The sequence below is a fragment of the Bradyrhizobium sp. BR 10289 genome (assembly GCF_019455385.1).
Taxonomy (GTDB): Bacteria; Pseudomonadota; Alphaproteobacteria; order Rhizobiales; family Xanthobacteraceae; genus Bradyrhizobium.
This window is the reverse complement of record NZ_JACOFR010000003.1, coordinates 56952-113319: the sequence shown is the minus strand read 5'-3', so window position 1 is coordinate 113319 and position 56368 is coordinate 56952. Positions and strand designations below refer to the sequence as shown.

Sequence of the window (56368 nt, the reverse complement as noted above, 5' to 3'; positions counted from 1 at the left end):
CCTTGCCAAGACGCAGAAATTCTACGGCGTCGAGTTCGAGGGCGAGCGCCACGATTGCGGCTCCAAGCCCGGCTTCCTCCGCGCCAACATCGCCTACGGCCTGAAGCGGCCCGAGCTGCGCGACGGGCTGATCGCGGAGATGAAGAAATATCTGGGGCAGTCGTAGCCACGAACTCCGCTGTCGTCCCTGCGAACGCAGGAACCCATACCGCGTGATCTATCGATTGCGTTCGGTCGCAGTACCGAACGCCGAGTCTTCGCCGAACTTCTCCCTGTGGCTATGGGTTCCGGATCTGCGCTCCGCTTCGCTGCGCTTGTCCCGGGACGACAGCTGTTGTGTGGTGCGCGTATCGCCTGATGACCACAGGGTGCCTCACGCCACCAGCGACAGCTTCGGCAGGCTCGCCACTACAGACTGGTTGCGTCCGCCGGCTTTCGCCGCGTAGAGCGCCTTGTCGGCGGCGGCGACCAGCACGGTCCAGTCCATTCCGACGGTGGGAACGAGGCTGGCGATGCCGCAGGAGACGGTCGATGAGGTCTGGTCGTCGGACCAGCCCTGCACTTTGACGCGGATCGCCTCGGCGACCTTGAAGGCGTCGGTGGCGGACGTGTTCGGCAGCAACACGGCGAATTCCTCGCCGCCATAGCGCGCGGCGCAATCGCCGGCTCGGCTCACCGAGTCGGAAATGCAGATCGCGATGCCGACCAGCACCTGGTCGCCGGCCTGGTGGCCGAAGGTGTCGTTATAGGCCTTGAAGTGATCGGCATCGATCATCAACAGCGCGACCGGCGTCTTCGCGCGCATCGCGCGCCGCCATTCAACGTCGATGACGGCATCGAACTTGCGGCGGTTCTTCAGGCCGGTGAGCGCATCCGTCGTTGCCATCTCCTCGAGCTTGCTCTCGGCCTCGGCGCGCCTTCCAATCTCGCGCGCGAGCACGAGCGTCGATGCCAGCATGAACACGATCAGCGCCAGCACCACGGCGCCGATTCGAATGGCCTCCTTGCGCCAGAGGTCGAACACGGCGCTCAGGGGCTTTCCGGCCACGACGAACAGCGGGCTGTCGCCGCTGCTGCGAACATAGAGCCTTGGCGTGGTGTCGACGGGGCCCTGCCCCGCATAGGAGCCGCCGGCCTTGAGATTTTCCTGCTTCCAGGTTTGTTGCGTTCCGAGGTTCTTGCCGATCACGTCGAGGTCGAACGGCCGCCGCATCATGATGGTGCGGTCGCGTTTGAGCACGGTGATGGTGTCGTCGGGGCCGAGGCTCAGCCGCTCGAACAATTCGTGGAAATAGCTGAAGCGGATCGAGCCGGCGACGACGCCGAGGAAGCCGCCGTCGGTGTCGCTGATGCGCCGGCTCAGCACGATCGAATAGGCGCCGCGGAACAGCATCGGGCGGCTGATGAAGAGGCCGGCGCCGGGATTGTCGCGGTGAACCCTGAAATAGTCCTCGTCGCCGCGATTTTCCGCCGGCGGGTCGAGCGTGGAGGCGTCGATGGTCAGCTTGCCATCGGCGTCGTAGACCTGGATGGCGCCGAAATGCCGCGCCGTGGTTGCGTGATCGAACAGGATCAGGTGCCGCACCGGCTTCGAGACGGTGGCAAGCTCGGGCAGCAGCATGCTGCTGGCGACCGCCTTCAACGACAGATCATAGATCTCGATGTTGCGGCTGATGTCGGATTCGATGGTGGTGGCGAGGTTTTCCAGCGTCTGGCGGGCCAGCGCCTCCTCGCCCCGGCGCATGTCCAGCATGACGCTGACGCAAATGGCGGAGAAGCCGATCACCGTCACCACGGACGAGATGATCAGCAGCTTCGCCGAAATCCGCCACGGCCGGTGGGCCGTCGCTTCACGCCATCCAGACAGCATCGTTTGCTCCCGACCCCGATGGATGCGCCCGAAAGCTTGCGTAGTGTTTAAGGTGGAACAACGCTGCCGCAATGAGTTAAGAAACGGTTGATGCGGCTGACGATTTCCGGCAGGCCCGGGCGGCCGAGCCGGCCCTTCGAGCGAGAGAACCATCGTGAACGACTACGACGCCCTGCGCGACTATCTGATGCGGCACAAGCAGACGGAATTCGTCCTGACCTTCGAAGAGATCGAGGAGATCATCGGCGCAGCCCTGCCGCGCGCGGCGAACCGTGCCTCATGGTGGGACAGCCTGCGCAGCCCCGACATCCAGATGCCGCAGCGCGAAGCCTGCCTTGCCGCGGGGTTCAAGGCGATGCGGATGCCTGATGGCCAGAGCGTGCGGTTTACGAAGATGAAGCAGCGCAGGTGAGCTGACGCCGCATGATCCTGCGCTGGCTGAAGGGAATTTCCGGCGCGGTCCTGATCGGCCTGGGCTTGCTGTTCGCACTCGCCTTCGAGGCCCGCTACTGGCGCTGGCGCGACTGCTTCAACGAGCTCGGCCGCTGCTTCGATCCGGTAACGCAGGATGTGTATCTCGAGCAGGCGGGAATGGTGTGGGGCGGGCTTGCGGCGATCTCGCTGCTGGCGGGTTTTTGGCTGGTCGTGGGGCTGCGGCGGAAGCAGAGCTAGCTCCCCTGGCATCGGAGGGTGGCAAAGCGAAGCGTGCCCACGACTTCCGGATGGTGGGCACGGCGCAAACGCTCCTTTGCCCACTGCGATATCGAAGGCGCGGCGAGATCAGCTTGCTGCTTCCAGCCGCACTTCCGTGAGCAGCCGCATCGCAGCGTCGGCGTCCATCGGCTCACCGAAGGCAAAACCCTGCGCGAATTCGCAGCCCATCTGGTAGAGCTCGACCGCGTCGGAATCGGTCTCGGCGCCTTCGGCGACCACGTCCATCCCGAGGTCGTGCGCGAGCGCGATGATCGACTTCAGGATCACCGGGCGCGTGCCGCGGTTGGTGGTGCGGACGAAGGACTGGTCGATCTTGATGGTGTCGAACGGGAAGCGCTGCAGATAGGCCAGCGAGGAATGGCCGGTGCCGAAATCATCGAGCGACAGTCCCGTGCCGAGCTCGCGGATCCGCGTCAGCATTTGCGCGGCGTGCTCCGGATTCTCCATCACCAGCGATTCCGTCAATTCGAGCTTGAGCGTGCCGCGCGCCACTGACGACCGCGACAGCACGGTGCGGATGTCGTGGATCAAATCGTGGCGCAGCAATTGCCGCGAGGAGACGTTGACGCTCGCGAAGATCGGCTCGCGCGAGCGCATCGCGCGCTGCCAGATCGACAGCTGTTTTGCGGTCTGGTCGAGCACGAACATGCCGAGGTCGACGATCAGGCCGGTCTCTTCCGCGATCGAGATGAACTCCGAGGGCGCCATGCGCCCGAGCTTCGGGTGATCCCAGCGCACCAGCGCCTCGAAGCCGGCGACCGAGCGATCCTCCAGCCGTACGATCGGCTGGTACAGGATGGTGAGCTCCTGCCGCTCGATGGCGCGGCGCAGCTCGCTTTCCAGCGTCAGCCGGTCGGTCTTTCGCGCGCGCATCGCCGGCTTGTAGACGTCGATGCGGTCGCCGCCGATGCGCTTGGAATGATACATCGCAAGCTCGGCGTCCTTGATGATCTCGTCGGTCAGCTGAACCTGCGGATCGGACAGAGCGAGACCGATCGAGGCCGTCAGGAAGATCTCGCGGTCATTGAAGGCGATCGGCGCGCGGATGGTCTTGCGGATGGTCTCGGCGAAGGCGGTGATGCGGGCCGGGTCCTGCTCCGACAGCAGGATCAGGCCGAACTGGTCGCCGGCAAGCCGCGCCAGCGTGTCCTGCGGCTTCAGGATGCGGGTGAGGCGGCGGGCCAGCGTCAGCAGGATGGAATCGCCGACCGCGATGCCGACGGAATCGTTGACCTGCTTGAAGCGGTCGAGGTCGATCACCATCAGCGTCGGCCGCAGCGTCGGCATGGTCTTGGCGAAGTTCGCGACCCCGCCGAGCCGGTCCATGAACAGCTTGCGGTTGGGCAGGCCGGTGAGGTTGTCATGCACGGAATCGTGCAGCAGGCGCTCCTCGGCGTTGCGCAACTCGGTGACGTCGGTGAGCGTGCCGACCACGCGCGAGACCTCGCCGTCCGAGCCGACCACCGGACGCGCCTTCAGCGCGAACCACATGAAGTGACCGTCGGGCGTGCGCAGGCGGAAATCCTGGACGAGGCGGCCGCGGCGCTGGTCGAGCACGCTGTCGAGCGCGGCGCGGAAACGGTCCTGATCGAGCGGATGCAGCACCTCGAGCCAGGAGGCCGCGGGCCCTTCGAGCGTGCCGCGCTTGAGGCCGAGCAGGGCTTCGGTCTCCGGGCTGGTGAACACCTTGTCGGCGGAGACGTCCCAGTCCCAGATCAGGTCGCCGGAGCCGGCCAGCGCCAGCGCGCGCCGCTCGATGTCGGAGACGACGCCGGTGGTGGCGCCGCCGCCGGCGAAGGCGTGCTGCATGACGGTGAAGCCGATCAGCATCACGATCAGCACGAGGCCGCCGAGCAGGGCGGGGCCGACGATGTCGTTGGTGACGGAACCGGCGACCGTCATGCCGGCCGCGACCACCCAGACCACGAGCAGGAACCAGGTCGGGATCAGCAGCACCGCGCGGTCGAAACCGTGGGTGGAGAGATAGACGATCAGCGCAAAGCCGGCGAAGGCGATCAGCACCAGCGAGATGCGGGCGATGCCGGAGGCAACGGCCGGGTCGAACAGAGCAAGCGCAACGAGCGAGCCGAGGAACGCCAGCCAGCCGACCGTGATGTGCGAATAGCGCACATGCCATCGACTGAGGTTGAGATAGGCGAACAAAAACACCAGCAGCGTCGCCGCCAGGATCGCCTCGCCCGCCGCGCGCCAGATGCGCTCGGCGTTGTTCGACATGTCGAGCACCTTGCCCCAGAACCCGAAATCGACGCCGATATAGACCAGCACCGCCCAGGCCAGCGCCGCGGCGGCCGGGAACATGATGCTGCCCTTCACCACGAACAGAATCGTGAGCACGAGGGCAAGGAGCCCCGAGATGCCGATCACGATGCCCTGGTACAGCGTGAACGAATTGACCTTGTCCTTGTAGGCTTCCGGCTCCCACAGATAGAGCTGCGGCAGCTTGTCGGTGCGCAGCTCGGCGACGAAGGTCACGACGGCGCCAGGATCGAGCGTGATGCGGAACACGTCCGCGGTCGCGCTTTCCTGACGTTCCGGGCGATCGCCGATCGAAGGGGTGATGGTTGCGATGCGCGACAGCCCGAGATCGGGCCAGAGCAGGCCGGACGAGACGATCCGGTAATGCGGCGCGACGATCAGGCGGTCGAGCTGGTCGTCGGTGTTGTTGGCGAGCGCGAACACGATCCAGTTCTGGCCGCCTTCGCGGGCGCGCACCTCGATGCGGCGGACGATGCCGTCGGTGCCGGGCGCGGTCGAGACCTGGATTCGATCGGCGTCGCTGCGCTGATGCTCGAGCACGCCGGTGAGGTCGATCGCGGGCGCGTCACCGCGGACGCTGACGGCATCGAGCGCGCGCGCGGGATACGCGGCGACAAGAATCATGAGGCCCAGCGCGATGGGCGCGAGGCACCTGATCAGACGCAAGGCCAGTTCTCCGCGTTCGACGCAACTCTTCAGGTGAAGACGATTTCAGGCCGGACAGACGTGGTTCGGCGCGTCGCGATAGATGCCACGAAAGCGAGGAAAATCAAAGGGTTTCCGCCTTGCCGGGTGGGTCAGCGGCCTAGACCTCCAACACAATTTTGCCAATATGTGCTGAGGTCTCCATGCGCCGGTGCGCGTCGGCCGCCTTTTCCAGCGGGAAAGCGCTGTCCATCAGCGGTTTCACCCGGCCCTCGCGCAAAAGCGGCATCACTTTCGCTTCGATCGCGGCCACCATCGCCGCCTTGTCCGCATTACTACGGGGGCGCAAGGTCGAGCCGGTATGGGTCAACCGCTTCACCATCACCTTGGCGATGTTGGCGGTGATCTTGGGGCCGTTCAGGGTGGCAATCTGCACGATCCGGCCGTCGACCGCGGCAGCGTCATAGTTGCGATCGACGTATTCGCCGGCGACCATGTCGAGGATCAGGTTGACGCCGGCCTTGTTCGTCTCGGCCTTGATCACCTCGACGAAGTCTTCGGTCTTGTAGTTGATGGCGCGGTCGGCCCCGAGCTTGAGGCAGGCATCGACCTTGTCCTGCGATCCCACCGTGACGAACACTTTTGCGCCGAACGCCTTGGCGAGCTGGATCGCCATGGTGCCGATGCCGGAGGAGCCGCCATGGATCAGCAGCGTCTCGCCGGCCTTCAGGCCGCCGCGCTCGAACACATTGTGCCAGACGGTCATCAGGGTTTCCGGCAGCGCGCCGGCTTCCTTGATCGACAGCGCCGGCGGCACGCTCATGGCCTGGGCATCCTGGGCGATGCAGTACTGGGCATAGCCGCCGCCGGCAACGAGCGACATCACCTTGTCGCCGATCTTGTGCCGCTTGGCGTTGCTGCCGACGGCGACGACCTCGCCGGCGATCTCCAGACCCGGCAGGTCGCTGGCGCCGGGCGGCGGCGGATAGGCGCCGGAGCGCTGCGCGACGTCCGGCCGGTTGACGCCGGCGGCCTCGACCTTGACCAAAATCTCGTCCGGACCGGGCTGCGGCAGGGGCCGTTGTTCCGGCACCAGCACCTCCGGTCCGCCGGGCTTGGAGATGGCGACCACGGTCATTTGCGCGGGCAGCTTGTCCATGATGTGTCCTTGAGCAAAGGTGCAGGAGGAAACCAGGCCATTGCTTAGCCAGCGCGGTCCAAGCTGGCAACCGCCTCAACCGTGTGGTCCGGTCCACGGACGCAGGAGGAACGACGATGCCGACAGAAGACGACGACCGCCCGCGCAAGAAGATCAGCCATGAAATCGGACAGGACCTCTCCCTCTTGTCAGTGGAGGAACTGACCGAGCGCGTGACCCTGCTCAAGACCGAGATCGTGCGATTGGAAGAAGCCGCCACCAAGAAGCGCGCCTCGCGCGATGCGGCGGATAGTTTTTTCAAGAAGTAGGAGTCACGCTCTCGTGTCCCGGGCGCGCTGCAGCGCGTAAGCGCTGCTGCACAGAACCGGGACCCATGTTTCTCCAGGCACCTCGGCCAAAGAACTAGGCCCCGGCTCTGCAGCGCATCGTTACGTGCCGCACTGCGTCCGGGGCACGGGAGCGACTCGTCCTCTGGCCGACATGGCTAACGAACCCTCAAAAAATTCGTTCGTTTACGCGACATTAAGCTTTTCGTTTTATGACTGGAACTGTCCTCGTTTGGACACCGAGTGGCTCCTGTCCACTCTGTTTGACGCCTCCCTGTTATCAACTTTCAAAGCCGCCGGTCTCCGGCGGCTCTTTTTTTGCCTCCCCTTCCGGTTGAATTCCGAGGAATGACCCGCGGAAACCATATCCGTGCTTGTCGCTGGACTCCGCGCTTTCCCCGCGCAATGATTTGTTCATCATAAAGCCGGCGCCAAGGCCGGGTGGGTAAACAGTTGCGTAAGGGGCGTTAACCATGGAACGTTTGCAAGCCGAAGGTGCTCTCGTTCAACTCAGCGAGCGGTTCACCAATTCTGCGGCGTTCGGTGCGCTGTTCCGCGAGGGCATGGACCTCGTCGAAGAGACCGCCGCCTATCTCGACGGTGCCGGCCGTGCCGAGGCCAAGGCGCTCGATCGCGCTGTCAGCCTGACCTATGCGACCGAGAGCATGCGCCTCACCACCCGCCTGATGCAGCTCGCTTCCTGGCTGCTGCTGCACCGCGCGGTGAAGGAAGGCGAGATGACGCTGGTCCAGGCCAACCGCGAGAAGACCAAGGTCAAGCTCTCGGCCGCCGATCCCGGTCCCGCCGACACCATCGAGAAGCTGCCCTCGCAGCTCCAGGATCTGATCCACCGCTCGATGAGCCTGCAGACCCGCGTCCGCCGCCTCGATACCTCGATCCACACCCCGCCCGCCGAGCACATCGCCATCGGCAACCCGCTGGTGCCGCAGCTCAACGCGCTGAAGGCCGCGTTCGAGCGGTAATTTCCTATCCGCGTACTTGATGTTGAACCGTCACCCTGAGGTGCTCGCCTCTTCGGCGAGCCTCGAAGGGCGACGGCCCCGCTGCATCTCGGCCGTACATCCTTCGAGGCCTCCGCTTCGCTCCGGCACCTCAGGATGACGGGTCAAAATCCCAACGGGACACTCCCCAAAAACAAAAACGCCCCCGGCGCTCCGGGGGCGTTTTTCGTCACCAGCCTTTTCGGCCGGATCAATCCTTTTTGAGAAAGCCCGAAAACTTCTTCTGGAAGCGCGAGACGCGGCCGCCGCGGTCGAGCATCTGGGCGCTGCCGCCGGTCCAGGCCGGGTGCGACTTCGGGTCGATGTCGAGGTTCAGCGTGTCGCCTTCCTTGCCCCAGGTGGAGCGGGTCAGATACTCGGTTCCGTCGGTCATCACGACCTTAATCGTATGATAGTTCGGGTGAATTTCGGCTTTCATGGCAATTCCTAGGGCGCCCGGCGCCTTGCTTGAGTGGCTATCGAATGACGGATTTGGCGGGGTCTATACCCCACAGGCCCCTTTTAAACAAGCCATTGTGGGCGCTTCAGAACCGGGCCGCCTAAGGGACATCCCGGATTTGCCACTCCCGCCCGCCGGGCCTATGTGGAGCGGATACCTCTATTTTGGTCGGATTCCAATGAGCGCAGTAGAACGGCTTGAAACCGGGCCCGCAGAAGCCCCGTCGATCGAAGCCGAGCTGATCGAGCAGCCCGCCAAGGGCCGCGCAAAACTGCGGCCGTTGCTGGCGCTGGCGCCCTATGTGGCCCGCTATCGCGGGCGGGCGGCGCTGGCCTTCGTCGCGCTGACGATCGCCGCCCTGACGACGCTGCTGGTGCCGGTCGCGGTACGCCGCATGATCGATTTCGGCCTGACGGCTGAGGGCATCGAGCTGATCAACAGCTACTTCTCGGTGATGATCGCGGTGGTTGCCGTGCTCGCACTCGCCAGCGCCGCGCGCTACTACCTCGTGATGACGATCGGCGAGCGCATCGTCGCCGATCTCCGCCGCGACGTGTTCGCCCATCTGCTGTCGCTGTCGCCGTCCTTCTTCGATTCCGCGCGCAGCGGCGAGCTGGTGTCACGCCTCACCGCCGACACGACGCAAATCAAATCCGCCGTCGGCGCCTCCGTGTCGATCGCGCTGCGCAATTTGATGATGTTTTTTGGCGCGGTAGCCATGATGGTCATCACCAGCCCGCGCCTCTCCGGCTTCGTGCTGCTCGCCATTCCCCTGATCGTATTGCCGCTGGTCGCCTTCGGACGCTGGGTGCGACGGCTGTCGCGCAATGCGCAGGATACGCTCGCGGATGCCTCCGCCTATGCCGGCGAACTGGTCGGCGCCATCCGCACCGTGCAGGCCTATACCAGCGAAGGGCTGGCGGCGAAGCGCTTCGGCGGCGAGGTCGAGCAGGCCTATGAAGCCGCGCGCACCTCGACGCAGGCCCGCGCCGTGCTCACCGCCATCATCATCTTCATCGTCTTCGCCAGCGTGGTCGCGATCCTCTGGATCGGCTCGCATGACGTCCTCACCGGGGCGATCACGCCGGGCCGTCTCGGTCAGTTCGTGCTCTATGCGGCGTTCGCCGCGGCCGGGCTCGGCCAGCTCAGCGAAGTCTGGGGCGAAGTTTCGGCGGCCTCCGGCGCGGCCGAGCGGCTGTTCGAGATCCTGCACGTGAAGCCCGAGATCGCCGCGCCCGTATCACCGCGCGCGCTGCCGGTGCCTGCGCGCGGCGAGGTCGGGTTCGACCGCGTCAGTTTTGCTTATCCCGCGCGGCCCGACGTCAAGGTGCTCGACGCCGTGTCGTTTGCCGTGCGTCCCGGCGAGAAGGTCGCGATCGTCGGCCCGTCCGGCGCCGGCAAGAGCACGATCTTCCATCTGCTGCTGCGCTTCTACGATCCCAAGGCTGGCGCGATCTCGCTCGATGGCGTGCCGGTGAAATCCGCCGATCCCCGCGACTTCCGTTCGCGCATCGCGCTGGTGCCGCAGGAATCCAACGTGTTCGCCGCAAGCGCGCGCGAAAACATCCGCTTCGGCCGGCCCGATGCGACCGACGCCGAGGTCGAGCACGCCGCCGAGCTCGCGCATGCCGCCGAGTTCATCCGCCGCCTGCCGGAAGGTTTCGAGACCCCGCTCGGCGAGCGCGGCGTCACCCTGTCAGGCGGCCAGCGCCAGCGCATCGCCATCGCCCGCGCCATTTTGCGCGATGCGCCGCTGTTGCTGCTGGACGAGGCCACCTCCGCGCTCGACGCCGAAAGCGAGACGCTGGTCCAGACCGCGCTCGAAGAGCTGATGCGCCACCGCACCACGCTGGTGATCGCGCATCGTCTGGCCACCGTCCTCTCCTGCGACCGCATCCTGGTGATGGATCAGGGCAGGATCGTCGAGCAGGGCACGCATGCCGAGCTCGTGGCCGCGAACGGGCTTTATGCCCGGCTGGCGAGGTTGCAGTTCGAGGGGGCGTGAGGCTTACGCCTCTCCCACGGTGTCATCACCCGCGAAGGCGGTTGATCCAGGACTCCGGGACAGGCGTGATCAACGGAGAAGCCGCGGCGTAGTGGATTCCCCGCCTACGCGGGGAATGACAGGGGAGTTCGTGGCGAAGCTTCGAACTGAGCGGGCCCCGCTCATACTCGCGGCCATCATTTGCACTTCGGCGACAGCGCCGGGACGTTCGGCCACGACCAGTGCTTCCAGCTGCCGTCCTCATCGACGCAGGCTGCTGGGGCAGGGCCGGTGGTCTGTGCAGGAGCGCTCGCCGTCTTTGATGTGGCAAAACGCTGGTCGACATAGCTCGTCGACACATAGCCGGCGACGATGACGCCCAGCATCACCGAAGATCCTTTGGCCAGCTCGCTCAATCGCATCGATCGTCTCCCATCATTGCTGCGTCCGGTGATCACCACTAGCAGACGCCGACGGGACCTTCCGTGACGGGCATCACGCCCGCCAGAATCATGCCTTCCAAGTCATCTTCAGCACCGGCCGGCCCGAGGTCGGGTTCACGTCGGAACCCTCATGCACAAAGCCGTTGCGCTCGTAGAAGCGAATGGCGCGGGCATTGTCCTTGTTGACGAGCAGCGTGATGCCCGACGGTGACAGCCGCTTGGCCGCGTCCACCAGCAGCTTTGCTGCGTCCGAACCCCAGTGATCGGGATCGACCACGAGCTGGTCGAGATAGCCGTCGCCGTCGATGGTGACGAAGCCGGTGAGCGCGCCGTCCTGCTCGGCGACGACGATTTGCGCCTTCGGCACCAGATCCTTCCGCCAGCGTTCGCGCCACCAGTCCAGCCGTGCGGCAAAGTCGATCTGCGGATAGGCCTGCTGCCAGGTGCGATGCCAGAGGTCGATCGAGGCGGCTTCGTCCTCGGGCCGGTAGGGGCGGAGGTGGAGCGCGCTCATTTTATGGAGGCCGTCATGCCCGGGCTTGTCCCGGGCATCCACGAGAAGCCGCGAAGACGGAAGCAAAGACGTGGATGGCCGGGACAAGCCCGGCCATGACGGTGGGATGAGCATCGCGCGATCCTCACCACTACCGCTCCGTCAGCTTCAGCTCGATGCGGCGGTTGCGCTTGTAGGCCTCTTCGGTGTTGCCGGTGTCGAGCGGCTGGAATTCGCCAAAACCGGCGGCGACGAGGCGCTGGGCGGGGACGCCGAGCGAGATCAAATACTGCACCACCGAGATCGAGCGCGCCGCGGACAGGTCCCAGTTCGATTTGAAGTTCGCGCCGCTCACCGGCCGCACGTCGGTGTGGCCGTCGACGCGCAGCACCCACGGGATGTCGCTCGGGATCTTCTTGTCGAGTTCGATCAGCGCGGTCGCCAGCGTATCGAGCTCGGCGCGGCCCTCGGGCAGAAGCACGGCCTGTCCGGTGTCGAAGAACACTTCGGACTGGAACACGAAGCGGTCGCCGACGATGCGGATGTCGGGGCGGTTGCCGAGGATGGCGCGCAGGCGGCCGAAGAACTCGGAACGGTAACGCGACAATTCCTGCACGCGCTGCGCCAGCGCGACGTTCAGGCGGGAGCCGAGGTCGGCGATGCGGTTCTGCGATTCCTTGTCGCGCTTTTCGCTGGCATCGAGCGCTTCTTCGAGCGCGGCGAGCTGCCGGCGCAGCGCGCTGATCTGCTGGTTCAGCACCTCGATCTGCGCCAGCGCCCGCGCCGAGACCGCCTTCTCGGAGTCCAGCGCCTTGCCGAGCTCGCTAGTTTTGCCTTGCGCGTCGTTGCCGGCGGCGGCGAGGCCGTCATAGAGGCCCTTGATGCGATCGCGTTCGGACTCCGCCGAGGCGAGGCCCGCCTTCAATTGCGAGACCTGGTCATCGAGCGTGAGCTTGCCGAGCTTCTCCAGCGACAGCAGCTCGTTGAGCTGCGCGATCTTGGCGTTGAGCTGCTCCAGCGCCTTGTCCTTGCCGGTCACCTCCTGCGACAGGAAGAACTGCACGACCAGGAACACCGACAGCAGGAACACGATCGAGAGCACCAGCGTCGACAGCGCGTCGACGAAGCCGGGCCAGTAGTTGAAGGCGCCTTCGCTGCGGCGGGTCCGGGCAAGAGCCATTCACGTCTCCGTTCTCTCCGTGTCCCGGACGCGCTGCAGCGTGCAACGCTGCTGCGCAGAGCCGGGACCCATCTGTCATTCGGAAGGTGCTGGGCCCCGGCTCAGCGACGCACCGCTTCGCGCTGCATCGCGTCCGGGGCACGAGACCTTCGTTCTGTCCTCAACCCTTCTCGGGCTGGCGCGCGATGCGCTCCAGCAGGCGGCGGATCTCGCGGTTCTGCTCGCCCTGGCCGTCGGCCCATTCGCGGATCATCTGCTGCTCGGTGCGCATGTGCGAGACCAGCGCCTGGATGGCCTCGGCAAGGCTCGCCATCGCCGCGGTGGTGCCGCGGCTGGCGCTGCCTTCCTCCAGCACGGAGCGCAAGCGCTCGACGGCGGCCTGCAGCTCGCCGCTGGCCACACCGCCGCCACCGGCTGCGACCGCGACCTCGCTATGGCCATATTCGCGCACGGTGGTGGCGAGCCAGTCTTCGAGGTCGGTGTAGAAGCGGTTCTGCGCCTGGCTCGATTGCAGGTCGAGGAAGCCGAGGATCAACGAGCCGGCGAGGCCGAACAGCGAGCTCGAGAACGAGATGCCCATGCCGCCGAGCGGGGCGGCAAGGCCCTCCTTCAGCGTGTCGAACAGTGCCCCGGAATCGCCGCCGACCTTGAGCCCGTCGATCACCTTGCCGACCGAGCCGACCGTCTCGATCAGGCCCCAGAAGGTGCCGAGCAGGCCGAGGAAGACGAGGAGGCCGGTCATGTAGCGGGAGATATCGCGGGCTTCATCGAGGCGCGTCGCGATCGAATCGAGCAGGTGCCGCATCGTGGTCTGGGTGATCGACATCCGCCCGGTGCGCTCCCCGCCCAGGATCATCGCCATCGGTGCCAGCAGCTTGGGGTGCCGGGCCGGCGCCAGGCCGGGATCGGCGATGCGGAAATTGTTGACCCAGGAGACTTCGGGATAGAGCCGGATCACCTGCCGGAAGGCCAGGATGATGCCGATGAACAGCACGGCGCCGATCAGGGCATTGAGGCCGGGATTGGCGAAAAAGGCCTGGATGATCTGCTTGTAGAGCACCACGCCGACCAGGGCGCACAGCACCAGGAAGACCAGCATCCGCACCAGGAAAACGCTGGGCGAGGACAGTTTCGTGTACTCGATATCCATGGGGGAGCGGAGCGAGGCGCCAGACGGCATGGCCGGTATCATCCGTTACGACGTGATTGCGGGGCGCACTATGGCACAGCGCCGGCCCAAAAAAAGCGCCGGATGCGCCGATTTCGTGGAGAGATTGGGGAACCCGGACTGGAAGCCGCGCTTTGATACGCAGATGTCTGCAAAAGCTCGACATTCGGGGGACGCATGAGCGTCGTCACGGCGATCATCGGGACTGCCGAACGTGTGCCGTTACCGGATGTGGTGATGCGCGCCGCGATCCAGCGCCTGTGTTCTCGAACGGCGACGCGCCTCTCCATGCTGGGCGCCGCCGACGATGCCGCCTTCGCCGGACGGATGATGCTGCGGCCGGTCGCTGGCGAAGCGGACGCCGCGTATCGCGAGGCGCCGGCAACGTTCTTTGCGCAGGTGCTCGGCCCCAACCTCAAATACTCCTGCTGCTTCTACAAGACCGCTGCGACCACCCTCCAGGAGGCGGAGGAGGAGGCGCTGCGCCAGTCGGTCGAGCACGCCGGCATCGCCGACGGCCAGACCATCCTCGAACTCGGCTGCGGCTGGGGCTCGCTGTCGCTGTGGATGGCGCGGCAGTTTCCGCATGCGAAGATCACGGCAGTGTCGAACTCGCAGGCCCAGCGCGCCTATGTCGAGGACATGGCCCGGCAGCGCGGGCTCTCGAACCTGCGCGTCATCGCGGCCGACATGAACATGTTCGCGCCCGATGGCCGGTTCGACCGCATCGTCTCGATCGAGATGTTCGAGCAGATGCTGAACTGGCGCAAGCTGCTGACGCGCGTGCGCGCATGGCTCGCGCCGGAGGGGCGTTTCTTCATGCACGTGGTCACCCATCGCTGCGGCTCGCATCTATGCGACCGGAGCGATCGCGAGGACTGGATCGCGCAGCACATTTTCGCGGAAGGGCTGATGCCGAGCCATCACCTCATCAGGCAGTTCGACGACATCTTCGCGATCGAGAAGGAATGGTGCTGGAGCGGCACCCATTATCAGCGCACCGCGAGCGACTGGCTTGCCAATTTCGACGCGCATCGCAACACCATCGAGGCGGCCTTGCGCAACGTCCATGGCGAGGAGACCGCGCAGTGGATGCGGCGCTGGCGCTGGTTCCTGCTCGCGACCTCAGGCCTGTTCGGCTACGCCGACGGAACCGAATGGGGCGTCAGCCGCTACCGGATGAAGGCCGCCGAGTAATTGCGATCTTCTGTCGCAGCACGTCGCGATGGAACCTGGATAACAATCCGGTGAGTCCCGAAAAGCCCTAAAAACTCAGCACGATAAGCCGTGTGACATTGAGCCGCCCGCGCCATGCGTTGCGTCGCAATAAGTCCATTCTATTTTGACGGCATCAGCCGCGCGGAATCGCCCAGAACGGGCCCTGCGCGTCATGTGATCAGTTTCAACAACATCGGGGCACTTAACTTCATGTCAGGACTTCGCGCGCGAACGGCATGCGTTGCAATGATGCTCGCGGCCTTTACGCCGCTGCTCGGCGCCTGCGACGAATCCGTCTCTGCCGTCTCCGCTGCCCAGCCAGCCGATCCTGACGTCAGCATCGTCGTCGTAAAGCCGCAAGCTCGCGCGGTCGTGCGGGAGCTGCCGGGCCGCATTTCGCCGACGCGCATGTCCGATGTGCGGCCGCGCGTCTCCGGCATCGTGGTCGAACGCCTGTTCCGACAGGGCAGCGAGGTGAAGGCCGGCGATCCGCTCTATCGGATCGATCCGCGTCCGTTCGAGGTCGAGGTGATGGCGAACGAGGCCGCGCTCGCCAAGGCGGAGGCGGCCTTGATGCAGGCCAAGCAGCAGGCGCATCGCATCGCCACGCTGACCAGCCAGCGCGCGGCGCCCGAAGCCGAGAATGAGAAGGCCGTCGCCGCCGAGCGCCAGGCCCAGGCCGAGGTCGAGGGCCGCAAGGCCGAGCTCGCGCGCGCCAAGCTCAATCTCGATTATGCCACCGTGCGCGCGCCGATCGACGGCGTCGTTGGTGCCGCGCTCGTCAGTGAAGGTGCGCTCGCGGTGCAGAACGAGACCAATCTCGCCACCATTCAGCAGCTCGATCCGATCTATGCCGACTTCACCCAGTCGGTGACCGAGCTCAACCAGCTCCGCCGCGCCTTCGAGAGCGGCGACCTCGACCGCATCGCAGCCGATGCCGCCAAGGTGCGCCTCGTGCTCGACGACAACACGCTTTATTCGCTCGACGGCAAGCTGCTGTTCTCCGACGCCAAGGTCGACGCCCATACCGGCCAGGTGACCTTGCGCGGCGAGTTCCGCAATCCCAAGCGCGAGCTCTTGCCCGGCATGTATGTCCGCGTCCGCATCGACCAGGGGCTCGACAGCGATGCCATCGCAGTCCCGCAGCAGGCGATCCAGCGCAATGGCGGCGGCGGCAGCGAGGTGTTCGTCGTCAAGGACGATAACCGCGTCGCGGTGCAGCCGGTGCGCACCGGCTCGGTGCAGGACGGCGTCTGGTTCGTCACCGAGGGCTTGAAAGCCGGCGACAAGGTCGTGGTCGAAGGTTTTCAGAAGTTCGCCGCCGGCGACAAGGTCAAGCCGCAATCCTGGTCCGAGGCCGAGGCGAGCGCCGACAACAGGCACGCCCTCAAGGTCACGCGGTAACGCGCCATGCCGCCCGGAACACCTCTCCCGAAGGGAGAGGTCGGATCGCATCGGAGATGCGATCCGGGTGAGGGGTTACAGTTTCACTGGGCGCTGCGGCCCCTCACCCGGCTTGCACTGGACGATGCTTCGCATCGCCAGTTGCAATCCGACCTCTCCCCGCTGGGGAGAGGTGGACCTCATCGAGACCGAACGGAACAACGAGGGTAAAACGGCACATGCCGAGCTTCTTCATCGACAGGCCGATCTTCGCCTGGGTGGTCGCGCTGTTCATCTGTCTGATCGGCGCGATCGCGGTGCCGCTGCTGCCGATCGCGCAATATCCGATCATCGCGCCGCCCTCGATCTCGATCTCGACCAGCTATCCCGGCGCCTCGCCGGAAAACCTCTACAACAGCGTCACGCGGCTGATCGAGGAAGAGCTCAACGGCGCCTCCGGCATCCTCAATTTCGAATCGACCAGCGACTCGCTCGGCCAGGTCGAGATTATCGCCAACTTCCAGCCGGGCACCGACACCAGCGCGGCTTCCGTCGAGGTGCAGAACCGTATCAAGCGCGTCGAAGCGCGCCTGCCGCGCGCGGTGATCCAGCAGGGCATTTTGATCGAGGAAGCCTCGAGCGCGGTGCTCCAGATCATCACGCTGAACTCGACCGACGGCAGCCTCGACGAGGTCGGCCTCGGCGACTTCATGATCCGCAACGTGCTCGGCGAGATTCGCCGCATCCCCGGCGTCGGCCGCGCCACGCTCTATTCGACCGAGCGCTCGCTGCGCGTCTGGGTGGATCCCGCAAAACTCGTCGGCTACGGGCTGACCGCCGACGACGTCAACAAGGCCATCGCCGCGCAGAACGCGCAGGTCGCGTCCGGCAGCATCGGCGCCGAGCCGTCGACCTCGAGCCAGCGCACGTCGGCGCTGGTGCTGGTGAAAGGCCAGCTCTCTTCGCCGGATGAATTCGGCGCGATCATCCTGCGCGCCAATGCCGATGGTTCCACCGTCCGCCTGCGCGACGTTGCGCGCATCGAGGTCGGCGGCCTCAGCTACCAGTTCAATACCCGTCTCGACGGCAAGCCGACCGCCGGTCTGTCCGTGCTGATGTCGCCGACCGGCAATGCGCTGGCGACTGCGAGCGCGGTCGAGGAGAAGATGAAGGAGCTGTCGCGCTTCTTCCCCGCGAACATCTCCTACGAGATCCCTTACAACATCACGCCCGTGGTCGAGGCCTCGATCAAGAAGGTGCTGACGACGCTGCTCGAAGCCGTGGTGCTGGTGTTCGTGGTAATGTTCCTGTTCCTGCAGAACATCCGCTATACCATCATCCCGACCATCGTGGTGCCGGTGGCGCTGCTGGGCGCGTGTACCGTTCTGCTGCTCGCCGGCTATTCCATCAACATGCTCTCGATGTTCGGCATGGTGCTCGCGGTCGGCATCCTGGTCGACGACGCCATCGTCGTGGTCGAGAACGTCGAACGCATCATGGCCGAGGAAGGTCTGCCGCCGAAGGAGGCGACGCGCAAGGCAATGTCGCAGATCACCGGCGCCATCATCGGCATCACGCTGGTGCTGATGGCGGTGTTCGTGCCGATGGCGTTCTTCCCGGGCTCGGTCGGCATCATCTACCGGCAGTTCTCGGTGACGATGGTGGCCGCGATCGGCTTCTCCGCCTTCCTCGCACTGTCGCTGACGCCGGCGTTGTGCGCGACCTTGCTCAAGCCGATTGCCAAGGGGCACGGCCACTCGACCAATGTCGTGTTCCGCCGCTTCAATCATTGGCTCGAAGCGTGCCGGCTTCGCTACGAAAGCACCGTCGGCTTCTCGCTGAAGCGCACCGGCCGCCTGATGCTGGTCTATGTTGCGCTGCTGGCTGGTCTGTCCTGGGCCTTCATCAACCTGCCCGGCGGCTTCTTACCCGTCGATGACCAGGGCTTTGTCACCACCGACGTGCAGACGCCTTCGGATTCGTCCTACGGCCGCACCGAGGCCGTGATCGAGAAGGTGGAAAAATATCTGGCGCAGCGGCCGGGTGTCGACAACGTCACCTTCCTCACCGGCTTCAGCTTCTCCGGCCAGGGCATGAACACCGCGCAGGCCTTCATCACGCTGAAGGACTGGTCCGAGCGCGGGCCGCAGGATTCCGCCGCCGCGATCGTCAACGACATCAACCGCGATCTCGGCGCCTCGATCCGCGACGCAAAAATCTCCGCGCTGCAGCCGCCGCCGATCGACAATCTCGGCAATTCTTCCGGCTTCTCGTTCCGCCTCCAGGACCGCGGCCAGAAGGGCTATCCCGCCCTGATGCGTGCCGCCGACCAGCTGATCGCGGAAGCCAATGCGAGCCCGGTGCTGCAGAAGGTCTATGTCGAAGGCCTGCCCGAAGCGGGCGTGGTCAATCTCGTGATCGACCGCGAGAAGGCCGGCGCCTTCGGCGTCACCTTCGAGGACATCAACAACACGATCTCGACCAATCTCGGCTCGAACTACATCAACGACTTCCCGAACCGCGGCCGCATGCAGCGCGTCGTGGTGCAGGCCGATGCGAGAGATCGCATGCGGACCGAGGACATTCTCAATTACAACGTCAAGAACAGCCGCGGCCAGCTGGTGCCGTTCTCGTCCTTCGCCACGGTCGAATGGGCTCGCGGCCCCACACAAATCGCCGGCTTCAACTATTATCCGGCGGTGCGCATCTCCGGCGAAGCCAAGCCCGGCTTCACCTCGGGCGATGCCATCGCGGAAATGGAACGGCTAGCAGGAAAACTGCCGCGCGGCTTCGGCTATGAATGGACCGGCCAGTCGCTGCAGGAAAAACTGTCGGGCTCGCAGGCGCCGTTCCTGCTCGCGCTCTCGATCTTCGTGGTATTCCTGTGTCTCGCCGCACTCTACGAGAGCTGGACCATTCCGCTGGCAGTGCTGCTCACCGTGCCGCTCGGCATCGTCGGCGCCGTGATCGCGGCGATGCTGCGCGGCCTGCCCAACGACGTCTATTTCACCGTCGGCCTCATCACCATCATCGGCCTCGCCGCCAAGGACGCGATCCTGATCATCGAATTCGCCAAGGATTTGCGCAAAGAGGGCAAGCCGCTGGTGGAAGCCACCATCGAAGCCTGCCGCCTGCGCTTCCGCCCGATCCTGATGACCGGCCTTGCCTTCATCTGCGGCGTGCTCCCCATGGCCATCGCCCACGGCGCCGGCGGCGCCAGCCAGCAGGCGCTCGGCAGCGTCGTGATGGGCGGCATGATCGCGGTCGTGATCCTCGCGCTCTTGATGGTGCCGGTGTTCTTCGTCTCGGTGCAGCGCGTGCTGGCGGGCGATCGGGAGCCGAAGGCAGCGAAGGACGGCGAGGCGTATGGACCGCCGGCGCCGGCACGAGCCGGCCACTGAACGTCGGCTCGGTCCGGCTTGCTTTCGCGTGAGCGTCGATCCAGACTACACGCCTGGATTGAAGGAGTGTGTACGCACTGCACGGCGAACGCACACAGCCTGCCGATTGAGAGCATGTGATGCGTCCGACCGACATTGGGATCTCGAATTATCGCTCCATCCGGCGGCTCTCCATCCCCATCCATCCCCTGTCCGTGTTCATCGGCGAGAATGGTGTCGGCAAGTCCAATCTTTACAAATCCTTGTCGCTTTTGCGCGACGCGGCGACGGGGCGGATCACGCGCACGATCGCTGACGAAGGCGGATTGGATTCGGTCTGCTGGTCAGGCATCCGCAAACGCGGCGAGGATGGGCGACTGCGCTTATCGGCCAGATTCGACCGCCTCAAATATTCCATCGAGATCGGATTTCCCAGCCCGGTTGCGGCGGCGTTTGCCGGTGAACCGATGATCAAGGAAGAAAGCATCCAGGCGACGCAGGGCAAGCGAACGGTTGTGCTGATGGAGCGGAAGAATTCGCTCGTCAACGTCCGCGACGACAGCGGCACATGGAGCAGCCACAAGGATGCGGTGCTGCCGTCCGAGACCGCGCTCGCGGGATTCTACGACGGCAAGTCATGTCCCGAGATCGACCTGGTCCGAAACGCAATGCTCGGATGGCGGTTCTACCACGACTTCCGCACCGATCCGGCGTCAGCGATTCGAAAGCCGTGTCTGGCGATCACGACGCCCTCGCTCAGTGCCGATGGCAGCGATCTGGCTGCGGCGCTGGCGACGCTCTATACCATCAGGGGAGATGCGACCGACCTGCAGGATGCAATCCAGGATGCGTTCCCCGGCGCCGAGCTCCGCGCATGGGAGCAGGGCGGCCTGTGCGAATTCGACCTGCAGCTGGAAGACATGCCGCGGCCATTCAGGGCTCATGAACTCTCCGATGGGACGCTGAAATACATCTGCCTGCTCGCCGTGTTCATGGGCTATCGGCTGCCCCCGTTCATCGCGCTGAACGAGCCCGAGACCAGCCTGCATCCCTCGCTGCTGGCGCCATTGGCCCGCCTCATCGCCAGGGCCTCGAGCCGCGCCGACATCTGGATCGTCACCCATTCGGAACAGCTGATGGAAGCATTGCGAAACGAGAGCGCGGTCCCGCTCCGCCGTGTCATCAAGCAGAAAGGCGCGACGACGATCGAAGGCCTCACGCTCGGCGGCGAATATCGCGACGAGGAAGGCGACGAAGACGACGCTTGATCGCTGCGGGTCAAGCTGCCGTCGATCAAGTGCAAGGCAACAGACCGGTAAGGGACGCACGCCGTCTCACTCCCTCGCCCCGTTCTTACGGGGAGAGGGTGGGGTGAGGGGCTGTTTCCGCAAACTCGCTTTTCATGTTGCGCTCAGAGCGCCCGCGCCACGGTCCTGTGCGCCGGATCGACTGTCGGCCCCGGCTGACGTCCTGCCTTGCCCTCACCCGGATTGCACTGGACGATGCTTCGCATCGCCAGATGCCATCCGACCTCTCCCCGCGGAAGAGCGGGGAGAGGTTAAGTCGCGGGCTTCCTCAAAATCTTCACCAACTCCCCGTGCACGTACTCATTCCCGCACACGACATTCCCGGTCACCAGCGCATCCCCCGGCGTCGCAATATCGCTCACCGTCCCACCGGCCTCGCGCACCATCAGCATACCGGCGGCAATATCCCACGACTGCAAATTCCGCTCCCAATAGCCATCCAGCCGCCCCGCCGCGACAAAGGCCAGATCGAGCGAGGCGGCGCCGAAGCGGCGGAGGCCGGCGACGCGGTCCTGGATTGCGGTCATCTCGCGGCGGAATTCCTCGTGGTCGCCGCGGCCGATATGGGGCAGGCCGCAGGCCACCACGCATTCGTTGAGCTGGCGGCGGCCGGCGACGCGCAGGCGCTGGTCGTTGAGGAAGGCGCCCTTGCCGCGCTCTGCAATGTAGAGCTCGTCATTGGCGGGGTTGTAGATCACGCCAGCGATCACCGTGCCCTCGCGCACGAGGCCGATCGAGATCGCGAATTGCGGGATGCCGTGCAGGAAGTTGGTGGTGCCGTCGAGCGGATCGACGATCCAGGTGTGGCTCTTGTCGCTGCCTTCGCGGGTGCCGCCTTCCTCGCCGATGAAGCCGTAGCCAGGCCGGGCCTTGGCGAGGTCCTGGTACAAAATCTCCTCGGCGCGCTTGTCGGCGAGCGAGACGAAATTGGCCGGCCCCTTCAGCGAGACCTGCAGATGCTCGATCTCGCCGAGATCGCGCTTGAGGCTGCGGCCGGCGCGGCGCGCGGCCTTGACCATGACGTTGATAGTTGCGGAATACAGCATGAGCTCTGGTCTTGATCGGGGGAAGGGGCGCAAAACCGCGCCATTTGAAGGAATTGGGTGCCCTGCGAGGGGCTCAAGGTCAAGTCATTTGGTCCCGAGCCACTTTTTGGCGCCGGCTTCGGCCTTGGAGCGGTCCTCGGCGGGCAGGTCGGAGAATTGCTTGTCGAGCTCCGGATCGCCCTTGCCTGATGTCTTGGCCACCAGGTGCCATTTGAAACCCTCGACCTTGTCCACGGACGTGCCCATGCCGTTGATCAGCACCCAGGCCAGCCGGTTCTGCGCGATGGCGCTGCCCTGGCGGGCCGCCTTGCGGAGCAACGCGACGGCGGCCGGCTGGTTCTTCGGCGTGCCGGTGCCGTTGAACAGCGCGATGGCATATTCGACCTCGGCATCGACATTGTCGGCGAGCGAGGCCGCCTGGAGCAGCCGCGCGGCCATGGCCGGGTCCTTCGGCACGCCGGTGCCTTCCTTGTAGAAGGTCGCGAGCGCATATTGCGCTTCGGGCAGGCCGGCATCGGAGGCCTGGCGCAGCAGCTCGGCGGCGCGCTTGACGTCCTGCGGCAGAGTCTGACCGTCGAGATAAAGCAGCGCCAGATTATAGGCCGCCTTGGGCTCGCCGAGCTTGGCCGCGGAGGCCATCAGCTTGACCGCTTCACCCTTGTCGACCGGGCCGCCGCGGCCGGACATCCGCAGCATCGCGAGCGCGAACATCGCCTCGCGGTCGCCGGCCTCGGACGCGCGCTTGTACCATTCCAGCGCCTTGGCGTAGTCGCGGCGGATGCCCATGGCGTTGGAATAGAGCTCGCCCAGCATGGTCATCGCCTTGGGATCGCCGTTCGCGGCACGGGTCTTGGCAAGGTCGAACGCGGTCTTGTACTGGCCGCGCTGATAGGCGCCGAACACCAGGTCGACGCCGGGCGTGTCCGGTTCAGGCGCGGGGATCACGGTCGCGGGCAGCGCCGGTTTGGGCGAGGCTGTGGGTTTCGGCGAGGCCGACGGTTTTGGCGCTGGCGCGGCTTCCTTTTTCTTGGCAGGCGGAGGCGTCGGCTTGGGCTTGGGTTTCTCGGCCGCAGGCGGCGGCGTTGCCGCCGGCGGCGTGATCTGGAGCTGCGCGGCCGCGGGAGTCGCGAGCAGCAGCGTAGCCAAAATGGTGATGCGCGGAAGCTTCATGTCGGGGGCTAGCCGTGCTCCTGGCCCGCAGGCGCGGCTGCAAAACCCTTCTTGATCGCGGCATCCGCATCGATCAGCGCGGCCTTGGGCCCGCGCGGATCGGCCCAGATGAAGTCGCCGACCAACACGAAATCGGCGCCGCTCGCGGCAAAGTCGTGGGCCTCTTCCAGCGAGGTCGCAAAGCCGACGCAGGGCGGCTCGAACAGCTCGGCCCACCAGTCCAGCCGCTCCGCGATCGCCTGCGACGACGGCCGCTGGCCCTTCGCGTCGGGCTCGCCGAACAGTACGTAGTCCGCGCCGATCTCGCCCGCATCCATGGAATGGTGCCGCGTCGTTAGTCCGCCGACGCCGGCGATGCGATCCGGCTTGAGCGAGGGCAGCGCCTCTTTCAGCGCGGCGATGCCGGGCAGGTGTGCGCCGTCGGCGCCGCCGCGCGCGACGATGTCGGGATGGCCGTCGACCAGCAGCGCGGCGCCCGCCTTCTGCACTGGTGGCGCCAGCGCCTTGACGCGCGTGATCATGCTGCGCTGGTCGGTTTCCTTCAGCCGCAGCAGCACGGCCGCGACGTCGGCGGCAGCGAGCAGCGCCGGCAGCTCGGCGACAAGCGCTGCGGGATCATCGACGATGGGCGTCGCGAGATAAAGACGCGGCGCCGGGCGCGGCGGAGGCGGTTTGTTCGACAAGATCTAGGCTGCCTTCTTTTCCAGGCTGCTTTGCCATTCGCCCCTGGAAGCGAGGCCGTTCATGCGGGCGCGATGACTGAATGCGGCTTGACCCGCGGCGACATTCTCAGGCCTGCCGGACCAGGCCTTCTGCGGCGCCGCCTGCAGCGCCCGGCCATAGGAGAAGGTCAGGCCCCAGGGCAGCGGGCCGAGCTTGTGCATGGCATTGAGATGCGCGGTCGCCTCCTCGTCGGACTGGCCGCCGGACAGGAAGGCGATGCCGGGCACCGCCGCCGGCACGCAGGCCTTCAGCAGCCGGATCGTCTTCTCCGCGACCTCCTCGACCGAGGCCTGCTTCGGTGACTTCTTGCCAGGGATCGCCATGTTCGGCTTCAGCACCATGCCTTCGAGCGCGACGCGCTGGACGCGCAATTCCTGGAACGTCTTGTTCAGCACGCGGCTCGTCACCTCATAGCAGCGGTCGATGTCGTGGTCGCCGTCCATCAGCACCTCCGGCTCGACGATCGGCACGATCTGCGCGGCCTGGCACAGCGCGGCATAGCGCGCCAGCGCATGGGCGTTGACGCCGATTGCGGTCATCGAGGGAATGCCGTGGCCGATATCGATCACCGCGCGCCATTTGGCAAAACGCGCGCCGCGCTCATAATATTTCTTCAGCCGCTCGGCGAGCTTGTCGAGTCCGACGGTGACTGTTTCACCCGGGCACATCGGCAGGGCTTGCGTGCCCTCGTCGACCTTGATGCCGGGAATGGCGCCGCTTTGTTCGATCAGCTTGACCAGCGGCGTGCCGTCCTTGGCATCCTGCCAGATCGTCTCGTCATAGAGGATCACGCCGGAGATGTACTGGTTCATCGCCTCCTTGGAGCGGAACAGCATCTCGCGATAGTCGCGGCGATTGGCTTCCGTCGATTCCACGCCGATCGCGTCGAAGCGCTTCTTGATGGTGCCCGAGGATTCGTCGGCGGCAAGGATGCCCTTGCCGGGCGCAACCATGGCAGTCGCGATTTTGTTGAGCTCAGTCAGATTCATCGAGAGGTCCTCCCAAAACGATTCTGCCCTTGCCCGTGAAAATAGACCGTTCTCGGGCAATTGCCGAGTTAACGTTGGTCGCAGGGGCAGGGGAGGGAGGTCGCCGGGTAAAATGGTTGGAGGGCTGGGCGCCCCTTTACCTCGCCCCGCTTGCGGGGAGAGGTCGGATTTTTACGCGTAGCGTGAAATCCGGGTGAGGGGGTACAGGTCTATCGAGAGGGCACGGCTCGCGGAGAGAGCCCCTCACCCCGCCCTCTCCCCGCGAAGAGCGGGGCGAGGGAGACGATAGAGCGTGCTCGCCTTACGCCACCACGCGATCGCTTACGCGACGCGGGGATCCAGCTCGCCCTTGGCGTAGCGCTTGGCCATCTCGGCGGTGGTCAGGACCTTCTTGATCTTGGAGGCCTGCCCGGCGGTATTGAACTCCTGGAGCCGCTGCTTGCACAGCTTGGTCATCGCTTCCATTGCCGGCTTCAGGTACTTGCGCGGGTCGAACTCTTCCGGGTGCTCCTTGAACACCTTGCGGATCTGGCCGGTCATGGCCATGCGGTTGTCGGTGTCGATGTTGATCTTGCGCACGCCGTGCTTGATGCCGCGCTGGATCTCGGCGACGGGCACGCCCCAGGTCGGCTTCATCTTGCCGCCGTACTCGTTGATGATGTCCTGCAAATCCTGCGGCACCGAGGAGGAGCCGTGCATGACCAGATGCGTGTTCGGCAGCTTGCGGTGGATCTCCTCGATCACGTTCATGGCGAGGATGTCGCCATCGGGCTTGCGGGTAAATTTGTAAGCGCCGTGAGAGGTGCCCATCGCGATGGCGAGCGCGTCGACCTTGGTCTCCTGCACGAACTTGACGGCCTCGTCCGGATTGGTCAGGAGCTGGTCGTGGGAAAGCTTGCCTTCGGCGCCGTGGCCGTCTTCCTTGTCGCCCATACCTGTTTCGAGCGAGCCGAGCACGCCAAGCTCGCCCTCGACCGAGATGCCGCCGAGATGGGCCATGTCGGTCACGGTCTTGGTGACGCCGACATTGTAGGCCCAGTCGGCCGGGCTCTTGCCGTCGGCCTTGAGCGAGCCGTCCATCATGACCGAGGTGAAGCCGGCCTGGATCGCGGTCATGCAGGTCGCGGCCTCGTTGCCGTGGTCGAGATGCACGCAGACCGGGATGTGCGGATAGATCTCGGTCACCGCGTCCATCATGTGCTTGAGCATGATGTCGTTGGCGTAGGAGCGGGCGCCGCGCGAGGCCTGGATGATGACGGGCGCGTCGACCTGGTTGGCCGCGTCCATGATCGCCAGCGCCTGCTCCATGTTGTTGATGTTGAAGGCCGGTACGCCGTAATCGTTCTCAGCCGCATGGTCGAGCAATTGACGCAACGTGATCCGAGCCATCTGTGTTTTTCTCCCGTTTGGCCCTTGGGGCCGCTAGCTGTTCGCCGATGAATTACTTGGTCCGAAGCACTTCGACGCCGGGCAGGGGCTTGCCTTCCATCCATTCAAGAAATGCGCCACCGGCCGTCGAGACGTAAGTGAATTGACCGGCCACCTGTGCCTGGTTGAGGGCCGCGACGGTGTCGCCGCCGCCCGCGATCGAGATTAGCTTCTTCGCCTTGGTGCGTTCCGCCGCATGCTTGGCCGCCGCCACGGTGCCGCGGTCGAACGGCTGCATCTCGAAGGCCCCGAGCGGTCCGTTCCAGACCAGCGTCGCCGCATCGTCGATGGCGGCGTGAACGCGCGCGATCGATTGCGGGCCGACGTCGAGGATCATGCCGTCGGCGGGAATCGCATCGAGCCCGTAGGCGTGCGAGGGCGCGTTGGCCGCGAAGTGGTAGGCGACGGTGGCATCGACGGGGAGGATGATCGCGCAATTGGCGGCTTCCGCCTTCTCCATGATGCGCAGCGCGGTCGGTGCGAGATCTTTTTCGGCCAGCGACTTGCCGACCGCGACGCCCTGGGCGTGCAGGAAGGTGTTGGCCATGCCGCCGCCGATCACCAGCGCATCGACCTTGGTGACGAGGTTTTCCAGCAGGTCGATCTTGGTCGAGACCTTGGCGCCGCCGATGATGGCGATGACCGGCTTGGTCGGCGAGCCCAGCGCCTTCTCCAGTGCGTCGAGCTCGGCCTGCATGGTGCGGCCGGCATAGGCCGGCAATTTGTGGCCGAGCCCTTCGGTCGAGGCGTGGGCGCGGTGCGCGGCCGAGAAGGCGTCGCTGACCCAGATGTCGCCGAGCTTGGCAAGCTCCGCGACGAAGGCCGGATCGTTCTTCTCTTCCTCTTTGTGGAAGCGGGTGTTTTCCAGGCACAGGATGTCGCCGTCCTTCAGCGCAGCCACGGCCTTGGCCGCGGGCTCGCCGATGCAGTCATCGGCAAAGGCGACGGGCTTGTTCACGACCTTCGCCAGGGCTTCCGCCACCGGCTTCAGCGAGTCCTTGGCATCGCGGCCCTTGGGTCGGCCGAAATGCGCGAGCAGGATGACCTTGCCGCCCTTGTCGGAGATTTCGGTGATGGTCGGCGCGACGCGCTCGAGCCGGGTCGCGTCGCTGACGCGGCCATTGTCCATGGGCACGTTGAGATCGACGCGCAGCAGCACGCGTTTGCCCTTCACGTCGACGTCGTCGAGGGTGCGGAATTTGTTGGTCATCGGACGCTTCCTTGTCCCGGGCGCTGCTAGCGGCGCAAAGCGCCGCTGCGCAGAACCGGGACCCATGTTGCTGCGAGTCCCGCTGTGAAATGGGTCCCGGCTCTGCGACGCAGCGTTTCACGCTGCATCGCGTCCGGGACACGAGAGCGGCGTTAGATCACCTTCGACATCGCGACAGCGGTGTCGGCCATGCGGTTCGAGAAGCCCCACTCGTTGTCGTACCAGGACATCACGCGCACCAGCGTGCCGTTCTGCACCTTGGTCTGGTCCTCGTGGAAGGTCGAGGAGTGCGGGTCGTGGTTGAAGTCGATCGAGACGTTCGGCGCGGTGGTGTAGCCGAGGATGCCCTTGAGCTGCTGCTCGCTGGCCCGCTTCATCGCCGCGTTGACTTCCTTGGCGTTGGTTGAGCGCTTGGCAACGATCTTGAGGTCGACCACCGAGACGTTCGGGGTCGGCACGCGGATCGCGACGCCATCGAGCTTGCCCTTGAGTTCGGGCAGCACCAGGCCGATCGCCTTGGCGGCGCCGGTCGAGGTCGGGATCATCGACATCGCCGCCGCGCGGCCGCGGTAGAGATCCTTGTGCAGCGTGTCCAGCGTCGGCTGGTCGCCGGTGTAGGCGTGGATCGTGGTCATGAAGCCGGTCTCGATGCCGACGAGGTCGTTCAGCACCTTGGCGACCGGTGCGAGACAGTTGGTGGTGCAGGAGCCGTTCGAGACCACCATGTGGTCCTTGGTCAGCGTCTCGTGGTTGACGCCATAGACGATGGTGGCGTCGGCGCCGTCGGCGGGCGCGGACACCAGCACGCGCTTGGCGCCGGCGGTGAGGTGCGCCGAGGCCTTGTCCTTCGAGGTGAAGATGCCGGTGCACTCCATCGCGATGTCGACGCCGAGATCCTTCCAGGGCAGCTTCGAGGGATCGCGCTCGGCGGTCACCTTGATCTTGTTAGCCCCGAGGCTGATCGAGTCGCCATCGACGGTGACGGTGCCGGGGAAGCGGCCATGGACGCTGTCGAAGCGGAGGAGATGGGCGTTGGTCTCGACCGGACCGAGGTCGTTGATGCCGACGACCTCGATGTCCTTGCGGCCGGACTCGGCGATGGCCCGCAGGATGTTACGGCCGATGCGGCCAAAACCGTTAATGCCGACGCGGACTGCCATGTTTCATCTCCTTGTGACCGTTCAATGACGGGTTCGATAACGCCTAGCCACCCTGCACAACGCGCTTGTAACGCGCCTGCGAGGGTTTTTTAGGGGCGGACGCCCGGTTCGGCCGGGCGGTGCTTGATCATATGAGAGACTAGGTAGTCCTTTTTTTTGGCAAGCTCAACACTCAGGAAACGCGCTTCAGGACAGCGTTAACCGCAGCCTCGGCGGTAATGCCGAAATGCGGGAAGATCTTGTTGAGCGGGGCACTGGCGCCGAAGGAATGCATGCCCACGAATTCGCCATCCTGGCCGATCACGGCATCCCAGCCCCAGCGCACCGCGGCCTCGATCGCGACCTTCACCGGCGCGTTGCCGATGATGGCGTCGCGGCGCTCCTTTGGTTGCGCTAACAACAGCTCGAGCGAGGGCACCGAAACCACCCGTGTCGGAATGCCGCGCTCGGCAAGCTGCTTCTGGGCGGCGACAGCCATCTCGACTTCGGAACCGGAGGCGAACAGCGTGGCCTTGGCTTCGCCTTGGGCTGCCACCAGCTCGTAGGCGCCGTACTGGCAGGGATTCTCGTTCACGCTGGTGCGGAGCTGCGGCAGGTTCTGCCGCGTCAGCGCCAGCACGGTCGGGCCGTCGATACGGTTCAGCGCCAGCTCCCAGCACTCGGCAACCTCGATGGCATCGCAGGGGCGGAACACGCGCATGTTCGGAATGGCGCGCAGCGCCGAGAGATGCTCCACCGGCTGGTGGGTCGGGCCGTCCTCGCCGAGGCCGATCGAGTCGTGCGTCATCACATAGACGACGCCGGCGCCCATCAACGCGGCGAGGCGCATCGCCGGACGCGCATAATCGGTGAACACCAGGAAGGTCGCCCCGTTCGGCGCAAAGCCACCGTGCAGGAAGATGCCGTTCATTGCCGCCGCCATGCCGTGCTCGCGGATGCCGTAATGGATGAAGCGGCCCTTCGGCGTCTTGGCCGAGAAGGCAGTCGCCGACTTCGCCTTGTTGTTGTTGGAGCCGGTGAGGTCGGCGGAGCCTGCGAGGAATTCCATCGGCATCGCGCCGGCGATCACCTCGATCACGGCTTCGGAGGATTTGCGGGTCGCCGCTGTCATCGGCTTTTCCAGCAGCTCCTTCTTGTAGGCTTTGAACGCCTTCGCCAGCGCCGCGGGCCGCTCGTGACGGAGCCGCCGCTCGAACTCGGCGCGCTTGCGGCTGCCGAGCTCGCCGAGCCGCGCTTCCCACTCCTGCCGCGCTGAGGCACCACGAGAGCCGGCTGCGCGCCAAGCCTTCAGCACGTCGTCCGGCACTGAGAACGGCTCCAGCGAAATGCCGAGATTTTCCTTGGCGGCCTTCAGCTCGTCGGCGCCGAGCGCCTCGCCGTGCACCTTGTTGGTGCCCTGCTTGTGCGGTGCGCCGAAGCCGATCGTGGTGCGGCAGGCGATCAGCGTCGGCTTGTTGGATTTCAGCGCGCGGGTGATCGCGGCGGCGATCGCAGCCTGATCGTGGCCGTCGATCTTCTCGGCGGCCCAGCCTGCGGACTTGAAGCGCTTCACCTGGTCGACGGAATCGGAGATCGAGGTCGGGCCGTCGATCGAGATGCCGTTGTCATCGTAGAGCACGATCAGCTTGTTGAGCTTCCAGTGCCCGGCCAGCGCGATCGCCTCCTGCGACACGCCCTCCATCAGGTCGCCGTCGGACGCCAGCACATAGGTGTGGTGGTCGACGATCTTCTTGCCGAACTCGGCCGCGAGCATTTTCTCGGCGAGCGCCATGCCGACCGCGGTCGAGATGCCCTGGCCGAGCGGACCGGTGGTGGTCTCGATGCCCTTGGTGTGGCCGTGCTCGGGATGGCCAGGGGTCAGCGATCCCAATTGGCGGAAGTTCTTGAGCTGGTCGATCGTCATCTCGGGGCTGCCGAGGAGGTGCAGCAGCGAGTAGAGCAGCATCGAGCCGTGGCCTGCGGAGAGCACGAAGCGGTCGCGGTCGGGCCAGTCGGTCGCAGCGATGTCGAATTTCAGGAACTGCGTGAACAGCACGGTGGCGATGTCGGCGGCGCCCATCGGCAGGCCCGGATGGCCCGATTTCGCCTTTTCGACAGCGTCCATCGAAAGGCCACGGATCGCGTTGGCCATGCGGTTGTGGTCGACTTGCGTCATGTCTGAAATCCGTCTGAAATGAGGCGCTTGGCGGGTGGTGCGGGCCGCGTGGAGGGAGCCTTTCGGCCGCTGGGTCGGGGCTGGGATAGCACCTCGGTTCCGGGAGTCCAAGGCAATCAAACGCGCCACAGCGCGAAAAGCTGCTTATCGGTGCATAGTTTCGCGGCGGCGTTGCGCAAGGCTAGCTTGCCACGTAAATTTCTGCTTCTAACCGCTTGCCGAACCGAGTCTTTTGCCGGACGGCAAGCTCCCGGGTTGAGGCCACAGGTTCCGCCGCTGACTGCATGAACGATCGCGTGTCCAACAGCTCTGCCATGACGGAGTCCTCCGCCGTCGAGATCGAGATCGCGACCCGCAGGCTCATGGCGGCGCTCGATGCGCTCGAAAGCGCGGTGGAGCGGCGGCGCGACGCCGATCGCGACGAGAACGAGCTTGCGGCGCGAATCCAGGCGCTTGGCGCGGATCGTTCGCGGCTCGCCGACGAGCTCGACGGCGCGCTGGTGAAGGCGCGCAAGCTCGAGCGCACCAATCGCGAGATTTCCGACCGGCTGGATTCCGCGATCGTCACGATACGCTCGGTGCTCGATACCGGAGAGGACGGATGAGCCACATCAACGTCACCATCAATGGCCGGCAATACCGCATGGCCTGCGAGGAAGGCCAGGAGGTGCGGCTCTTGAAGCTCGCCGAAAGCCTCGAAACACGCATTCAATCGCTGCGCGGAAAATTCGGCGAGATCGGCGATGCGCGCCTCACCGTGATGGCGGCGCTGACCGTCTGCGACGAGCTGGTCGATATCGGCAACCGCGTCCGCACCATGGAGCAGGAGCTGACCGAGCTCCGGGATTTCCGCAACGCCGCCGTCGAGCGCGCCCGGATGACGCAGACCGCCGTGGTGAACGCGCTGAATGCGGCGGCCGAGCGCATCGAGAAGTCGACGCAGGTCCTGAACCGGACGGTCGGGAATGGGATTGCGATCGGGTAGCTCGGCTGCGCTCCCTCTCCCGCTTGCGGGAGAGGGTCGGGGAGAGGGTGTCTCCGCATTGGGACAATCCCCTAGAGGAAAGAGCCCTCACCCGCGCCTACGGCGCGACCTCTCCCGCAAGCGGGAGAGGTGAACAACCGCCAGCCGGGCTGGCGATTCGTCAGTATCGTTGTTACATTGCCTAGGCGAGGCTGCGACGCGCGTCAGGAGCCATATATCCCCGGGGCCTTATCGATCCTTTAGGGAACTGTCCCTGGCCGGGCCCGTGGGCCCGGACATATGGTGCCCACCTACTTTCGTAGGGAACTCCGGGATCGAGTGCTTCAACGGCGTCCGCGGCTTCGCACTGTTTCTTCTGTACCCGTCGAATTGCGTCCCCGACACGCTTGCGGTTCAATTGAGGCTCGGTGTCATATGCCCCGGCTTGACCGGGGCATCCAGTACGCCGCAGCGTCGAGGTCTAAGCACTGGCGTCTCTGGAATACTGGATCACCCGCTCCAGTGCGCAATTGCGCACAAGGCGGGTGATGACAGTGGAGCTAGCTCTGCCTTCGGGGGGAAAGCACGCATGTCTGCTTCGAAAGCCGAACTCCGCGCCAAAGCCCTCGCCAAGCGCGATGCGCTGAGCGAGAAGAAGCGCGCCGCCGCCGCGACAAAACTCGCCAGGCGCGGGCTGCCGTTCAAGCTGCTGCCCGGCAGCATCGTCTCCGGCTATTCGCCGATCCGCAGCGAAATCGATCCGATGCCGCTGTTGAAGAAGCTCGCAGAGGAGGGCGCGAAGCTCGCGCTCCCTTGCGTCACCGCGCGCGGCCAGTCGCTGATCTTCCGCCTCTTCCATCCGGACGACCGCCTGATGCTCGGCCCGCTCGGCATTCCCGAGCCGTCGCCGGCAGCCAGCGAAGTCATCCCCGACATCATGCTGACGCCGCTCGCCGCGTTCGACCGCCTCGGCCATCGCATCGGCTATGGCGCGGGACATTACGATTTCACCTTCGCGCATTTGCGCAAGGCCAAGCACATCGTCGGCATCGGGCTTGCGTTCGCAGCGCAGGAGATCGAGGCGGTTCCGGCACTATCCCACGACGTGGCGCTGGATTATGTGCTAACGGAAACGGACGTGTTCGATTTCCGGAGTTCTGAAGTTGCGCATTCTCTTCGTGGGTGATGTCGTCGGCCGTAGCGGGCGCAACGCCATCGCCGAATATCTGCCCGGCATGGTCAAGGACTGGTCGCTCGATCTCGTCGTCGTCAACGGCGAGAATGCTGCCGGCGGCTTCGGCATCACGGAAGCGATCTATCAGGAATTTCTCGATGCCGGCGCCGATGCCGTGACGCTCGGCAACCACTCCTGGGACCAGCGCGAGGCGCTGGTGTTCATCGAGCGTGCCGACCGTCTGGTGCGGCCCGCGAATTATCCACGCGGCACGCCCGGCCGCGGCGCCGCTCTGGTCGAGACCAAGAACGGCAGGCACGCCCTCGTGGTCAACGCTTTGGGCCGCGTCTTCATGACCCCGTTCGACGATCCCTTCGCAGCGCTCGAGCGCGAGCTCGGGGCCTGTCCGCTGGGCGTTGCCGCCGATGCCATCGTCGTCGATTTCCATTGCGAGGCGTCAAGCGAGAAGCAGGGCATCGGCTTCTTCTGCGACGGCCGCGCCAGCCTCGTCGTCGGCACCCACACCCATGTCCCGACCGCCGATCATCAGATCCTGTCAGGCGGGACCGCCTACATGACGGATGCGGGCATGACCGGCGATTACGACTCCATCATCGGCATGCAGAAGGAAGAGCCGCTGCGCAGGTTCACCTCGGGCATTCCTTCGGGCCGCTTCGAGCCTGCCGCGGGCACGGCAACGCTCAGCGGGGTCGCGGTGGAGACGGATGATGCGACGGGGCTCGCGCTCAAGATCGCCCCGGTGCGTGTCGGGGGACGATTGGAGCCGGCAACGCCGAAATTCTGGTTGAGTTGAACGGCGCTGCGGCACCCTCGGTGTCGTAGGGTGGGCAAAGGCGCCTTTGCGCCGTGCCCACGATCTTTCTCGATCGTTAGAGGTCGTGGGCACGCTTCGCTTTGCCCACCCTACGAGACCGCGCTTCGCTTGTCCGGGACGACGGCGGAGATTGACGCGCGCAACCCTGCGCCAATCTCACGTGACCGCGCCCCGCGCCGCGATCGGCCATATCGCTTCCACACGGGCGTCCTTCGTGTTGAAGCCGCGCACGCCGACATACCAGTCGTAGAGATTGACGGTCGGGTCGCAATGTCCGGGGATCAGCGTCACCTTGTCGCCGATCGCCAGCCGTGACGACGCACTGTCGAAGTCGAGCAGGCCATGCTCGTCGGAGGGCCGATGATAGCGCAGGTCGGGCCGGCCCAGCACGGCCGGGAAGCCGCTGTCGTTCGACAGGGCCTTATGGCCGGCATCGATGACGGCGCGTTCGCCGGCGCCGGTGCTCATCACGGTCGCGAGCACGAACAACGCGTGCTCGAACGCCCTGGCATTGCGCGCCCCGTCGGCGACGTTCTTGGCGTAGTCGGCGTCCATGAAAATGTAGGAGCCCGCCTGCAATTCGTTCCAGATGCCGCTCGCGCCTTCGAGCTCGAACGTCCCGGTTCCAGCGCCTCCGATCGTCCGGCATTGGAAGCCCGCCTCTTTGAGGACGCGCAGCGTCTCCGTCGTCGCGTTCGCGGCACTGGTGATGGCAGCGCGCCGCTCCTCCGGCGTGCGCAAATGCTGGGCGGAGCCGTGATAGGCCTGCAAGCCGCCGAACGACAGGAAGCGCGACCCCGCCACCTGCCGCGCCAGGTCGGCTGCCGCCGGCCCCGGCCTGACGCCGCAGCGACCGGCACCGACGTCGATTTCGACCAGCACTTCGATGTGCGATCCTGCCCGCTCCGCAGCCTGTGCCAGTTGCTCGACCACGGTCGCATCGTCGACGCAAACGCTGATGCGCGCGTGGCGCGCCAGCGCCGTGAGGCGCTCCAGCTTCCGCAAGCCCACCACCTCGTTGCTGACGAGCACGTCGCTCACCCCGCCTGCTACCAGGATCTCGGCCTCGGCGACCTTCTGGCAGCACATGCCGACCGCGCCGCGCGCGATCTGCTTGGCCGCGATGATCGGCGACTTGTGGGTCTTCGCATGCGGGCGCAACCGAACGCCGAGCTTGCCGACCGCTGTCGCCATCGTGTCCAGGTTGCGCTCGAAAGCGTCGAGGTCGATGATCAGCGCCGGTGTATCGATCTCGGACAGCGGCGCACCGATTTGGGCGGGTGGAAGGGACATCGCAAGCCAGCTGATTGTGTTCGGGTCCGCGCCCCGAATGTGCGGCGGTCTTTCTACGGCAGCATCGGCCGCCGCACCAGTGCGGTGCGCCGCTTGGCGCCCGGCTGGCGGGGGACTGCCATTTTAAAAAGGCCGGCCGGCAAAGCCCGAGCGGAGGGCTGCGCGAGCATCGATCTCCCGCAGCTTGCCCCTGAGCATCACTCCGCCGTCTGCTCCCGTAGCTCGGCCACATCCTTCGCCGTCAGCTTCGAGCCCTTCGCACCGAACCTTGCCGTGACATAATTCGCCACCGCCGCGATCTCATCGTTGGTGTAGGCATTCCCGAACGCCGGCATCGACAGCGCGCCGTCGGGCGTATGCCGCTTGGTGCCCGAGATCACGATCTGCGCGACGTTCGTCGCGGCGGGGTCATTCACCGCCCAGGTGCCGGTCAGCGTCGCCATCGGCGACACCGGGCTCTCGCCGCTCCAGCCGTGACAGCTGGCGCAGGCGCTGGCGAACACCTGCTTGCCGCGGGCGTCGGCCGTGATGCCGTCGCGATGCGAGGCGGGCGCGGCCGGCGCCGTGGTGGCAGGCAGGTCGGGCGAGGCGACCGCCGTCACGCTGCGCAAGTAAGCAACGATGCTGCTGATGTCCTCGGGGGCGAACTGGCTGAAGCTGTGGTCGACGGCTTCACCCATCGGACCCGAGGCCGAGCCGTGGCCCGGCGCATGGCCCAGCGACAGATACGAGATCAGGTCCTGATCGCTCCAATTGCCGATACCGGTCGCCTTGTCCGAGGAGATGTTGAACGCACGCCAGCCGGCGGTGAGGGCGCCACCGAACTTCTTGCGGTTGTCGAGTGCAAAACCGAGATTGCGCGGTGTGTGGCACTCGCCGCAATGCGCCAGCGCTTCGGCGAGATATGCGCCTCTGTTCCATTCCGGGCTCTTCGAGGTATCGGGCGCAAAGCGCGTGTCCGGATTGAATACGGCCGACCAGACAATCATCGCCCAGCGCTGGTTGAACGGGAACGACAGCGTGTTCTCCGGCGCCTTCGCGCGCACCGCCGGCAGGCTGAACAGATAGGCCTTCACCGCCAGCGCGTCCTCGTCCGTCATGAAGGTGTAGGACGTGTACGGCATCGCCGGATAGAGCCGCGCCCCGTCGCGGCGCTTGCCGTGCTGGACCGCGTTCAGAAAATCCTGGTCGCTGTAATTGCCGATGCCGGTGTCCTTGTCTGGCGTGATGTTGGTCGAATAGAGCGTGCCGAACGGCAGCTTGAAGGCGAGGCCGCCGGCATAGTCCTTCTCGCCGGGCTTGGTGTGGCAGACCATGCAGTCGGCGGCCTTGGCGAGGTACTCGCCGCGTTCGACCAGGTTCGCTTTCTCCAGCTTGGCGGGGACGCCCGTGGGCTTGCCGGCGCGGTAATCCGCCAGCGCCACCTTGGTGCCGCCGGAAAAATCCAGCGGGCCGGGCCCGCGGATGATCCAGACGCCCAGGCCTGCCGCGACGGCGCCGATCACAACGACGCTTCCGAGGATACGCATCTTGCCGCTCATGCCTTCTTCCCCGCAGCCAGCAGTTTCCGATCGATTGGCAGGCGCCGCAGCGCCACGCCGGTTGCGGCATAAATCGCATTGCGCAGTGCCGGCGGTCCCGCGGTCGTGCCGGTCTCGCCGATGCCTCCGGGCGCCTCGCCGCTCTTGACGACGTGGACCTCGATCTTGGGCATCTGGTTGATCCGCAACATCCGGTAGTCATGGAAGTTGGATTGCTGGACGCGGCCCTTGTCGATGGTGACCTCGCCATAGAGCGCGGCAGTCAGGCCGAACACGAGGCCGCCCTGGACCTGGGCGACGATCGTATCGGGATTGACGGCAATGCCGGTGTCCACCACCGAGGTCGCGCGGCGCAGGTTGATCTCGCCCTGCTCGTCGACCTCGGCTTCCACCACCGTTGCGATGAAACTTCCGAACGACGGCTGCAGGCACACGCCGCGCCCGACGCGGGCCGGCAGGGGCTGGCCCCAGCCCGACTTTTCCGCCGCGAGATTGAGGACGTTGAGGAAGCGCGGCTGGTTGCCCAGCATGCCGCGGCGAAACTCGATCGGGTCCTTGCCCGCCTTGCGCGCCAGTTCGTCGATGAAGCACTCGACGGCAAACACGTTGTTGTTCGGGCCGACCCCGCGCCAGAACCCGGTCGGGATCGCCGGCGGTTCGGCCCGGACATATTCGACGTGAAAATTCGGGATCTCGTAGGGCACGTCGGTGGCGCTGTCGATCGCGTCGATATCGATGCCCTTCTGGAACGCCGGCGGCAGCCAGCGCGCGATCACCGCGGCGCCGGCGATCTTGTACTTCCAGCCGGCGATCTTGCCCCCCGACAAGGTTGCCGCGATCGTGTCGCGATAGACCGGGCGATAGACGTCGTGCTGGATGTCCTCCTCGCGGGTCCAAACCACCTTGACCGGTCCCTCGACCTGCTTGGCGATGCGAACGGCCGCGACCACCATGTCGGGCTCGAGCTTGCGGCCGAAGCCGCCGCCGAGCAGGTGTTGGTTGACGGTCACCTTCTCCACCGGCAGCCCGGCGGCCTTGGCCGCCTCCGACTGCACGCGCGCCATGATCTGCGTGCCGGTCCAGATCTCGCAGGAATCGGGCTTGCAATGCGCCGTGGCGTTCAACGGCTCCATGGTCGCATGGGCGAGAAACGGCAGCTCGTACGAGGCTTCGATCTTTTCGCCGCTAGCGAGGCCCTTGGCGATATCGCCGGTGGATTTGGCGACGACGCCATCCTTTTGGCTGGCTGCGCGCAAATCGTCCCAGATCGCTTTCGAATCGATCTTCGCGTTCGGACCCTCGTTCCATTCGACCTCGAGCGCGTCGAGGCCTTTCTTGGCGGCCCACATATGATCGCCGACGACGGCGACGAGATCGTCCAGCACCACGATTTGCCGCACGCCCGGGATTTTCTTCGCGGCGCGGTCATCGACCTTGCCGACCTTGCCGCCGAACACTGGCGACTGCGCCAGCGTCGCGAACTTCATGCCCGGCAGGATCGCATCGATGCCGTAGACAGCCTTGCCGTTGACCTTCTCGGGGGTGTCGAGCCGCTTCAACGGCTGGCCGATATAGACGAAATCCTTGGGATCTTTCAGCGGGACATTCTTCGGCGGCGTCTGGCCGCTCGCGGCCACCGCAAGCGCGCCATAGGCCAGCGTCCGGCCGCTCGCCTTGTGCGTCACCTGACCCTTGGAGGTCGTGCAGCTGGCGGGGTCGACGCCCCATTGCGCGGCCGCGGCCTGCACCAGCATGGCGCGCGCGCTGGCGCCGGCATCACGCAGCGGTTTCCAGAACGCCCGCACCGATGTGGAGCCTCCGGTTGCCTGAATGATGAAGATCGGATTGCCGTAGAGCTTTTCGTTGGCCGGTGCATGCAGCAGCTGAACCTTCGACCAGTCGGCGTCGAGCTCTTCCGCCAGGATCATCGAGACGGCGGTGTAGATTCCCTGTCCCATCTCGACCTGCGGCATCACCAGTGTGGTCGTGCCTTCGGCGTCGATGCGGATGAAGGCGTTGGGCGCGAACTTGCCGTCGGTCGCGTCTTTCGGCTGCACCGGTTCGTTGACGGCGGCGCGCAGCGGCAAGTGGAAGGCGAGCAGGAAGCCGGTGGCGAGGCCGCCGGTCAGAAGCGAACGGCGGGAGACGGTGTCGTGTGCATTCATAGTGAACCTCACGCCTGTTTGCCGTTGGCGGCGTGCTTGATGGCCTCGCGGATGCGGACATAGGTGCCGCAGCGGCAGATGTTGCCGGCCATCGCGGCGTCGATGTCGGAATCATCGGGGTTGGGCGTTGCCGCCAGCAGGGCTGCGGCGGCCATGATCTGGCCGGACTGGCAATAGCCGCACTGGACCACTTCGGCCTCCAGCCAGGCCTTCTGCACCTTCGCGCCGGCGGGCGTCGTGCCGATATGCTCGATGGTGGTGATGGCGCGGTTCGCGACGGCGCTCACGGACAGCACGCAGGAGCGCACCGCCTTGCCGTCGACATGCACCGTGCAGGCGCCGCATTGCGCGATGCCGCAGCCGAACTTGGTGCCGGTCATGCCCAAAATGTCGCGCAGCACCCACAGCAGCGGCATGTCCGGTGGCGCGTCGAACGATTTCGTTTCGCCGTTGATGGTGAGAGTCGTTGCCATATGCATCCCCTTGTCCGGCGATCGCTTGCGGCGACCAGCTCGGCAAATTTTCGCGCGACCATAATCATACCGATGCGAAACGAAGAAGCTTTCAAATTCGCAGCAATGCATATCTGCGCGAGCAGCGCGTCAGGCCATGACGTTCACGAATTTGTGCGGCGAACGCTGCAAATGTTTTGGGCTAATTGATATGATTAGCGTCATTTCATGGCGCTTTATCCCCACATGCGCCGTGGATCGTCGCGTCCGATCGTGCGAACGCGCAAATCATGCGAAGACGAAATTCGTGCGATTGGGAAAGTTAGGCGGCGATTCGTCTTCGCCTGTAGCCATCCTTCGAGACGCCCGCCTGCGGCGGGCCCTCAGGATGGACCGGGTGTGCAGGCGTCTCGAAGGATGAGGCGCTCGCTCGGGCCCCTGCCAAGCTCAATGCAGAAGTAGGAATCGTAGGGTGGGCAAAGGCGCCCTTGCGCCGTGCCCACGATCTTCGCGAGACGGCAACAGACGCGTGGGCACGCTTCGCTTTGCCCACCCTACGATACTATCTCTACGGAGATAGTCTGGATTGCTTCGTCGCAAGTGCTCCTCGCAATGACGAGGTAGGAGCGGAGCACCCAACTCTTTCACCGTCACCCTGAGGCGGCCGCTTCTTCAGCGGCCCTCGAAGGGCGACGGCCCGGCTGTTGCCGTGCTGATCGATAGCGGGAGTTTCGGAATAATAGCATTATGCGCCTGTTTTGCCCGACGTGTCAAGCCGCGCGTTGGCCTGCCGGCGCAAGTCGTCGATTCCCTATGCACCGGCTACTGTGCATGGGGTTGTTTCGGATTTTTGATTGGGGGCCCTCAGCTCTGCCGGAATCCCATGCGGAAGGCGCCCCAGTGCTTGCCGCGGATCATGATCGGCGAGGACAGGTCCTTCATCAGCACGAACTGCCCGCCGCCCATGTCGCGGCGATAGGTCTGCAGCAGGAACGGTTTTGTGCTGGCCGCGACCTTCTGCACCGCGCGATCGGTGAACAGGCGGCGATTGCGGCAGTTGGCGTTGTTCCAGACGGGGTCCTTACCCTGCGGCAGGCGATAGTTCGGATTGTGGGTCGGCAGGTAGCCGCCCCTGGCCCAGGCGACGCAGAACACGATGCGGGGATCCGACTTCTGGATCGGGTCCTGGATCGCGGGCAGCACGCGGTCGGTGAAGTCGACGTAGTTGGTGACGAACTGTTTGGGATCGGTGCCGGGGATTTCGCGGTAGTTGTCGTCCATGAGCTGGTCGAGCGTGATCTCGCCGCGGGCAATCGCCGCCTCGAACTCGTCCGAGATCCGCTTGGCAGTCTCGACGACGACCCGGATCAGCGGCGCATCCGAGGTCTCGACGCCGCTGTCGGCGATCAGCGCGATCAGCGCTTCGGAGGTGTCGAGCAGTTTTGTGACGCGCTGGTCGGCGCTCTTGAGATCGCGCGAAGACAGATCGACGCCCTTGGCGAGCTCGTTGAGCTCGCTGATGACGGTGTCGCAATGGCCGAGGTTGGAGGTCGCGGCACGCGCGACGCCGTCGATCTCCGCTTCCACTGACGCAAAGCCCTGCTGGACGCGCGAGATGATGCCGGAGATCGCTTGCGCGCCTTCGCCCGCCGTCTTGGCGCGCTGCGAGGCGTCGCTGCTCTCGCCGATCAGGCCTTCGATCTGGCCGTCGAGATCGCGCACGGTGTCGGAGATCTGATGCGTGGCCTGGCGGGTGGCTTCCGCAAGGTTCTTGACCTCGCTCGCGACCACCGCAAAGCCGCGGCCGGCATTGCCGGCGCGTGCCGCCTCGATGGTGGCGTTGAGCGCCAGCAGGTTGGTCTGCTTGGCGATCGCCTCGATCGAGCCGGAGACTTTTGCAACCTGCGCCAGTGCCGAGCCGACGGCGGAGAGGCGCGCCTCGATCCGCTCCACGGCCGCGACGAGTTCGGAGATGTGGCTGACGGCGGTATCGACCGCGCTGCGCGACTGGGCGATCTCGCCGACCGCGGCCGAAGTGGTCGTCTGCACCGCCTGCGAGGCATTGGCGATGTCGTGGTTGGCCGAGACCATCGTCTCGGCCGTCTTCTGGAGATGTTGGAACCGTTCCGACTGGTTGGCGACGCGGTTGGCGACTTCCTGGACGTTGCCGGCAATGTCGGCAAGCTCGACGCCGAGACCGCCGATGCGGTCGGCGAGCTGGTCGATCAGCCGTTCGGCCAGAGTCCGGTTCGATCCGGTGTCCAGGACTGCAAGTTGGGCGAGGGACATGTACGGGCTTTCTCCAGGCGGAGCCGTTGATCGGCTCACCGCGGGCATTCCCATTCCGACTGCAATTTTAAAGGATGATTCGCGGTCGCCGTCTTGCCTGAGCGTGCACTACAGCTTGTAGGCGGTGCGGAATCCGCCCCAGTGCCGGCCCTGCACGCGGATCGGAACGTCGATCTCGCGCATCATCACGGTGTTGCCGTTGCCCATGTCGCGCGCATAGCTCTGGACCAGGTACGAGCGCTGGTTGTGCGCGGCAGCGAGCCCCGCCGGATCGTTGAAGATCCGCCGGTTGCGGCTGTTGGCGGTGTTCCAGGCGACGTCGCCCGGCCGCTGCGGATGCGAATAGATCTTGTTGTGCACCGGCAGGAAGCCGTTGTGGTCGACCATGGCGCAGAACGCCAGGCGCTGGTCCCGGGCGAGGAAGGCTTCCTGGAACGGCGGCAGTGCGCGGTCGGCCCAGTCGAGATATTTCGTCCGGTACTGCTGCGGATTGGTCCCTGCGATCTCCGCATAATCGGTGTCGAAGAGGTCGTCGATCCCGATCTCGCCGCGCGCGACCGCCTGCTCGAAGATGCGCGTGAGTGCGGTCCCCGCTTCCATCGCGCGAGTGACGAACTCGGTATTCTCCTCGTGGATCGACCACAGCTTGTCTTCGATCTTCTCGGCGAGCTCGGCGTTCGGACTGACGAACTGCGCGCGGGCGCCGGCCTTGGACTGCTCGGTCACGCGCAGGCGGCAGGCGCCGACCTGCTCGAGGGTGCCTTCGATCATCGACTGTGGCGCAAGCCGGCCTGCATCCGTGCCGCCGATCAGCACGCCGTCCATCGAGATCTCGTAGACCGGCATCACGCCGCGCGCGGTCTCGAATTTGAGATGGCAGGGCAGCCGCTCGGTCTTGCGGCGATCGTCGTGCTCGCTCTGGCGCAGCAGCACCGCGCAGCGCGATTTCAGCTTCTGGGCGAAAGTGGTCACCGCCTTGCCGGCACTGGCGACGCTCTCGCCATGGGTCTCGGCGGCCTTGGTCGCGGCATCGATCTCGGCCGCGCTCTCGCCGACCGAGACGATGAAGTCCGATGCGCTGGCGGCATTGCCGGAGACTTCGCTGGTGGTGGCGTTCTGCTCGGCCACCGCGCCGTTGACGGTGTCGAACACCGGGCGGATCGCCTCGATCGCCTGCGAGATGCGGTGCACGGCATCGGCCGAGCCGGCGGCATCGCGCTGCAGCGCATCGATCTTCCGGGTGATCTCTTCGGTCGCGCCCTGGGTCTGCACCGCCAGCGCCTTGACCTCGGTGGCGACGACCGCAAAGCCCCTGCCGGCTTCGCCCGCGCGCGCAGCCTCAATGGTCGAGTTGAGCGCGAGCAGGGTGGTCTGCCGCGCGATCTGCGCGATCAGATTGACGACGTTGCCGATCGCGGCGGAGGATTCGCGCAGGCGGTCGACATTGGCGCGGGCTTCCTGCGCCGCCGCGCTGGCCTCGTCGGCGAGCTTGCCGGCGGCGCGGACCTGCGCCCCGATGCCTTGCGCGGATTGGGTGAACTTGTCGGCGGCATGGGCAAAGGTCGAGGCATTCGACTGCGCCGCGTTGGTGCGGCCGGTCAGGGCGTCGGTGCGGTCGCGGATGGCGGCCAACGTCGCCGCGGTTGCCTCGGCGCCCCCGGCCACCGAATTGGCGGCGCGCTCGAGCTGCCGAATCATCGCGCCGAGCTCGAGTTCCAGCAGTTCCAGAATTTCCCTGGCCGAATCGGCATCGCTGGCCGGTGCGGGCTCGGAAGGGGCCGGCACTGGCGCAGGCTGCGGAGCGGCCGCAGGCGCGGCCACGTCCGGCAGACGCTTTCGGAATAATGCGAACGCCATCAGGTCACTCTTGTCGGGAGACGGTCGGACGCTATTTTCGCAAGCCGGGATGAAATCAGGGTTAACGGTGCCTCACTCTTGGGCACGGGCCAGTACGGTGCTACCTTAAAGCCGTAGAGCCTCTTTCATTCCGGTGGGTTGGCGGCCTATAAGGCCGCGCTTCCCGCATTCATCCTTGGCGCACGATTCCTGACGAGACCACGCATGGCCGGACATTCCCAATTCAAGAACATCATGCACCGCAAGGGGCGGCAGGATGCCCAGAAGTCGAAGCTGTTCGGCAAGCTGGCGCGCGAAATCACCGTTGCTGCCAAGCTCGGCACGCCCGACCCCGCCATGAACCCGCGCCTGCGCGCCGCCGTGATCGCGGCGCGCCAGGAGAACATGCCCAAGGACAATATCGAGCGCGCCATCAAGAAGGCGCTCGGCAGCGACGGCGAAAACTATGACGAGATCCGCTACGAGGGCTATGGCCCCGGCGGCGTCGCCGTCATCGTCGAGGCGCTGACCGACAACCGCAATCGCGCCGCATCCGACATCCGCTCCTTCTTCACCAAGTCCGGCGGGAATCTCGGCGAAACCGGCTCGGTGTCCTTCATGTTCGACCGCACCGGCATCATCGAGTACGACCGCAGCGTCGCCGATGACGATACCGTGCTCGACGCCGCTATCGAGGCCGGCGCCGACGATGTCGTCTCGGGCGAAGGCGGCCACGAGATCTACGCCTCGACCGAAGGCTATCGCGACGTGGCCAAGGCGCTGGAAGCCAAGTTCGGCGAGCCGCGCAAGGCCGCCTTGATCTGGAAGCCGCAGAACACGGTCGCGGTCGACGACGAGACCGGCGAGAAGCTGCTCAAGCTGATGGACCTGCTCAACGAGCACGACGACGTCCAGCAGGTCTACGCCAATTTCGAGGTGTCGGACGCGCTGATGGCGAAGATGGGCGGCTGAGGCACCCCGGACGGTGCGCTCCCTCGCCCCGCGCTTGCGGGGAGAGGGGCGGGGTGAGGGACCTCTCTCGGCACATGTGATCGGTGTGAGACCTGTACCCCTCACCCGGATCGCAAGGCGATCCGACCTCTCCGCGCACGGGGAGAGGTGAAGAGCCACTTCCCCTGTTACTTCCGTTCTGTTTCTGTTTCGCTCCTGGCGGCCAGCCGCTATCACTGGCCCATGACTGCGCTCCCGATTCGTGGCCCCGTTCGCATCATCGGTATCGACCCCGGCCTGCGCCGCACCGGCTGGGGCGTGATCGAGGCCGAGGGCAACCGGCTGATCTATGTCGCCTGCGGTTCGGTGGAACCGCCGGACGATCTGCCGCTGTCGAGCCGGCTGCTCGCGATCCACGAGGGGCTGGCGGCCGTGCTGTCCAGCTACCGGCCGATCGAAGCCGCTGTCGAGCAGACTTTCGTCAACAAGGACGGTGTCGCCACGCTGAAGCTCGGCCAGGCCCGCGGCGTCGCCATGCTGGCGCCTGCCATGTTCGGCATCTCTGTTGCCGAATACGCGCCGAACCAGGTGAAGAAGACCGTGGTCGGCGCCGGCCATGCCGACAAGCAACAGATCGCGATGATGCTGAAGATATTACTGCCCAAGGCCGAGCCGCCGTCAGCCGATGCGGCCGACGCGCTCGCCATCGCCATCACCCACGCCCATCACCGCCAGAGTACCGCGCTCAGGCTGAAGGTTGCCGGACTATGATCGGCAAGCTCAAGGGCCTGATCGATTCCTACGGCGAGGATTTTGTGATTCTCGACGTCGGCGGCGTCGGCTACCAGGTGCATTGTTCGTCACGCACGCTCCAGCATCTTCCATCTCCGGGTGAAGCGGCCGTGCTCTCGATCGAGACCTACGTCCGTGAGGACCAGATAAAGCTGTTCGGCTTCCGCACCGACCAGGAGCGCGAATGGTTTCGCCTGCTCCAGACCGTGCAGGGCGTCGGCGCCAAGGTCGCGCTCGCGGTGCTCGGCACGCTGGCGCCTTCCGATCTCGCCAATGCGATCGCGCTGCGCGACAAGGCCGCGGTCTCGCGCACGCCGGGCGTCGGCCCCAAGGTTGCCGAGCGCATCGTCACCGAGTTGAAGGACAAGGCGCCGGCCTTCGCCAATGTCGATCCCGCCGTCGTGCATCTCGCCGGTGCCGTCGACGATCAGCGCGCGCCACGACCGGTGGCGGATGCGATCTCGGCGCTGGTCAATCTCGGCTATGGCCAGCCGCAGGCCGCCGCCGCGATTGCATCGGCCTCGCGCAGCGCGGGTGAAGGCGCCGAAACGGCGCAGCTCATCCGCCTTGGCCTGAAGGAGCTCGCGAAGTGAGCGATCCCAAGGCCAACCGCATGGTCTCGCCCGAACGGCGCAGCGACGATGTCGGCGACACCGCGCTACGCCCTCAATCGCTGTCGGATTTCGTCGGCCAGCAGCAGGCGCGCAAGAACCTCTCGATCTTCATCGAGGCGGCGCGCAAGCGCGGCGAGGCGCTCGATCACGTGCTGTTCGTCGGCCCTCCCGGCCTCGGCAAGACCACGCTGGCGCAGATCGTGGCGAAGGAGCTCGGCGTCGGCTTTCGCGCCACCTCGGGGCCGGTGATCGCCAAGGCCGGCGATCTCGCCGCGCTGCTGACCAATCTCGAAGAGCGCGACGTGCTCTTCATCGACGAGATCCATCGCCTCAGCCCGGCGGTGGAAGAAGTGCTCTATCCCGCGATGGAGGACTTTCAGCTCGACCTCATCATCGGCGAAGGCCCGGCAGCGCGCTCGGTGAAGATCGAACTGTCGAAATTCACCCTCGTCGGCGCCACCACGCGCGCCGGCCTGCTCACCAATCCCCTGCGCGATCGCTTCGGCATTCCGGTACGGCTGAATTTCTACACGATCGAGGAGCTCGAGAGCATCGTCAGCCGCGGCGCGCGCGTGCTCAATGTCGGCATGAGCGCCGACGGCGCCAACGAGATCGCGCGCCGCGCCCGCGGCACGCCGCGCATTGCCGGCCGTCTGCTCCGCCGCGTGCGCGATTTCGCGTCCGCAGCCGATGCGGCATCGATCGACCGCAAGATCGCCGACCATGCGCTGAGCGCGCTCGAGGTCGATGCCGCGGGTTTGGATGCGATGGATCGCCGTTATCTCACGACCATCGCGATGAACTATGGCGGCGGCCCGGTCGGTGTCGAGACGATGGCGGCAGCCTTGTCCGAGCCGCGCGATGCGATCGAGGACATCATCGAGCCCTATCTGATCCAGTGTGGCTATCTCCAACGCACCCCGCGCGGCCGCTTGCTGACCTCGCATGCCTTCCGCCATCTCGGCATCGCCGAGCCCTCGCGCGATGCGGCGGCCCAATTCGGCCTGTTCGGCACGGACGAGAGCGACGACTGACCCGCGTCGAGACCAGCGCTCGCGTTGTCGTGAACTTCCGTTAACCTTCGTGCAGGACGCTTGCACGAGGATGCTGGCGGTCTGCACGAATGCACCCCAATTCCGCTTGAATCGGATTAGATCAAGGCGCCGTATCACCATTGGGCTTCCATGATCACGCGCCGTCATCTCATCCGCTCTATCGGCGGCCTGTCCGCCCTCGGCGTTTCGACCGCCGCCTATGGCGTCGGCGTCGAGCCGGTGCTGCGGCTCCAGGTCACCCGCTATCAGCCGACGCCGCGGCAATGGCCGGCGGATTTCCCGCTCAAGATTGCCGTGATCGCCGACATCCACGCCTGCGATCCCTGGATGTCGCTGGAGCGGATCGAGGCCATCGTCGACCGCACCAACGCGCTCAACGCCGACATCATCGTGCTGCTCGGTGATTATGTCGCCGGCGTTCGCCGGGTCACGCGCATCATTCCGTCGAGCGAGTGGGCCAAGGTGCTCGCCGGTCTCAAGGCGCCGCTCGGCGTGCATGCCGTCATGGGCAATCACGATTATTGGGACGACAGGACCGTGCAGCAGGCAGGTCACGGGCCGACCGTTGCGCATCGCGCGCTGGAGGCCGCCGGCATCCCGGTCTATGAGAACGACGCCGTGCGCCTCACCAAGGAAGGCCGCGCGTTCTGGCTCGCGGGCCTCGGCGACCAGCTCGCCTATCTTCCGGCAACGCGCTATCACCGCGTGCAACGCTTCGGCGTCGACGATCTCGCAAGCACGTTGGCGAAGGTGACCGACGACGCCCCGGTCATCCTGCTCGCGCATGAGCCCGATGTCGCGCTGCGCGTGCCCGCACGCGTCGCGCTGCAACTCTCCGGCCACACCCATGGCGGCCAGATCCGCGTGCTCGGCTGGTCGCCGGCCGTTTCGCCGAAGCACGGCATCCGGCTCGCCTATGGTCATTTCCGGCTGAAATGCGACCTGCTCGTTTCGGGCGGTCTCGGTTGCAGCATCATGCCCGTCCGCTTCGGCGTGCCGCCGGAGATCGTCGAGGTGACGCTGGGGCGGGGGCCAGTGGTGGCGTAAGCTGCGCTTGCGCGGCCGGTTATTTTTGCGCACAACGGGCCGGTAGCAGGAAGCGAAGAGGCTCGCGACGTGACAGCTCATCTCGACGGCGAGATCCGCGACGGCCGCCACCACATGCAGGTTCGTGTCTATTATGAGGACACGGATTTTTCCGGCATTGTCTACCACGCCAATTATCTGCGCTACATGGAGCGCGGGCGCACCAATCATCTCAGGCTGATGGGGGCCGAGCAGCAGGCGTTGTTCGATCAGGCGGAGACCGAAGGTGCAGGCTTTGCCTTCGTGGTGCGCTCGATGCATCTGGATTTTCTCAAACCGGCGCGCATGGACGATGTGCTCGATGTCGTGACCTGGCCGACCGCGGTGAAGGGCGCCTCGATCATGCTGGCACAGGAGGTGCGGCGCGGCGAGGACGTGCTGGTGAAGGCCGAGGTGCGCGTCGCCTTCATCAGCGGCGGCCGCGCCCAGCCGATCCCGAAATCGATCCGCACGCTGATGAAGGCCGATTTGATTTCCTGATCGCCCGATAAGTGATCGGCCGATAGGTGATGGCCACTCGACTCCGCCAATCGCAGCGATAGATTGCGGCCTCGATCAAACCGATGAGGCCATCATGTCGCGTCCGCCACTTCCGCCCTTCACCCGAGAGACCGCCGCGCAAAAGGCGCGCATGGCCGAGGACGCCTGGAATTCGCGCGATCCCGTGAAAGTCTCGCTCGCCTATACCGAGGACAGCCGCTGGCGCAATCGCTCGGAAGTGTTCGAGGGTCGCGAGGCCATCGTCGCCTTCCTCACTCGGAAATGGGAGAAGGAGCAGGAGTATCGCCTGATCAAGGACCTCTGGGCCTTCGATGGCAACCATATCGCGGTGCGCTTCCAGTACGAGTGGCACGATGCGAGCGGCCAGTGGTATCGCTCCTACGGCAACGAGCAGTGGGAGTTCGACGAGCACGGGTTGATGCGGCGACGAGAGGCGTCGATCAACGACATCGCGATCGCGGAGAAGGATCGCCGCTTTCACTGGGCGGCGCCGGGACCGCGGCCGGCCGATGTGCCGGGGCTGGGAACGGATCCGTTCTAACTCTTACCCCTCATGGTGAGGAGCCGCGAAGCGGCGTCTCGAACCATGCAGGCCCAGCTATTGCCGCGGGGGCCTCGATCCTTTGAGACGCCCGCCGTTGGCGGGCTCCTCAGGATGAGGAGATGGATTTACGTGCCAAGAATCTCGTAATCGCGCCGCCGAGCTTCGCGTTGTCCAGCGGTTTCGTGAGCGACTCCCGCGCCGCGGCAACGACATCTTCCGGCGCCTTGCCGTCGCGCAGCTCGACGCACACTTCCGCGAATTCAACGTCGAACTCCGGATGCGGCTGCACGGTCAGCGTCGCGCCATTGGCGTAAAGCAGGCCGGCATGCGGGGTGAATTCGGATGAGAGGATCGTGAGTGCATCGGTCGGTGCCTCGATCACCTGGTCTTGATGCGAGCAGGCGATGGCGACCGCATCGCCGTCGACGACGCCGTTCTCCGGCAGCACCTGATAGACGTGCCGGCCGATTCCCCAGCCCTTCTCCGACTTCTTCACGGTGCCGCCGAGCGCCTGCGCGATCAGCTGGTGGCCGAAGCAGACGCCGACCATCGGCGTCTTGTTGGCGTAGGCCGTGCGCACGAAATCCTCCAGCGGCGCGATCCAGTCGAGCCCGTCATAGACGCCGGCGGCAGCGCCCGTGATCAGCACGGCTTCGAGCTTGCTCGGATCGGGGAGTGCGTCGCCATTGGGAATGCTGACCACGTCGACCGTCGCGGTCGGATCCTCGGCGCGGACCATGCGCTCGAACATGTCCGGAAACGAACCGTGCTGCTTGCGGTACTTTGGCGGAACCTGCCCGGTCTCGATGATGGTGATGCGTGCCATGTGCCCCAAGCTCAAATGGACAAGGTCAAAGGTTGCAAAGCTCAGTCGCTTTCTGCCCCATGTTGCTGATGCGGCGCTGTGTGCTCCAGCAGCGCGCTTTCCTTGCGCACCTCGTTGAGAAACGCCTTTGCGAGACGCGACAGCGGCTCGGCTTCCGACCATAGCATATAGGCGACCGCATGCGTCGTCGGCGCGAACGGCCGCACCACGAGACCGCTGCCGCCATTCTGCCGCGGCGAGAACGGATCGACCACGGCGGCGCCGACACCGGCAGCGGCGAGCACGCAAGCCGTGTTGCAGTAGCGCACCTCGACGGTCGGCCGGAACGGCGCGCCGGCGCGGGCAAAACTGTCGCGCACGGCCTCGCCAAGCCGTGTGCCGCATTCGAGCCCGATGAAGGGCAGGCCGGAGAGATCGGCGGCCGCGATCACCGGCTTGCCCGCGAGCGGATGCTGCGGCGGCAGCACGCAGACCATCTCGCCGGTGTGCACCACCTCATGGGCGATGCCGGGATGATGCGTCAGCCCGAGCGCGAAGCCGAGCTCGGCGACGCGGCTGAGCACGCCCTCGATGATGCCCTCATAGCGCCGAACGTCGAAATACACGCGCGTCTCCGGGCGGCGGCGCAAAAAGCCCGACAGCGCGGAGGGAATGATGCTGTAGGCGAGCGGCGGGGTCGCCACGAGTGCGAGATGGCCGGAGCGGTTCTCGCGCAGATCGCGTACGCGGCTTTCGAGTTTTGCGTGCAGCGCGAAGATCGCTTCGCTCTCCTTGTAGAGCGCCATCGCTTCCGCAGTCGGAAACAGCCGGTTGTTGACGCGCTCGAACAGTGCAAAGCCCGCCTGCGCCTCCATCGTCTTCAGCGCGTTGCTGACTGCGGGCTGCGACAGCGCCAGTTCATCCGCTGCCGCTACCGTGGTGCGGTGGCGGATGACGGCACGCAGGATTTCGAGCTGACGCAGGTTCATATCACTGCCAATTATACTCTGGGCCAAAACATCATAGCACGATGAATTGCTTTTGCAGCCCCGCTTGCGCCTAATGGTCGCGGATTTGCATGCTGGATCAAAGGGTTCATTCGCCCATTGAGGCAGCATTGCGCACAGATTGGAGGCAGTCTTGGTTCGTGTCCTTCGCGCCGCCGCAGCTCAAATGGGGCCGACGCAAAAAGCCGATACGCGCGAGCATACGTTGAAGCGGATGCTTGCGCTGTTGGAGGAGGCCGCCGGCCGCGGCGCCAGCCTGGTCGTGTTTCCGGAGCTCGCCTTCACCACCTTCTTTCCGCGATGGCTGCTCGAAGGCGACGCGCTCGACCAGTATTTCGAGCGCGGCATGCCGAACCCGGCGGTTGCACAGCTGTTCGATCGTGCGCGGGCGCTGCGCGTCGGCTTCTATGTCGGCTATGCCGAGCTGACGCCGGACGGAAGGCGCTACAATTGCTCGATCCTCGTCGATCGCGACGGCGAGATTCTCGGCCGTTATCGCAAAGTACATCTGCCGGGCTCGGTCGAACCACGTCCGGGCGCGCGCTACCAGCAGCTCGAAAAGCGCTACTTCGAATATGGCGATCTAGGCTTTCCCGCCTTCCGCGCCGGCTCGGCCTGGGCTCACGCCATCATGGGCATGATGATCTGCAACGACCGCCGCTGGCCGGAATCCTGGCGCGTGCTCGGCTTGCAAGGCGTCGAGCTCGTCTGCATCGGCTACAATTCGGCGGCCTACGATCCCAATGGCGGCACGACGGAAGACGGCGCGCTGCGCACCTTCCACTCGACGCTGGTGACGCAGGCCAACGCCTACATGAATGCGACCTGGGCAATCTCGGTGGCGAAGGCGGGCGAGGAGGATGGCTCCGGCCTGATCGGCGGCTCCTGCATCGTCGATCCCAACGGACGAATTGTCGCACAGGCGCAGACGCTCGCGGATGAGGTCATCGTCGCCGACATCGATCTCGATCTCTGCCGCCAGGGCAAGGACAAGATGTTCAACTTCGCCGCCCATCGGCGGCCGGAGCAATACCGGGTGATCACCGAGCGCGCCGGCGTCATCGAGCCGGCCGTTCTCGACGCGGACTGACTGGCACGGCGCTGGCAAGCGTCGTCATAAGGAAGAGACCGGCAAAGGAAAAAGGATTGGAGCTGACATGAGACGCCTCTCGCTTTCTCTCGGCCTTGCCGCGCTGGCCGCAATCGCCTCCGCGCAGGCGGCCGAGCTTCCGGCGGAGATCAAGCAGGCCGGCACGTTGAAGCTCACCGTCAACTCCACCTACGCGCCGATGGAATATCGGGATCCCGCCAGCAACGAGCTGGTCGGGCTCGACATCGATCTCGCCAATGAGCTTGCCAAGCGGCTCGGCGGTCTCAAGATCGTCTGGAGCGAGACACCGTTCGCGGAGCTGATCCCGTCACTCCAGACCAAGCGTGCCGACTTCATCATCTCCGGCATCTCCGATCGCGCCTCGCGGCGCGAGACAGCCGATTTCGTCGATTACCTCGCGACCGGACCGCAGTTCTTCGTGATGGCGGAGAACCAGGCGAAGGCCGCGACCGATCTCTGCGGCAAGAAGGTCGGCACCACCCGCAGCACCAGTTTCCCGGCCGAGATCGAGAAGTGGAGCAAGCAGAATTGCGAGACGGCCGGCAAGCCCGCCATTCAGTACGTGCCCGGCGAGAACTCGATCGACGTTCGCAACCAGCTCAAGCAGGGCCGCATCGACGCGGCCGTGCAGGGCAGCGAGACCTTGCCCTATGCGCAATCGCAGGAGCCGGGAAAATACCGCGTCATCGGTGGGCAATTGTCCACGGGCTATCAGGGCATCATGTTCCGCAAGGATGATGCGGCTTTGCGCGAAGTGGTGACCGAGAAGCTCACCGCGATGATCGCCGACGGCTCGTACAAGGCGGTTCTCGACAAATGGGGTCTCGGTGCCAATGCGGTCGCAAAACCCATGCTGAACGCGGCGGCGCAATGAGGCCGGCGCCGGCACTCGCCGAGGGTTTTCCCGATCTGTCGGGAATGAAGGTCGCGCGCGAGCCGCACTGGTTTCGCTGGATCAGCGCGGCGCTGATCGTCCTCGTGCTGGCCGCGATCGTGCGCGCATTTGCGAACGGCCAGATCGAATGGTCCTATGTCAGCCGCTTCCTGACCGTGAAGGTCATCCTCGAAGGCATCGTCAACACCATGGTGATGGCGGTGCTGGCGATGATGCTCGGCATCTTTCTCGGCATCGTCGTCGCGATCATGCGGCTGTCGCCCAATCCGGTGCTGAAGACGGTGGCCGCCGGCTACACCTGGCTGTTCCGCGGCACGCCGCTCATTCTGCAACTCCTGCTGTGGTTCAATCTCGCGCTGGTGTTTCCAACCATCGGCATCCCCGGACTGTGGAGTGCGCGTGCGGTGGATGTGATGACGCCGTTCCTCGCCGCGCTGCTCGGGCTCGGCATCAACCAGGGCGCCTACACCTCCGAGGTGATGCGCGCCGGCATGCTGTCGGTCGATGTCGGACAATATGAGGCGGCTCAGGCGATCGGCATGGGACGGCTGCGCGCGCTGCGACGGATCGTGCTGCCGCAGGCGATGCGCGTCGTGATCCCGCCGCTCGGCAACGAATTCATCGGCATGGTGAAGGCGACCTCGCTTGCAAGCGTGATCCAATATCCGGAATTGCTGCATAACGCCGAAAACATCTATTACGCCAATTCCCGCGTGATCGAGCTCCTGATCGTCGCCGGGCTCTGGTACCTGCTCGTGGTCTCGATCCTCACCCCGCTCCAGATGTTGCTCGAACGCCGTTTTGCCCGCGGCACATTGCGGCTCGCGCGATGACAAAACCCCTCGTCGCGATCCGCTCCGTCAGCAAGAGCTTTGGAGAGTTCCAGGCTCTCAAAAACGTCTCGCTCGATGTCTGGCCCGGCGAGGTCATGTGCCTGATCGGCGCGTCCGGCTCCGGCAAGACAACGCTGCTCCGCTGCATCAACCAGCTCGCCGTGATCGACAGTGGCGGCATCTGGCTCGATGGTGAGCTGCTGGGCGTGCGCGAGCAGAGCGGCAAGCTCCATCGCCTCTCAGAACGCGAGATCGGGCGGCAGCGGCTGAAGACCGGCATGGTGTTCCAGCGCTTCAACCTGTTTCCGCACAAGACCGCGCTGGAGAACATCACGGAAGGCCCAACTCAAGTGCAGGGGCGCAAGGCCGAGGAGGTGCGCAGCGAGGCGCTTGAACTGCTGCGTCGGGTTGGACTGGCGGCCAAAGCCGATTCCTATCCGGCGCAGCTGTCCGGCGGCCAGCAGCAGCGCGTGGCGATCGCGCGGGCGCTGGCGATGAAGCCGATGCTGATGCTGTTCGACGAGCCGACCAGCGCGCTCGATCCCGAGCTCGTCGGCGAGGTGCTCGCCGTGATGAAGGAGCTGGCGAAAAGCGGCATGACCATGATGGTCGTGACGCACGAGCTCGGCTTCGCCCGCGAGGTCGCCGACCGCGTCGTCTACATGGACCAGGGCGCGATCGTCGAGCAGGGCCGGGCCTCCGACGTGCTGGGCGCGCCGCGCGAGGAGCGCACAAAAGCATTTCTTTCCGCAGTCATCTGAAATGGGGGCGTGTTGATGAAGAGACTTCTGCTTGCGGCGGCGCTGTTTAGCGCCATGACCGTTTCTGCCTTTGCGATCGAGCTGCCGCCTGACATCGCCAAGCGCGGCAGCCTCAAGGTTGCGCTGGTGCCGAACTATCCGCCCATGGAGTTTCGCGACCCCGCCACCAACGCGCTGACCGGGTTCGACGTCGATCTCGGCGAAGCGATCGGCAAGAAGCTCGGCGTCAAGATCGAATGGACCGAGACCAGCTTTGCCGAGTTCATGCCGTCGATTTCGACGGGTCGGGTGGATGCCATCCTGTCCGGCTTCACCGACTATGCGAGCCGGCACGAGATCGCGACCTTCGTCGATTATCTGCGTAGCGGTCCGAAGTTCTTCGTGCAGCAGTCCCGCGTGTCGGAGTTCAAGGACATGGCCGCGCTCTGCGGCAAGAAGGTCGGCGCCAGCCGCCGCACCATGTTCCCGGCCGAAATCGAGAAGTGGAGCCAGAAGAACTGCGCTGGTAATCCGATCCAGTTCGTCGGCACCGATGGCTCGGCCGATGCGCGCAACCAGCTCAGGCAGGGGCGTATCGACGCAGCCGTGCAGGGCAACGAGACGCTGCCCTATCTGATGGATCTCGAGCCGGGTACCTATGCGCCGATCGGCGATGCCTTCGCAACGCAGTTCACGGGCATTGCGCTGCCGGCCAAGGAAAAGGCACTTCAGCAAGCCATGCTCGAAGCCGTCGATGCGCTGATCGCCGACGGCACGTACAAGAGCCTGCTTGCCAAGTGGAAACTCAACGACAACGGATTAGAGAAGGCGACCATCAATGCTGGACAGTAAGGCCCTAAAGAGCATCCCGCTCACCCCAGCCAACACCGCGGATCCCGCGCCGGAATACCCGTGGCCCAAGCCGTATACTTCGGCGATGTTCCTGTCGTTCGACGTCGACGCGGAGAGCGCGTGGACCAGCAAGGACGCGGTGCACGCGCACCGGCTCATCACCATGAGCTATGGCGGCTATGAGGCGCGCGTCGGCACGCCGAAGCTGCTGGAGCTGCTCGACCAGCTCGATCTCAAGGCAACGTTCTTCGTCACGGGGTGGTCGGTCGACGCCCATCCCGCGATGGCTGAATCCATTCTCAAGGCCGGTCACGAGATCGGCCATCACGGCTATCACCATCTCCTGCCCGATCCCGGCGATCCCTGGATCGAGGAGGAGCTGGAGCGCGGTTTTGAGGCGCTGAAGCGCCGGCTCGGCGTCAAGCCGACCGGCTACCGCGCGCCTTACGGCGAGTTCACCGAAGAGCTGCGCGTCGCGCTGGTGCGCCATGGCATCGTCTACACCTCCTCGTTCCGCGACGACGTCAGGCCCTATCGCCATCGCCTCGCCGACGGCAAGCCGGGCACGATCGAGCTGCCGGTCACCGCGAGCTATGACGACTGGATGCACGGCCTGTCCGCTCGCTTCAGCCCGCGCTCGATCTTCCCCAAGGAGCATGTGCTCTCGATCTGGAAGGACGAGCTCGACGAGACCAGGGATTGGGGCGCGATGGTGACGACCGTGCTGCATCCGCAATGCAGCGGCCGTCCGATGCGGCTGCGCCTGCTGCGCGAATTCCTCACTTACGCAAAATCGTGTCCTGATGTCTGGATCACGACCGGCGAGAAGATCGCGGAAAACTTCCTGCGCCACGAAGCGGCCAACCGCTGAGCCATGCCATGACCCGTCGCCGCATCCTCGTCATCAACCCCAACTCCTCGGCGTCGGTGACGGCGGCGATCGACGACGCGGTCGCGTCGCTGCGCATCGCCGGCGGGCCTGACATCGAGGTGGTTGGCCTTGCCGAGGGACCGCCGAGCATCAGCTCGCAGCGCGACGCCGACAGTGTGGTGATGCCGCTGGTGAACCGCGTGTCGCGCGACAATGCGGACGCCTTCGTACTCGCCTGCTTCAGCGATCCCGGCCTGCATGCGGTGCGCGAGG

At 65.4% G+C, this 56368-nt stretch carries 52 protein-coding genes and 1 other RNA gene (2 of these 53 only partly in view); 29 read left to right on the top strand and 24 right to left on the bottom strand.

The window, feature by feature from the left end:
• A protein-coding gene (gene galU, locus HYH08_RS07170) for a UTP--glucose-1-phosphate uridylyltransferase GalU (RefSeq protein ID WP_220009066.1) crosses the window boundary here: on the top strand, positions 1–166 show its final stretch. Its footprint begins 713 nt before the window's first position; 166 of the gene's 879 nt are visible here — the last part of the coding sequence; the start codon falls outside the window, past its left edge; the stop codon is at positions 164–166.
• A gap of 207 nt (positions 167–373) precedes the next feature.
• On the opposite strand, the gene HYH08_RS07165 is transcribed toward galU, so the two are convergent.
• Entirely contained in the window at positions 374–1870 is a 1497-nt protein-coding gene (locus HYH08_RS07165) for a sensor domain-containing diguanylate cyclase (protein ID WP_220009065.1), read from the bottom strand.
• 154 nt (positions 1871–2024) lie between these two features.
• Here HYH08_RS07165 and HYH08_RS07160 point away from each other — a divergent pair, with 154 nt between their 5' ends.
• Positions 2025–2282 (top strand): DUF7662 domain-containing protein, encoded by a 258-nt coding sequence (locus HYH08_RS07160; protein ID WP_220009064.1) that lies wholly within the window; start codon positions 2025–2027, stop codon positions 2280–2282.
• Positions 2283–2293: 11 nt separating this feature from the next.
• The gene (locus tag HYH08_RS07155; RefSeq protein ID WP_220009063.1) at positions 2294–2542 is read left to right on the top strand and encodes a hypothetical protein; all 249 of its coding nucleotides are present in this window, start codon (positions 2294–2296) and stop codon (positions 2540–2542) included.
• Positions 2543–2650: 108 nt separating this feature from the next.
• Here HYH08_RS07155 and HYH08_RS07150 read toward each other — a convergent pair whose 3' ends face one another.
• Together HYH08_RS07150 and HYH08_RS07145 are read right to left on the bottom strand one after the other, a co-directional pair.
• A complete protein-coding gene (locus tag HYH08_RS07150) occupies positions 2651–5527 on the bottom strand; it encodes an EAL domain-containing protein (RefSeq protein WP_220009062.1) in 2877 nt (958 codons plus the stop codon).
• 139 nt (positions 5528–5666) lie between these two features.
• Entirely contained in the window at positions 5667–6665 is a 999-nt protein-coding gene (locus HYH08_RS07145) for an NAD(P)H-quinone oxidoreductase (protein ID WP_220009061.1), read from the bottom strand.
• A 116-nt stretch (positions 6666–6781) separates the two neighbouring features.
• Here HYH08_RS07145 and HYH08_RS07140 point away from each other — a divergent pair, with 116 nt between their 5' ends.
• Positions 6782–6973 (top strand): DUF1192 domain-containing protein, encoded by a 192-nt coding sequence (locus tag HYH08_RS07140; protein ID WP_220009060.1) that lies wholly within the window; start codon positions 6782–6784, stop codon positions 6971–6973.
• A 491-nt stretch (positions 6974–7464) separates the two neighbouring features.
• Complete coding sequence (gene rcdA / locus HYH08_RS07135) at positions 7465–7974, top strand: protease adaptor protein RcdA (RefSeq protein WP_220009059.1); 510 nt, start codon at positions 7465–7467, stop codon at positions 7972–7974.
• Between the two features lie 229 nt (positions 7975–8203).
• Here rcdA and rpmE read toward each other — a convergent pair whose 3' ends face one another.
• Complete coding sequence (gene rpmE / locus HYH08_RS07130; RefSeq protein ID WP_220009058.1) at positions 8204–8431, bottom strand: 50S ribosomal protein L31; 228 nt, start codon at positions 8429–8431, stop codon at positions 8204–8206.
• Positions 8432–8630: 199 nt separating this feature from the next.
• Between rpmE and HYH08_RS07125 the strand changes: the two genes are divergently transcribed.
• Positions 8631–10457, top strand: coding sequence for an ABC transporter ATP-binding protein/permease (locus HYH08_RS07125; RefSeq protein ID WP_220009057.1), 1827 nt, complete (start codon positions 8631–8633; stop codon positions 10455–10457).
• Positions 10458–10633: 176 nt separating this feature from the next.
• Here the strand turns inward: HYH08_RS07125 and HYH08_RS07120 are convergent, their stop codons facing one another.
• The 4 genes from HYH08_RS07120 to HYH08_RS07105 form a co-directional block, all read right to left on the bottom strand.
• Positions 10634–10858 (bottom strand): hypothetical protein, encoded by a 225-nt coding sequence (locus tag HYH08_RS07120; protein WP_220009056.1) that lies wholly within the window; start codon positions 10856–10858, stop codon positions 10634–10636.
• 88 nt (positions 10859–10946) lie between these two features.
• Positions 10947–11393, bottom strand: a complete 447-nt coding sequence (locus tag HYH08_RS07115; protein ID WP_220009055.1) for a GNAT family N-acetyltransferase — start codon at positions 11391–11393, stop codon at positions 10947–10949.
• 130 nt (positions 11394–11523) lie between these two features.
• A complete protein-coding gene (locus HYH08_RS07110) occupies positions 11524–12552 on the bottom strand; it encodes a peptidoglycan -binding protein (protein ID WP_220009054.1) in 1029 nt (342 codons plus the stop codon).
• 160 nt (positions 12553–12712) lie between these two features.
• Positions 12713–13732: a flagellar motor protein MotA gene (locus HYH08_RS07105; RefSeq protein ID WP_220009053.1), complete on the bottom strand. Its 1020-nt coding sequence runs from the start codon at positions 13730–13732 to the stop codon at positions 12713–12715.
• Between the two features lie 165 nt (positions 13733–13897).
• Here HYH08_RS07105 and HYH08_RS07100 point away from each other — a divergent pair, with 165 nt between their 5' ends.
• From HYH08_RS07100 to HYH08_RS07085, 4 genes are all read left to right on the top strand, one after another.
• Positions 13898–14917 carry an SAM-dependent methyltransferase gene (locus HYH08_RS07100; RefSeq protein ID WP_220009052.1) on the top strand — a complete coding sequence of 340 codons (1020 nt, stop codon included), beginning with the start codon at positions 13898–13900 and terminating at the stop codon, positions 14915–14917.
• 231 nt (positions 14918–15148) lie between these two features.
• Positions 15149–16342: an efflux RND transporter periplasmic adaptor subunit gene (locus HYH08_RS07095; RefSeq protein ID WP_220009051.1), complete on the top strand. Its 1194-nt coding sequence runs from the start codon at positions 15149–15151 to the stop codon at positions 16340–16342.
• 218 nt (positions 16343–16560) lie between these two features.
• The gene (locus HYH08_RS07090) at positions 16561–19722 is read left to right on the top strand and encodes a multidrug efflux RND transporter permease subunit (protein WP_220009050.1); all 3162 of its coding nucleotides are present in this window, start codon (positions 16561–16563) and stop codon (positions 19720–19722) included.
• Positions 19723–19841: 119 nt separating this feature from the next.
• Positions 19842–20969 (top strand): AAA family ATPase, encoded by a 1128-nt coding sequence (locus tag HYH08_RS07085; protein ID WP_220009049.1) that lies wholly within the window; start codon positions 19842–19844, stop codon positions 20967–20969.
• 290 nt (positions 20970–21259) lie between these two features.
• Here HYH08_RS07085 and HYH08_RS07080 read toward each other — a convergent pair whose 3' ends face one another.
• The 8 genes from HYH08_RS07080 to tkt all read right to left on the bottom strand — a co-directional run bounded on the left by HYH08_RS07080 (position 21260) and on the right by tkt (position 30889).
• Positions 21260–22054: an inositol monophosphatase family protein gene (locus HYH08_RS07080; protein WP_220009048.1), complete on the bottom strand. Its 795-nt coding sequence runs from the start codon at positions 22052–22054 to the stop codon at positions 21260–21262.
• Positions 22055–22138: 84 nt separating this feature from the next.
• A complete protein-coding gene (locus HYH08_RS07075; RefSeq protein WP_220009047.1) occupies positions 22139–23224 on the bottom strand; it encodes a tetratricopeptide repeat protein in 1086 nt (361 codons plus the stop codon).
• Positions 23225–23232: 8 nt separating this feature from the next.
• Complete coding sequence (locus HYH08_RS07070) at positions 23233–23907, bottom strand: thiamine phosphate synthase (protein WP_220009046.1); 675 nt, start codon at positions 23905–23907, stop codon at positions 23233–23235.
• Positions 23908–23910: 3 nt separating this feature from the next.
• Positions 23911–24936 (bottom strand): class I fructose-bisphosphate aldolase, encoded by a 1026-nt coding sequence (locus HYH08_RS07065; RefSeq protein WP_220009045.1) that lies wholly within the window; start codon positions 24934–24936, stop codon positions 23911–23913.
• Positions 24937–25257: 321 nt separating this feature from the next.
• Positions 25258–26325: a class II fructose-bisphosphate aldolase gene (gene fba, locus HYH08_RS07060; RefSeq protein WP_220009044.1), complete on the bottom strand. Its 1068-nt coding sequence runs from the start codon at positions 26323–26325 to the stop codon at positions 25258–25260.
• Between the two features lie 52 nt (positions 26326–26377).
• Positions 26378–27574 carry a phosphoglycerate kinase gene (locus HYH08_RS07055; protein WP_220009043.1) on the bottom strand — a complete coding sequence of 399 codons (1197 nt, stop codon included), beginning with the start codon at positions 27572–27574 and terminating at the stop codon, positions 26378–26380.
• 152 nt (positions 27575–27726) lie between these two features.
• A complete protein-coding gene (gene gap / locus HYH08_RS07050) occupies positions 27727–28734 on the bottom strand; it encodes a type I glyceraldehyde-3-phosphate dehydrogenase (protein ID WP_220009042.1) in 1008 nt (335 codons plus the stop codon).
• A 172-nt stretch (positions 28735–28906) separates the two neighbouring features.
• Positions 28907–30889 carry a transketolase gene (tkt, locus tag HYH08_RS07045; RefSeq protein WP_220009041.1) on the bottom strand — a complete coding sequence of 661 codons (1983 nt, stop codon included), beginning with the start codon at positions 30887–30889 and terminating at the stop codon, positions 28907–28909.
• A gap of 284 nt (positions 30890–31173) precedes the next feature.
• On the opposite strand from tkt, the gene HYH08_RS07040 reads away from it, so the two are divergent.
• The 5 genes from HYH08_RS07040 (at position 31174) to HYH08_RS07020 (ending at position 33841) form a co-directional block, all read left to right on the top strand.
• Positions 31174–31494 carry a DUF4164 domain-containing protein gene (locus tag HYH08_RS07040; RefSeq protein ID WP_020608063.1) on the top strand — a complete coding sequence of 107 codons (321 nt, stop codon included), beginning with the start codon at positions 31174–31176 and terminating at the stop codon, positions 31492–31494.
• Positions 31491–31874, top strand: coding sequence for a cell division protein ZapA (locus tag HYH08_RS07035; RefSeq protein WP_220009040.1), 384 nt, complete (start codon positions 31491–31493; stop codon positions 31872–31874). Before HYH08_RS07040 ends, HYH08_RS07035 begins: the two co-directional genes overlap by 4 nt.
• Before the next feature lie 185 nt (positions 31875–32059).
• Positions 32060–32220: non-coding RNA, 6S RNA (gene ssrS / locus HYH08_RS07030), on the top strand.
• A 222-nt stretch (positions 32221–32442) separates the two neighbouring features.
• On the top strand, positions 32443–33039 hold the full coding sequence (locus HYH08_RS07025) for a 5-formyltetrahydrofolate cyclo-ligase (RefSeq protein ID WP_220009039.1): 597 nt from the start codon (positions 32443–32445) through the stop codon (positions 33037–33039).
• Positions 33017–33841 carry a TIGR00282 family metallophosphoesterase gene (locus HYH08_RS07020; protein ID WP_220009038.1) on the top strand — a complete coding sequence of 275 codons (825 nt, stop codon included), beginning with the start codon at positions 33017–33019 and terminating at the stop codon, positions 33839–33841. The genes HYH08_RS07025 and HYH08_RS07020 overlap by 23 nt, the downstream gene beginning before the upstream one ends.
• A 177-nt stretch (positions 33842–34018) precedes the next feature.
• Here HYH08_RS07020 and HYH08_RS07015 read toward each other — a convergent pair whose 3' ends face one another.
• From HYH08_RS07015 to HYH08_RS06990, 6 genes are all read right to left on the bottom strand, one after another.
• Positions 34019–35155, bottom strand: a complete 1137-nt coding sequence (locus tag HYH08_RS07015) for a DSD1 family PLP-dependent enzyme (protein ID WP_220009037.1) — start codon at positions 35153–35155, stop codon at positions 34019–34021.
• Positions 35156–35352: 197 nt separating this feature from the next.
• On the bottom strand, positions 35353–36696 hold the full coding sequence (locus tag HYH08_RS07010; RefSeq protein ID WP_220009036.1) for a c-type cytochrome: 1344 nt from the start codon (positions 36694–36696) through the stop codon (positions 35353–35355).
• Positions 36693–38861, bottom strand: a complete 2169-nt coding sequence (locus tag HYH08_RS07005; RefSeq protein ID WP_220009035.1) for a xanthine dehydrogenase family protein molybdopterin-binding subunit — start codon at positions 38859–38861, stop codon at positions 36693–36695. The genes HYH08_RS07010 and HYH08_RS07005 overlap by 4 nt, the downstream gene beginning before the upstream one ends.
• 8 nt (positions 38862–38869) lie before the next feature.
• A complete protein-coding gene (locus HYH08_RS07000; protein WP_220009034.1) occupies positions 38870–39334 on the bottom strand; it encodes a (2Fe-2S)-binding protein in 465 nt (154 codons plus the stop codon).
• Positions 39335–40177: 843 nt separating this feature from the next.
• A complete protein-coding gene (locus tag HYH08_RS06995; protein WP_220009033.1) occupies positions 40178–41602 on the bottom strand; it encodes a methyl-accepting chemotaxis protein in 1425 nt (474 codons plus the stop codon).
• A 108-nt stretch (positions 41603–41710) separates the two neighbouring features.
• A complete protein-coding gene (locus tag HYH08_RS06990; RefSeq protein WP_220009032.1) occupies positions 41711–43459 on the bottom strand; it encodes a methyl-accepting chemotaxis protein in 1749 nt (582 codons plus the stop codon).
• A gap of 204 nt (positions 43460–43663) precedes the next feature.
• On the opposite strand from HYH08_RS06990, the gene HYH08_RS06985 reads away from it, so the two are divergent.
• From HYH08_RS06985 to HYH08_RS06955, 7 genes are all read left to right on the top strand, one after another.
• Positions 43664–44410, top strand: a complete 747-nt coding sequence (locus tag HYH08_RS06985; protein ID WP_220009031.1) for a YebC/PmpR family DNA-binding transcriptional regulator — start codon at positions 43664–43666, stop codon at positions 44408–44410.
• Between the two features lie 222 nt (positions 44411–44632).
• Positions 44633–45160: a crossover junction endodeoxyribonuclease RuvC gene (gene ruvC / locus HYH08_RS06980; RefSeq protein ID WP_220009030.1), complete on the top strand. Its 528-nt coding sequence runs from the start codon at positions 44633–44635 to the stop codon at positions 45158–45160.
• The gene (gene ruvA, locus HYH08_RS06975) at positions 45157–45774 is read left to right on the top strand and encodes a Holliday junction branch migration protein RuvA (RefSeq protein WP_220009029.1); all 618 of its coding nucleotides are present in this window, start codon (positions 45157–45159) and stop codon (positions 45772–45774) included. Before ruvC ends, ruvA begins: the two co-directional genes overlap by 4 nt.
• Positions 45771–46829, top strand: coding sequence for a Holliday junction branch migration DNA helicase RuvB (gene ruvB, locus HYH08_RS06970; RefSeq protein WP_349631403.1), 1059 nt, complete (start codon positions 45771–45773; stop codon positions 46827–46829). Before ruvA ends, ruvB begins: the two co-directional genes overlap by 4 nt.
• A 150-nt stretch (positions 46830–46979) precedes the next feature.
• Entirely contained in the window at positions 46980–47897 is a 918-nt protein-coding gene (locus tag HYH08_RS06965; protein WP_220009028.1) for a metallophosphoesterase, read from the top strand.
• Between the two features lie 69 nt (positions 47898–47966).
• Positions 47967–48416 (top strand): tol-pal system-associated acyl-CoA thioesterase, encoded by a 450-nt coding sequence (ybgC, locus tag HYH08_RS06960; RefSeq protein ID WP_220009027.1) that lies wholly within the window; start codon positions 47967–47969, stop codon positions 48414–48416.
• A gap of 94 nt (positions 48417–48510) precedes the next feature.
• Positions 48511–48978: a nuclear transport factor 2 family protein gene (locus tag HYH08_RS06955; RefSeq protein ID WP_220009026.1), complete on the top strand. Its 468-nt coding sequence runs from the start codon at positions 48511–48513 to the stop codon at positions 48976–48978.
• Between the two features lie 109 nt (positions 48979–49087).
• On the opposite strand, the gene HYH08_RS06950 is transcribed toward HYH08_RS06955, so the two are convergent.
• Together HYH08_RS06950 and HYH08_RS06945 are read right to left on the bottom strand one after the other, a co-directional pair.
• A complete protein-coding gene (locus HYH08_RS06950; protein WP_220009025.1) occupies positions 49088–49807 on the bottom strand; it encodes a type 1 glutamine amidotransferase in 720 nt (239 codons plus the stop codon).
• A 41-nt stretch (positions 49808–49848) separates the two neighbouring features.
• Complete coding sequence (locus HYH08_RS06945) at positions 49849–50775, bottom strand: LysR family transcriptional regulator (protein ID WP_220009024.1); 927 nt, start codon at positions 50773–50775, stop codon at positions 49849–49851.
• Between the two features lie 151 nt (positions 50776–50926).
• Here HYH08_RS06945 and HYH08_RS06940 point away from each other — a divergent pair, with 151 nt between their 5' ends.
• The 7 genes from HYH08_RS06940 to HYH08_RS06910 form a co-directional block, all read left to right on the top strand.
• A complete protein-coding gene (locus tag HYH08_RS06940; RefSeq protein WP_220009023.1) occupies positions 50927–51883 on the top strand; it encodes an N-carbamoyl-D-amino-acid hydrolase in 957 nt (318 codons plus the stop codon).
• 67 nt (positions 51884–51950) lie between these two features.
• The gene (locus tag HYH08_RS06935; RefSeq protein ID WP_220009022.1) at positions 51951–52778 is read left to right on the top strand and encodes an ABC transporter substrate-binding protein; all 828 of its coding nucleotides are present in this window, start codon (positions 51951–51953) and stop codon (positions 52776–52778) included.
• Positions 52775–53632 (top strand): amino acid ABC transporter permease, encoded by an 858-nt coding sequence (locus HYH08_RS06930; RefSeq protein ID WP_220009021.1) that lies wholly within the window; start codon positions 52775–52777, stop codon positions 53630–53632. The genes HYH08_RS06935 and HYH08_RS06930 overlap by 4 nt, the downstream gene beginning before the upstream one ends.
• On the top strand, positions 53629–54393 hold the full coding sequence (locus HYH08_RS06925; protein WP_220009020.1) for an amino acid ABC transporter ATP-binding protein: 765 nt from the start codon (positions 53629–53631) through the stop codon (positions 54391–54393). Before HYH08_RS06930 ends, HYH08_RS06925 begins: the two co-directional genes overlap by 4 nt.
• A gap of 15 nt (positions 54394–54408) precedes the next feature.
• On the top strand, positions 54409–55224 hold the full coding sequence (locus HYH08_RS06920) for an ABC transporter substrate-binding protein (RefSeq protein WP_220009019.1): 816 nt from the start codon (positions 54409–54411) through the stop codon (positions 55222–55224).
• Entirely contained in the window at positions 55211–56095 is an 885-nt protein-coding gene (locus HYH08_RS06915) for a polysaccharide deacetylase family protein (RefSeq protein WP_220009017.1), read from the top strand. Before HYH08_RS06920 ends, HYH08_RS06915 begins: the two co-directional genes overlap by 14 nt.
• Positions 56096–56103: 8 nt before the next feature.
• Positions 56104–56368, top strand: the 5' end (the start) of a protein-coding gene (locus HYH08_RS06910) for an aspartate/glutamate racemase family protein (RefSeq protein WP_220009016.1). 392 nt of this gene lie beyond the right edge of the window; only the first 265 of its 657 coding nucleotides appear in the window; its start codon is at positions 56104–56106; its stop codon lies off the right edge, out of view.

Excerpts from the sequence above, each read along its gene's own strand:
- HYH08_RS07165 (WP_220009065.1), bottom strand. The coding sequence starts at position 1,870 with ATGCTGTCTGGATGGCGTGAAGCGACGGCCCACCGGCCGTGGCGGATT.
- HYH08_RS07155 (WP_220009063.1), top strand. The coding sequence starts at position 2,294 with ATGATCCTGCGCTGGCTGAAGGGAATTTCCGGCGCGGTCCTGATCGGC.
- HYH08_RS07145 (WP_220009061.1), bottom strand. The coding sequence starts at position 6,665 with ATGGACAAGCTGCCCGCGCAAATGACCGTGGTCGCCATCTCCAAGCCC.
- HYH08_RS07140 (WP_220009060.1), top strand. The coding sequence starts at position 6,782 with ATGCCGACAGAAGACGACGACCGCCCGCGCAAGAAGATCAGCCATGAA.
- rcdA (WP_220009059.1), top strand. The coding sequence starts at position 7,465 with ATGGAACGTTTGCAAGCCGAAGGTGCTCTCGTTCAACTCAGCGAGCGG.
- rpmE (WP_220009058.1), bottom strand. The coding sequence starts at position 8,431 with ATGAAAGCCGAAATTCACCCGAACTATCATACGATTAAGGTCGTGATG.
- HYH08_RS07125 (WP_220009057.1), top strand. The coding sequence starts at position 8,631 with ATGAGCGCAGTAGAACGGCTTGAAACCGGGCCCGCAGAAGCCCCGTCG.
- HYH08_RS07120 (WP_220009056.1), bottom strand. The coding sequence starts at position 10,858 with ATGCGATTGAGCGAGCTGGCCAAAGGATCTTCGGTGATGCTGGGCGTC.
- HYH08_RS07115 (WP_220009055.1), bottom strand. The coding sequence starts at position 11,393 with ATGAGCGCGCTCCACCTCCGCCCCTACCGGCCCGAGGACGAAGCCGCC.
- HYH08_RS07110 (WP_220009054.1), bottom strand. The coding sequence starts at position 12,552 with ATGGCTCTTGCCCGGACCCGCCGCAGCGAAGGCGCCTTCAACTACTGG.
- HYH08_RS07105 (WP_220009053.1), bottom strand. The coding sequence starts at position 13,732 with ATGCCGTCTGGCGCCTCGCTCCGCTCCCCCATGGATATCGAGTACACG.
- HYH08_RS07100 (WP_220009052.1), top strand. The coding sequence starts at position 13,898 with ATGAGCGTCGTCACGGCGATCATCGGGACTGCCGAACGTGTGCCGTTA.
- HYH08_RS07095 (WP_220009051.1), top strand. The coding sequence starts at position 15,149 with ATGTCAGGACTTCGCGCGCGAACGGCATGCGTTGCAATGATGCTCGCG.
- HYH08_RS07090 (WP_220009050.1), top strand. The coding sequence starts at position 16,561 with ATGCCGAGCTTCTTCATCGACAGGCCGATCTTCGCCTGGGTGGTCGCG.
- HYH08_RS07085 (WP_220009049.1), top strand. The coding sequence starts at position 19,842 with ATGCGTCCGACCGACATTGGGATCTCGAATTATCGCTCCATCCGGCGG.
- HYH08_RS07080 (WP_220009048.1), bottom strand. The coding sequence starts at position 22,054 with ATGCTGTATTCCGCAACTATCAACGTCATGGTCAAGGCCGCGCGCCGC.
- HYH08_RS07075 (WP_220009047.1), bottom strand. The coding sequence starts at position 23,224 with ATGAAGCTTCCGCGCATCACCATTTTGGCTACGCTGCTGCTCGCGACT.
- HYH08_RS07065 (WP_220009045.1), bottom strand. The coding sequence starts at position 24,936 with ATGAATCTGACTGAGCTCAACAAAATCGCGACTGCCATGGTTGCGCCC.
- fba (WP_220009044.1), bottom strand. The coding sequence starts at position 26,325 with ATGGCTCGGATCACGTTGCGTCAATTGCTCGACCATGCGGCTGAGAAC.
- HYH08_RS07055 (WP_220009043.1), bottom strand. The coding sequence starts at position 27,574 with ATGACCAACAAATTCCGCACCCTCGACGACGTCGACGTGAAGGGCAAA.
- gap (WP_220009042.1), bottom strand. The coding sequence starts at position 28,734 with ATGGCAGTCCGCGTCGGCATTAACGGTTTTGGCCGCATCGGCCGTAAC.
- tkt (WP_220009041.1), bottom strand. The coding sequence starts at position 30,889 with ATGACGCAAGTCGACCACAACCGCATGGCCAACGCGATCCGTGGCCTT.
- HYH08_RS07040 (WP_020608063.1), top strand. The coding sequence starts at position 31,174 with ATGAACGATCGCGTGTCCAACAGCTCTGCCATGACGGAGTCCTCCGCC.
- HYH08_RS07035 (WP_220009040.1), top strand. The coding sequence starts at position 31,491 with ATGAGCCACATCAACGTCACCATCAATGGCCGGCAATACCGCATGGCC.
- HYH08_RS07025 (WP_220009039.1), top strand. The coding sequence starts at position 32,443 with ATGTCTGCTTCGAAAGCCGAACTCCGCGCCAAAGCCCTCGCCAAGCGC.
- HYH08_RS07015 (WP_220009037.1), bottom strand. The coding sequence starts at position 35,155 with ATGTCCCTTCCACCCGCCCAAATCGGTGCGCCGCTGTCCGAGATCGAT.
- HYH08_RS07010 (WP_220009036.1), bottom strand. The coding sequence starts at position 36,696 with ATGAGCGGCAAGATGCGTATCCTCGGAAGCGTCGTTGTGATCGGCGCC.
- HYH08_RS07005 (WP_220009035.1), bottom strand. The coding sequence starts at position 38,861 with ATGAATGCACACGACACCGTCTCCCGCCGTTCGCTTCTGACCGGCGGC.
- HYH08_RS07000 (WP_220009034.1), bottom strand. The coding sequence starts at position 39,334 with ATGGCAACGACTCTCACCATCAACGGCGAAACGAAATCGTTCGACGCG.
- HYH08_RS06995 (WP_220009033.1), bottom strand. The coding sequence starts at position 41,602 with ATGTCCCTCGCCCAACTTGCAGTCCTGGACACCGGATCGAACCGGACT.
- HYH08_RS06990 (WP_220009032.1), bottom strand. The coding sequence starts at position 43,459 with ATGGCGTTCGCATTATTCCGAAAGCGTCTGCCGGACGTGGCCGCGCCT.
- HYH08_RS06985 (WP_220009031.1), top strand. The coding sequence starts at position 43,664 with ATGGCCGGACATTCCCAATTCAAGAACATCATGCACCGCAAGGGGCGG.
- ruvC (WP_220009030.1), top strand. The coding sequence starts at position 44,633 with ATGACTGCGCTCCCGATTCGTGGCCCCGTTCGCATCATCGGTATCGAC.
- ruvA (WP_220009029.1), top strand. The coding sequence starts at position 45,157 with ATGATCGGCAAGCTCAAGGGCCTGATCGATTCCTACGGCGAGGATTTT.
- HYH08_RS06965 (WP_220009028.1), top strand. The coding sequence starts at position 46,980 with ATGATCACGCGCCGTCATCTCATCCGCTCTATCGGCGGCCTGTCCGCC.
- HYH08_RS06955 (WP_220009026.1), top strand. The coding sequence starts at position 48,511 with ATGTCGCGTCCGCCACTTCCGCCCTTCACCCGAGAGACCGCCGCGCAA.
- HYH08_RS06950 (WP_220009025.1), bottom strand. The coding sequence starts at position 49,807 with ATGGCACGCATCACCATCATCGAGACCGGGCAGGTTCCGCCAAAGTAC.
- HYH08_RS06945 (WP_220009024.1), bottom strand. The coding sequence starts at position 50,775 with ATGAACCTGCGTCAGCTCGAAATCCTGCGTGCCGTCATCCGCCACCGC.
- HYH08_RS06935 (WP_220009022.1), top strand. The coding sequence starts at position 51,951 with ATGAGACGCCTCTCGCTTTCTCTCGGCCTTGCCGCGCTGGCCGCAATC.
- HYH08_RS06930 (WP_220009021.1), top strand. The coding sequence starts at position 52,775 with ATGAGGCCGGCGCCGGCACTCGCCGAGGGTTTTCCCGATCTGTCGGGA.
- HYH08_RS06925 (WP_220009020.1), top strand. The coding sequence starts at position 53,629 with ATGACAAAACCCCTCGTCGCGATCCGCTCCGTCAGCAAGAGCTTTGGA.
- HYH08_RS06920 (WP_220009019.1), top strand. The coding sequence starts at position 54,409 with ATGAAGAGACTTCTGCTTGCGGCGGCGCTGTTTAGCGCCATGACCGTT.
- HYH08_RS06915 (WP_220009017.1), top strand. The coding sequence starts at position 55,211 with ATGCTGGACAGTAAGGCCCTAAAGAGCATCCCGCTCACCCCAGCCAAC.